Here is a 57,671-nt window from a genome sequence, read left to right as displayed (position 1 = left end):
TGGCGCTGAAATTCGGTCCTCCGGAAATTTGTTCACTGATGCTGTTGGGGCTTCTGGCAGGCTCGACGTTGACGCGCGGGTCTCCGCTGAAGGGCGTTGCAATGACGACGCTCGGCCTGACGCTCGGCCTCGTCGGCTCGGACGCGTTGAACGGAACGGAACGATTCACGTTCGGTCTGCTTAATCTGGCCGACGGCATCGACGTCGTCGCGCTGGCTCTCGGCTTGTTCGGCGTCGCCGAGTTTCTAAAAAGCGTAAACAAGATCGTTCCTCTTCATGCGTCTCGGGCGAAGCTCCGACTCCGGGACATGCGGCCTAGCCGGGCGGATCTCAAGGCGGCATCGCTTCCAATGCTGCGCGGGACGATCATCGGCAGTTTGTGCGCGCTCATTCCCGGAACGGGCCCGACGATCGCTTCGTTCATCTCATATGCCACTGAAAAGAAGCTCTCGAAGACGCCCGAGAGATTCGGCCGCGGCGCGATCGAGGGAGTTGCCGCTCCGGAAGCCTCGACGCATTCCGCGGTGCAGGGCGATTTCATTCCGACGATGAGTCTCGGCATTCCCGGCGACGCGGTAATGGCATTGCTCCTTGCGGCGCTTACGATTCAGGGAATTAGCCCCGGTCCGCAACTGATCAGTGACCATCCCGATATTTTCTGGGGCCTGATCGCAAGCTTCTGGGTCGGAAATATTCTTCTTGTCGTTCTCAACGTGCCGCTGATCGGGCTGTGGGTAAATCTGCTTACGGTGCCCTACAAGTATCTATATCCCAGCGCCCTGTTTTTCGTTTGCGTCGGGGTCTACAGCACGAACAACGACCTGTTTCAGGTCGGCGAAACGCTCGCGATCGGCATTGCCGGCTACGTGCTGCTGACGCTTGGCTTTCATCCAGCGCCGATACTTCTCGGTTTCGTTCTCGGGCCCCGCTTCGAGGAAAATCTCCGCAGAACGATGCTGATCTCGCGGGGCGATTTCGCAGTATTCGTGGAGCGGCCGATCAGCGCCGTCTTTCTCGCGCTTTGTGTCATCCTGATCGGAACGCAGATCTATTTGAAATGGCGCAAGCATGGCGTCGAGGAACCGCCTGCTCCGGCCCCGATCTTCGAGAGTTGACCTACACGGGAGACATGTAGATGTGCTTGTTACCGGGGGTATCTAATCATCTAATGTTGACCGGAACGCGGGAAGCGCGCGGCCCGAAGGGACGATCATGCTGACGGCAGAAATCACGCGTCTGTTTTCGCACGAGGAAGCTCGTCTGCGGCTCGCGACATTCGAAGCCCAGCCGCTTCAGGAATTGCTGGGTCGATCACGGGCTTTGAAGCGAGAAGGTCATGGCTCAGCGATCAGCTATTCGCGCAAGGTGTTTATTCCGTTGACTCAGCTTTGCCGGGACGTGTGCGGTTACTGCACCTTTGCCCAAAGTCCCCGGCAGGTTCGAAAGCCGTTCCTGTCGCCTGAAGACGTACTGTCCATTGCCCGGGCGGGCGAGAAGATGGGATGTCGCGAAGCCTTGTTCACACTGGGCGATAAGCCGGAATTGCGTTATGGGGCCGCGCGCGAGGCGCTGCGCGAACTCGGCTTTGCAACGACGATGGACTACCTGGCTGCGGTTTGCGCGCTGATCCTGAAGGAAACCAGCCTCCTGCCTCACGTCAACGCCGGCGTGATGACCGAGGAAGAACTTGTGCGGCTGCGCAGGGTCAGCGTTTCGCAAGGGATCATGCTGGAAACGATTTCGCCTCGGCTGGGTGAACGCGGCGGCGCGCATTTCGGCTCGCCTGACAAGGACCCGCAGCTTCGAATGGCGATGATCGCCGCAGCCGGCCGCCAACGCATTCCGTTCACCAGCGGGATTCTGATCGGTATCGGCGAGACTCGGCTCGAACGCATTCAATCGCTGCTGGCGTTGAAGAATCTGCACGAGCGCTACGGTCATCTTCAGGAAATCATCATTCAGAATTTCCGGGCCAAGCCCGATACGCGCTTTGCAAACAGCCGGGAACCGGATATCGACGATCTGCTCTGGTCCGCCGCCGTCGCTCGGCACATCTTCGGCGCGGCCATGAACATTCAGGTGCCGCCCAATCTTAGCTATTCGGATTTTCCGGAATTGCTGGACTCGGGTATCAATGATTGGGGCGGCATTTCCCCCGTGACCGCCGACCACGTCAACCCGGAAGCGCCCTGGCCGGAGATCGCACAGCTTCAAAGCGCGACGGAGAGGGCCGGCTGCACCCTGCAACAACGTCTTGCAATCTATCCTTCCTATGTGGCGAATGCGGTCACATGGCTGGATCGCGCGCTGGTGCATAAAGTGCTGCGCGAAGTCGATGCCGACGGATTCGTCCGCGAGGACGGCTGGATGCCGGGATCACTGGAACGTCTGCCGACGCCGCCGCCTGCAGTGCGAGCGGATCGCGGCATCGATGCGCTGCTCCAGCGCGCGGCAGCAGGATCGCGCCTGTCGGAAGGAGACATCGTCAGGCTGTTCTCGGCCCGAAGCGGCGACGTCGATGTCATCTGTTCCGCCGCGGATGAACTGAGAGCACGGATGAATGGCGCTGTCGTCCGTTATGTGGTCAACCGGAATATCAACTATACCAATGTTTGCAGCTATCGATGCAGCTTTTGCGCGTTCTCGAAAGGAAAGACCAGCGAGACTCTGCGCGGCAAGCCCTATGACCTGGCGCTGGATGAAGTGGCGCGGCGCGCGCGCGAGGCGTGGGATCGCGGCGCGACTGAAGTCTGCATGCAGGGCGGCATCAACCCAAGCTATACCGGCGAAAAGTATCTGGAACTGCTGCGTGTGGTGAAGGCGGAGGTACCGGGCATGCATGTGCACGCGTTCTCGCCGCTGGAGATTTCGCAGGGCGCGTCGACGCTCGGAATGGGTACGCGCCGCTATCTCGAAATTCTGCGCGACGCCGGTCTCGGCTCGTTGCCTGGCACGGCGGCCGAAATACTCGATGACGAGGTGAGGGCATCGATCTGCCCCGACAAGCTCAACACCCGGGAATGGCTGGACGTCATCGCGGCGGCGCATGAGGTGGGCTTACGCACGACGTCCACAATCATGTTCGGCCATATCGAGCATCCGGCAAACTGGGCCAGGCACTTGCTGCATCTGCGCGACCTGCAGGAACGAACCGGCGGCATCACCGAGTTCGTGCCGCTGCCGTTCGTGCATATGGAAGCGCCGATGTCGCTGCGGGGACAGTCGCGCATCGGGCCGACATGGCGTGAAGTGCGGTTGATGCATGCGGTCTCGCGCCTCGTCCTCAACCCGCTGATCACCAATATCCAGGCGTCGTGGGTCAAGCTCGGGGAAGCCGGACTCGCGGCCCTGCTTCAGAGCGGCGTTAATGATCTCGGTGGCACCCTGATGAATGAAAGCATTTCACGCGCCGCGGGCACGCAGCATGGCCAGGAATTCGCGCCTGAACAGATGGAAGCGCTCATCGAGACGCTGGGACGGCGGCCGCAGCAGCGCACGACGCTTTACGGGCCGGTACCGAGAGAACGCTACGAGGCGAGCTTTGGCGCGCCCGCGCTGGCCGAACTCACTATGACGCCGTTCGGCTCGAGGACTTCTGTCCGCGACGGTTTAGCAAGCCTCTGAGGAAGATAATGGCTTCAACCAAATATACGATCTGTGTCGTGGGTGGAACTGGCGCCGAAGGTGGAGGTCTGGCGCTGCGCTGGGCGCGACACGGTCACGATGTCGTCATCGGCTCTCGCGATGGCGAAAAAGCAAGGACGGCGGCGCGGGAGCTGAATGGCCTGCTTGGAACAGAGGCCATCCGGGGCGTCGAGAGTCGGGACGGCGTGCAGTTTGCCGAGATTGTCGTCCTGGCTGTGCCGTTCTCGGGCCAGATGTCGACAGTGGAGTCCCTGAAGGATGCGTTGCAGGGAAAGATTCTGATCGATGTTACGGTACCGCTGGTCCCGCCCAAGGTCTCAAGGGTGCAATTGCCGGAATCGGACTCCTGTGTAGTTGCAGTTCAATCGTTATTGGGAGATCAGGTTCGCGTCGTTTCGGCGTTTCAAAACGTCTCCGCACATAAGCTGAAGCATCTCGACACACACATTGAATGTGACGTGCTCGTCGCCAGCGATGACAAGGACGCCCGACAGATCGGCATTCAACTGGCGGCCGATGCGGGCTTGCGCGGTATCGATGCGGGTGCGCTTGCCAACTCGGTGGTGGCTGAAAGCCTGACATCGGCATTAATCTGGATTAACCGGACCTACAAGGTGCCCGATGCCGGCATCCGGATTACGGGACTTCCAATCTGATCTAGTGAAAGAGATTGATGGCGCAAGGTCTGTTACTACAGCCATTACAGGGTGTGCCGCTGGTCAAGGTGGGTGACGACCTGGTCGATCTCACCTTGTCCGCGCTCCGCGTCTCGCAATTGAAGCTCGAGGCGAACGATATTCTGGTCTACGCACAAAAGATCGTATCCAAGGCGGAAGGCCGCAGTGTCGACCTGAGGAATGTGACCCCGTCTCCCCGAGCGATCGAACTTGCTGCCGTGACTCGAAAGGATGTACGGCTTGTCGAGTTGATCCTGTCCGAGTCGGCGGCGGTCGTTCGCGCGAGGCCTGGCGTCCTTATTGTCGAACATCGGCTGGGCATGATTCTGGCGAATGCCGGCATCGATAGGTCGAACGTCGACGGCGCGGATTGCGCCCTGCTGTTGCCGCTCGATCCAGATCGCTCGTCGCAGCTCATGTGCGATGCGTTCAGGAGGCAAGCCGGCGTGGAAATCGGAGTGCTCGTTATCGATAGCATCGGCCGCGCCTGGCGTAACGGCACGATCGGCACGACCATCGGCGCCAGCGGCACGCCGACTCTGCTCGACTTGCGCGGGAGGCCCGACCTCTACGGCCGGCTACTCGAGACGACGGAGGTTGGATGGGCCGACGAACTGGCGGCCGCGGCATCGCTGGTTATGGGACAGGCTGGTGAGGGATTTCCGGTCGTGCTGGCGCGTGGGCTGGCTGTGCCGTCACAGCGTGGTACCGCGCGTGGTTTGCTGCGTCCAATAGAAAAGGATTTGTTTCGTTGAATGCAAGTTCGGGTAAGGTGATCGCCCTCGCGGGTGGCGTCGGTGGCGCGAAGCTTGCCGACGGTCTTGCGCAGGTGTTGCGCGAGAAGCTGACCGTGGTCGTCAACACCGGCGATGATTTTGAACATCTCGGCCTGCGCATCTCGCCCGATCTTGACACGGTGATGTATACCTTGGCCGGACTGGCGAATCCGATCCAGGGATGGGGTCTGCAGGGCGAGAGTTGGGCGTTCATGGAGCAGGTTGCCCGGCTTGGCGGTCCCGAATGGTTTCGTCTCGGCGATCGCGATCTCGCGACCCACGCCATCAGAACCAGCCGCCTGAATGGGGGCGCGACGCTGACGGCGGTGACCGCCGAACTGTGTCGGTCCCTTGGTATCGTCGCGCGGATACTGCCGATGTCCGATGAGCCGGTTAGGACCGTTATTCGCAGTGGGGACGATCTGTTTTCGTTCCAGGATTATTTTGTGCGCTTGCGCTGTGAGGTGCCGGTCTCGGAGATATCTTACGAAGGCTCAACATCGGCAAGATTCAACCGCGAGCTTGTCGGGATCGGTGCGGCGGATCGACCGGCAGCCGTTATTTTTTGTCCATCCAATCCTTACCTTAGCATCGATCCGATTCTTGCCATTCCCGGCGTCCGCGATTGGCTGCGGGCGCTGCAGGTACCAGTGGTGGCTGTGTCGCCGATCGTCGGCGGCACCGCGATCAAAGGGCCTGCCGCGAAGATTATGCTGGAACTCGGCGGACCGGTTTCGGTGACGACTATCGCGGAACACTATCGTGGATTGATCTCGGGAATTGTCATCGACGAGATCGACGCGCAACTTCAGGATCAGATTGAAGCGACCGGCGCTGCCGTGCGAGTGGCGCCGACAATCATGCGCTCTACCGCGGACCGCGTTTCCCTTGCGGAAACCTGCCTTGCTTTTGCGGACGACCTCGGGCGACGGCTCTTGTCAAGGTCAGGGAACTGATTGTGTTGTTGATCCTGATCCCATGCAAGAATCAAGATGCAATCAAGTGGAAGAAACCGCTCGGGTTCTATCTCGCGCGCGGCCTTGGCCATCAGTTCTGGCGACGTGACAATATCCAGATCGTGCCGGTGGTGAAGACAGGCGGCGACGAGATCATGGGCATCACGCTGGATCTTCAGGGCCTGGAGTTCGCGCTCCTTGTCGGTGACCACGATGTCACGGGCACCGGGCTCGATAAGGCTCCTTTACAGGCCTGGCGCCCTTGTTTTCCGCATGGGAGAGACTGCACATAAGGCGAATGGGGACCCGGCGACGGTGATTTTCCGATCCTTGTGGAGACACTCTTTCAGCTCCAAACGTAGAGAATCTTACCGCCGAGCAGTTGCTCACTTCGGACTTCTCTTCGATGTTCAGCACTGACTCTCCTGCCGCAGAGCAGCATCTTGCAAGGCTCGGCTGCCTGGTCGCACGACGAACTCGTGGGAGAGCCGCTGACACCCGCGGAGCAATCGGCACTCGACGATCTAAAGAATGAAGTGGTGGATGGCGCTGCCACTTGGCTCTTCCGAAGTCCGGCGTCTAGTTGAAGGAGCTGTGTTCCTGTATCTGCAGAAACGCCGTGGCACGCCTGCGTCTCGTCTCACCGAGCTGAAACCTGAGACCCGCGGGGCCATCATCGACGCTCTTGAGGAGAGTATTGACGTGCGCGCTGTCTCGAGAGGTAGTAAGCCAGCGCCTGCCATCTTAAGCCAACGGAATAAGAAGAGCGAGTGCGCAGGCTTAAGTGTCTTGCGTCCTGCAAGAACATCTGCGATACAAAATCGTCCGACCAGACGATGAGGGAGAGATCGGCGTTGGCTAGGCCAGCGTCGGCGCCGAAGGAGCAACCCCCCGGGAAACTCTCAGGCACAAAGGACCGCATCGTTGGACAATCTGGAGAGTGACGCTTCGAGCGTCCACCGAAGGGGAAGTCTGAAGCTCTGAGGAGCGGCGGATCAAGCTCTCAGGTACCGAGACAGATGGGGATAGCCGGTTCGAACGACTTTCGAACCATGTCTTCACTCTGGTCGAAAGAAAACTTCAGTGCCGCACATCGCTGTAATCGGCGCCGGTATCACCGGTGCAACGACTGCTTATGCTCTTCGTGAAAAGGGTTACGAAGTCACCGTATTTGATCGACATCGTTATGCGGCGATGGAGACATCCTATGCCAATGGTGGCCAGCTTTCCGCCAGTAATGCTGAGGTTTGGAATAGCTGGTCGACCGTAATGAAGGGCATGGGATGGCTATTCCAGAACGATGCACCGTTATCGCTTAATCTGACCCCGAGCTGGCACAAGTATTCTTGGCTCGCTGAATTCGCCGCCAACATTCCCAACTACCGAACAAATACGATCGCAACAACTCGCCTCGCCATTGCGGCCCGGCAGCATCTGCTGGCGATGGCGGAGAAAGCTGAGATAAACTTCGATCTCGAACGGCGTGGTATCCTTCACATCTATTATGATGCCGACGATTTCCGTCGCGCGATGGAAGCAAACAAGCTGCTCGAGGAAGGAGGTTTAGTCCGCACCGCCGTCTCGGTTGAGGAAATTCGCTCCATCGAGCCGGCACTAGAAGGTAAATATTTCGGCGGGTTTTTTACACCGTCGGATTTCACCGGAGATATCCATAAATTTACGCGTGGATTGATGGATTATTGTCGGCGAAAAGATGTTCAGTTCGTAAGTGATGCCGAGGTTTCGGATATACTTTCGTCCGATCATGGCATCGATATCAATTGGACTCCGGCTTCGACGCAGTCGGATAGTCACGTTGCCAAAGCTCACTTTGATGCAGTTGTGATCTGCGCGGGCGTTGCAAGCAGGCATTTGGCGGCCAAACTTGGGGACCGAGTCAACGTTTATCCGGTAAAGGGCTACTCAATTACGGTTGAACTTGAGGACGTGGAAAATCAGAACGCCGCGCCCTGGGTGAGCTTACTCGATGAAAAAGCCAAGATTGTTGCGAGCCGCCTTGGACCCAATCGATTTCGGGTCGCGGGTACGGCAGAATTTAGTGGTGCAAATCGCGACATTCGCGCCGATCGAGTTCAGCCTCTGGTCGATTGGACCAGGCGATTGTTTCCGGAGCTGAATACAAGCCGAGTCGTGCCCTGGTGCGGCCTCAGGCCGATGATGCCGGATATGATGCCGAGGGTCGGACCTGGCAAGAGGCCAGGGGTCTTCTACAATACCGGTCACGGCCACCTAGGCTGGACGCTTTCAGCTGCAACCGCAGGGATCGTTGCCGATCAAGTGGCGATGGGCAGGTCGTCAAGTTAGTCCGTAGGCGAATCGATAATCACCGCGATCATTTCCTGCTCGGTTGCGCGCAGATTATTATCGGCTTCCCTGCACACGGTCTAGCGATGCTCGGAAGAGCGCGCTCAGCAAAGGTGCGCAAGAAGCCTTGCTGCACGCGTTATATTATTCGGTAATAGAGACGACTTCACTGTCCGGCTCGTCGGGCACAAGGACGACCGTGCGCACTCTCTAATCGAATACCCGCCGACCAGCAGCTTTCCAAGCACGTCAATTTCTCGAGGGGGGTCATCTTGCCTGCGGCCAGCTGCTTTCCGGCAGTGACGACAAAGGTTAGGGATGGGCACCGGCGAAGTTCGAGTTACTTAGCCGCGTCTTGTGGGCGCGCCATAGCGACCATCCGCGGGTACTTCGAAAGCAGCAGCACGCCTGGACCCGCCACTGAAGGGCTGGCTTGCGGCGCGAAAGAGCATCCATGATCTGGCTACGTAATTTGCCTAGCTATTGAGTAGATAGGTGCGAACGTCTTCGATGTGCTTGCGCGCAAGCCGCTCGGCCGTCGCCGGATTTCGTCTTACAATCGCCTCGACGAGGTCGGCATGTTGCCGGTAGGCAGTCGCTCTTCGGTCGGCGGTGCCCCGGCCATCGATTGCCATCGCGGTACGGTAAAGGTCGGACCAGAAGACCTGTTCGCGCGTTGCATTGACCGCATCGAACAGGTGCAGCAGAAGATTGCTATGCGCGGCTTCAGCAATAACTCTGTGTAGCGTCGAGTCCCAGCGAAAATAGTTCGAAGAATTCGGAGCTCGTTCCATCTTCTGAAAACAATGCTGAAGTCTGGAAATATCGTCGGCCGTGGCTCGTAATGCGGCGAACGATGCGCACTGCGGCTCAATGGCTAAGCGCGCTTCGAACACCTCTGCCGGATTGGATCGCTTGCTGATTAATGCCATTTCATCGCGAGATTGTGGTGCCCGGCCGCCAACGAACGTCCCCTGTCCGACGTGCCGCCATATCCGGCCCTCGGCCTCTAGCTTGGCCAGAATGTCGCGCAGCAAACCGCGACTGATGCCTAATTTGCCGGCAAGCTCTCGTTCCGGCGGTAGCCGTGAATTCACCGGATAAATTCCGCCATCCAGAAGGCGCCGTACTGCCGCGAGTCCTGACACGAGTTTTGCTGACACTGCATCCTCCATCGAACCAATTGTCGCGTTGGTACGCACTTTCAAAACAACATCTTTCTTCTCAAACAAAGGCTTAGTTACAGTCGTCACCATCCGTTGACCGAAAAGCCCAAATTGGCTCATTTTTGTGCCGTTGGCAAACGTCAATTCAAAGCACGTTATCGGCAAGGATACGCAGTGTGACACGCAGCATGGATCAAGACGACGTCGTCACCATCATCGAGTTGTTCAATCGTTCGGTATGCCGCGAGCTCCGGTTTCGAGACGGTGAGGTCCAACTGGCGCTTCGTAAGGCGATCAAGATAGACGACAAGCAGCCAACCGTTCGAACGAGCCTCCCATCCGGGCTCGCGCCGATCGGAACCGCCTCGGCAGCGCCTTTGGCACCTCCGACGACCTCTCCGGTGTCTCGCGCGCCAAGCGTACCCGGAACGGAAATCAAATCCCCCATGCTCGGCATTTTTTATCGGTCTCCATCGCCTGACGCGCCTCCCTTTGTTGAGGTGGGCCAAAAGATCGAGGCGGGCGCGACCTTGTGCATCATCGAAGTTATGAAAGTCATGAATACCGTTCGAGCCGAACGCTCTGGAAGGATCTCTGCAGTGTATCCAGAGAACGCGACGATGGTGGAGTTCAATGAAACGATCATGGTCATCAAAGAGGATGCCTCGGAGTGAAGCGCGTTCTCATAGCCAATCGTGGAGAAATTGCCGTTCGGATCGCGCGGTCCGCTCTCGCATCCGGCCTGGAGGTCGTCTCGATATTTTCCGAGGCCGACCGGGGAATGCTTCACACCCGGATGTCACACAAAGCGATTTGTATTGGGCCATCGGCATCGGCAAAAAGCTATTTAAACGCATCGGCTATTATTACGGCTGCGATTGCGCAAGGGTGCGACGCGATTCATCCAGGCTACGGGTTTTTGTCGGAAAATGCGGCCTTCGCGTCGGCCTGTGAGGAAAACGGCATCACATTTATTGGACCAGCCGCCGAAACAATCGTCGCGATGGGCGACAAGGTGAACGCCCGCAAGGCCGCGGCCAGTCTAGGAATAGCTACCGTTCCGGGAACGATCGAGCCGCTAGCGGATGTCCGCGATGCAACCTTCGAAGCGAAAGCGATCGGCTTTCCGTTGTTGCTCAAGGCTGCGGCTGGTGGTGGCGGGCGAGGCATGCGGGTAGTGAGAGAAGAGCGGGAATTGGCGGAAGCATTTTCCCGTGCATCCGCCGAGGCGCTTTCTGCATTCGGCGATGGCCGTATGTACATGGAACGCTACCTTGAAGACATCCGCCATATCGAAGTGCAAATTCTGGCCGATGCCCACGGCAATGTCCGGGCACTCGGCGAGCGTGACTGTACGATCCAGAGACGGCATCAAAAGCTTCTTGAAGAAGCGCCGTCTTATGAACTCGACAGTGCGATACGTCGTGAAATATCCGATGCGGCCGTCGCTTTGGCGCGTGCAATCAACTATCGCAACGCGGGCACCATCGAATTCGTCTTCGATCGCCCGAGCCGACGATTCTACTTTATCGAAATGAATACCCGAATCCAGGTCGAACACCCTGTCACCGAGATGATTATGGGCGTCGACATCGTCGAAGAGCAATTGCGCATAGCGTCAGGTATGCCGATCGACGGAATGCCAAATACGACCGCGAAGGGGCATGCGATCGAGTTTCGTATCAATGCGGAGGATGCCGACGCAGGATTTCGACCTAACCCAGGAAGGATCAAGAACTGGCTCCTTCCGATGGGTGAGGGACTTCGGATCGATACGCATTGTGAAGCCGGCACATTTGTACCCCCATACTACGACTCGCTGATCGCGAAACTTGTGGTCCATGCCGGCACACGGAACGAAGCGATCGAGCGCTCCAAAGCTGCTCTGGCTGTTTTCAAAGTCGAGGGCGTATCAACGACGATTCCTTTCCATCAATCCATCCTCCTGAATAACGACTACGTGGCAAACGACGTCAATACGCGCTGGGTCGAAGAAGTATTTCTCGCCAGAACTTAATCGTCGATCAATGAAACGCTCATGCGTTGGTATGGTGCAAAATGACTGACTTCTCCTATGATTTGCCTTATCCGTCGGCCCGAGCGCCGGTCTCGGCACGCAACATCGTTGCGACGTCTCAACCCTTAGCCGTTCAGGCTGGGTTGCGCATGCTTCAAGCTGGCGGCAATGCGGTCGATGCCGCGCTCGCAAGCGCAATCACCCTCACTGTCGTTGAACCAACCGCGAATGGTCTTGGAAGTGACGCATTCGCGATCATCTGGGATGGAAAGGCGCTGCATGGTCTCAACGCATCCGGTCGCTCGCCGGCGGCTTGGTCCATTGAACGCTTTTCAAACCTGAAGACGATGCCGCGGCGCGGTTGGGACAGCGTTACGGTGCCCGGAGCGGTTTCAGCCTGGGTCGCGCTAAGCAAGAAGTTTGGTCGTTTGCCGTTCGAATCTCTGTTCGAGCCGGCCATTTCCTATGCGCAGAATGGATTTATCGTAAGCCCGGCCATAGCCTCGACCTGGCAGCGCGTCGCTGGAAACTACCCGGCGACGGTCGGATACAATCAAGCCTTCCTTCCAAGCGGCCGAGCTCCCGAAGCGGGCGAGACTTTCCTCTTTTCAAACGTCGCGTCGTCGCTGCAGCAGATAGCTCGCAGTCGTGGCGAAGCATTTTATCGCGGGGCTTTGGCAGAACGTATCGTGCGCCACGCCGCTGAACACGGTGGTGCGATGACCTTGGACGATATGGCCACTCACCAAGCGGACTGGTGTGATACGCTTCAGGCTGCATATGGCGATTTCACCCTTCACGAGATTCCTCCAAGCACCCAGGGAATTGCTGCGCTCGTTGCATTGAAGCTACTGCGGCATTTAGGAATCGAAAAATATAAGCCGGACACCGCGCTGGCGCTTCATTTACAGATTGAAGCGATGAAGCTTGCGCTCGTCGATACGGACGCTTTTGTTGCCGACGAAAGTGCCATGACTGTGTCGTCGGCAGCGATGCTCGATGATGCCTACATCGCATCGCGTGCATCCCTTATCGATATGGCACGAGCAGGCGATCCAAAGGCGGGTGCTCCTACAGCTGGAGGAACGGTTTATGTGGCGACCGCCGATGCCAGTGGGATGATGGTCTCATTTATTCAGTCAAACTACGAAGGATTTGGCTCAGGCGTTGTCGTCCCGGATACGGGCATCAGCCTCCACAATCGCGGTTATGGCTTCTCGCTTGACCCCACGCACCCAAATGTCGTTGCGCCTCGCAAACGACCGTTCCACACGATTATCCCCGGTTTTGTAACAAGAGCAGGTAAGCCTTTGATGAGTTTTGGCATCATGGGTGGGCCAATGCAGGCGCAGGGTCATCTTCAACTCCTGCTACGGACGCTGATCTGCCGGCAAAATCCCCAGGCGGCTTCTGACGCCCCCCGATGGCGCCTCGTCAGCGGCCGAAAGGTGGCAATCGAGACGGGCTGCGAACTAAGCGTGGTCGAGCAGCTGCAAGCAATGGGTCATGAGATTCAACGCGAGCCGCCGGAGGCGTCTTGGGGATTCGGCGGCGCACAATTGATCTGTCGGGTCGACGGCGGATATGTCGCGGGATCTGATCATAGGAAGGACGGCCATGCGGCCGGCTTTTAGAGGGTGCAGAGTTGGAGAGCGCAATGGACGTCAAGCCAGATACTTTAGTTCGCAATCGAAAGCCGGTCATTTCTGGAGCGACAAAAGGGAGGGTTATCCTAGACGGTCGTGAAATGCTGTTGCTTACGGCCAACAACTATTTGGGATTGGCGGCCGATGAAGAGATCGTCTCCCGAGCCTGCGATGCCATACGACAGTACGGATTGGGTTCGACGCTTAACCCGCCCTTGGCTACGACCCCTCTTCACGACGCGCTTTGCGATGCGCTGGCGCAATTTCACCAGGTTGACGCCGCCTTGCTCTTCAATTCATGCACGTCCGCGAACGTAGCTGTGGCTTGCACATTGGTCGGAAAAGGCGATCGCATTTTTAGCGATCGTCTCAATCATGCAAGCATTGTCGACGGCTGCCGGCTCAGTTCGGCGGAAGCAATCGTCTACGAGCATGGCGATTTGGATGATCTTGGAGCATTACTTGCTACGCCTTTCGACGGACGCAAGCTCGTGATCAGCGACGGTGTCTTCAGCATGGAAGGAAACTTTGCTGATCTACCCGGGCTGATCGCCCTCTGTCGCAAGCACGATGCGCTACTGGTTGTCGATGAAAGTCATGCCGCTGGCGTGGCGGGTCCGGGTGGACGTGGGACTGCGGCCTTGCAAGAATGTCTTGGGCAAATCGACCTTTACACGGGTACACTATCAAAGGCGTTTGGCGGTGCAGCGGGAGGCTACGTCGCTGGACGGGCCGATCTGATCCATCGTCTGCACGATAATGGCCGGTTCTATATTTTCACGTCATCGATACCTGCATCGTCGGCTGCTGGCGCGCTAGCGGCGATCGAAAGGATCATGCGAGGAGACGATGCGGTTCGACGACTGGCCGATAATACACGGCGGTTGCGCTACGGATTGCAGTCACTCGGGTTAACACTGTTGGGCGACAGTCATCCGATTACGCCAATTTTGATTGGTGATGAAGAGAAGGCTTTGGCGCTTAGTCGCGGCCTCTTAGATGAAGGCGTCTATATCGCAGCAATCACTTATCCCGTCGTTGCGCGCGGGGAAGCGCGCTTGCGTGCACAGCCGTCGGCCGCGCACTCGCTTGATGATATCGACGACGCGGTATCTGCCGTTGGTCGGGTGGCCCGACGCCTTGGCATTCTATGAACGAACCAAATGAGAGATTGGTCTTTCTCGTAACTTCAAAGAGCTGTTTGTAAAACAGAGACTTAACGACCCGAGCGCCAGCGATTTATGGGCCGTTGACCCCGTAAGGTCAGATGGTCCAGCGTGCAAAGGCTTCGTAGTTTGCTCAATCAGCAGAGAGATTGCCCTAGCTGTGATTATTGACCAAGCCGAACTCAGCGCAGCGCGACACCGAGCCGGTCTTCAGGAGGACAAGGAATCGACCGATCGCGCCATGATCGAGGCCGGAGCACCGCGCCTTCGCTTGCAAACGAACTACATTCATTTTGCGTCGGTCGCATGCTTCCTATTCTTCTGGTTCATCCTGTCAAAGACGCTTCCGAGCGATGTATTACCCGGGCCTGTACCCGTTTTCGCGACTTTATGGAGCAATCTCGCAAGCGGTGAGTTTTTTTACGATGCCGCCTGGACGCTCTCGCGTGTGTTCCTGAGCTTCATCTCGGCCATGATGATCGGCGTTCCAATTGGAATCGCGATGGGACTTAATCGACGTGTGGAGGCTGCCGCCGTAATCTGGGTAATGGTTTTTCTCACAGTTCCGGGTCTTGTGTACTTGATCCTTATGTTCATGTGGTTCGGCTTGAACGAGGTGTCGACAGTTCTGGCAATCACGGTCACCGGCTTGCCGAGCGTGATCATTGTCATCTGGGAAGGCGTCAAGACGATCGATAACAAATTGACGTCGATGGCGCGCGCCTTTGGAGTGCCACGGACCCGACGCATAAGCGGAGTGCTCCTTCCGCAGATGTTGCCATTTTTCTTTTCAGCGACGCGCTTCGGTCTTGGCGTCATGTGGAAATTGACGGTCTTTGCCGAATTGATGGGACGATCTGAGGGGGTCGGCTTCAAGCTGAATTATTGGTACCAACTTTATAATATGCGGCAAGTGCTCGCGTGGACGCTTTCTTTCACGCTGGTGATGCTTCTCATAGAGCTGGGGATCATCAAACAATTAGAACGACGGCTATTCATATGGCGTCCGAGGGCGGTGCTATGACCGAAGCGTCCACCTTAAGCCGGCCTCTGCTCGGGACCGACGAGCCCAAAGTTTCTATAGAGCGGATTTCAAAGGCCTTCCGTCATTCGGATGGCGAAGGGTTTTGGGCGCTGCGAGATGTCGATCTCGTCGTGCGGAACGGTGAATTTGTCTGTCTTGCCGGACCATCCGGCTGCGGCAAATCGACTATCTTGAATATCCTGAGCGGTCTCGATCGCACTTTTTCGGGTAAAGCTCGGATTGACGACCGGAACGTTCTCGATGTGGCCGACGGTCGGACGTTGTGCGGTTATGTTTTTCAGGAGCCGCGCCTGCTTCCGTGGCTCTCTATCGAAGATAATCTTGCGTTTGTGCTCAGGCAGAACGCGCCTTCTCGTCAAGTAGTTAATGAACTCGTGTCGCATTGGTTGGAATTGGTCGGCCTTTCACGCTTTAGGAAAAGTTATCCCCATCAGCTGTCGGGCGGAATGCAGCAGCGGGCATCGATTGCCCGAGCTTTCGCAGCAGGCCACGATCTCCTTTTGATGGATGAGCCTTTTAGCGCATTGGACGAGGTTACCGCGCGCAACATGCGCTACGAACTCCTAAGCCTCTGGCAAAAGTCTAGGAAGACCGTGATTTTTGTCACGCACAACCTGCACGAAGCGTTGTTTTTGGCCGACCGAGTCTTGCTGATGGCCAGTCGGCCTGGGCGCATCCACCGCGAGATCAAAGTTTCGTTGGAGCGCCCGCGAAAAGCTGACGATCCCGAGCTTTTGGCGATCACGCGGACGCTGGCGGAAGAGTTCGTCAGCAGCTCAAAGAATTCGAGCGTCGAATGAAACTAATATCAACGACGGTACAGAGAGGGCGATTACGGTGATGAAGCCAGCAAAGTTGCTCAAGCTTGCCGCTTGTTTTGGTTTCTTGTTTCAACTTTCGACCGCGCGTGGTGAGCCTGCAATCGTTGTTCGAGGCTCGGGGCTCGAAAATGTCTTTGTCATGGCTCCCATCTACGTCATGAAAGAGCAGAAGTTCGATCTGGCAAATGGGGTCGATTTTCAACTGAAGATGTATGCCAACATCGAAGCGGTCTATCAGGCCATGCGAGCGGGCGATAGCGAAATGGGTCCCGGAGGGTGGACCAACGCATTGCAATGGCGCGCGACCGGCTCTCCTTGGACCGTTGTCTATCCGATAGCGCTGGGAGCGGGCGTCGATGTTCTCGTTCCCCCGGGCTCTTCCATCAAATCGTTAAGCGATCTCAAGGGCAAGAAAGTCGCAAGCTACGCCGGCCCGACTGGGACAGCAACGATGCTGCTTCGGACGTTGTTAGCCGACTATTACGGTTTCGATCCCGCGAAAACGAGCGATCTGCAATATGGCAGTCCCCCGGTGTTGATCAACGCGCTCAAGCGGGGGGAAATCGATGCGCTTGTGCTGCTCGATCCATTGGCCTCGAAGCTGATGGGAAATGGCGAGGCGAGGTCGATTTCGAATTTGGTCGACGATTATCAAGCGAAGTCGGGCAAGAAAATGCTGTGGCTTGGCTGGTTGGTACATGAAAAGCTTCTGCAACGTTCGCCAGAAGCCGTCACTCGCGTACTCACTGCTTATCGTCAGGCTTTGGACTATCTCGACAAGCATCCGGACGAATGGAAACGCTATGCCAAGCCAAGTGGGATCGATGACGCGGGTCTAGAGCTGTTGATTAAACGCACGAAGCACGATTTGTCGGCTGACTGGAACCAGGGGGTGATCGACGATTTGGAGGCATTTGCCCCTCATGCGTCGTCTATTCTTGGAACGGATATCTTCCCGGCGAAGGTTCCGGAAGGGACCTTTTCCCTGAAATACGCGCCAAAACCGTGATTGAAGGCAACAGCGCACGGTTGAAGCTTCGTGAGCCTGCGATCGAGGCAGGTGAAGCGCCGCGGAAGAGTCGGCATTCATGACGCAACTGCCAACACTTGTCGTGACGGGCGCGCTTGGTGCCGGAAAAACGAGCCTTATCACGCAGGTCATTGCACGCGGGCTGCCTGATACGGCCATACTCGTCAACGAATTTGCCGGTTTGGCGATCGACCAGGACATCTTTGAGCTCAACGGCGTGCCGGCCGTTGCGCTTTCTGGCGGCTGCATTTGTTGCTCTGTGCGTGGCGATGTTCGTAAGGCTCTGCAAGCACTGCTGTTTGCCCAAGCGCGGGGAACTTCCACACCTATTCAGCGCGTTGTTATCGAAACGTCCGGCATGGCGGATCCGTTAGCGCTCATCGAGGAATTCCTGGCAGATTCAGTACTGCTAAATCGCTTTCGACTTGCCGGCGTGCTGACGGTCGTCGACGCCACGATGCCGCCGCAACATTTCGAACGGAACCGCCCGATTGGTAATCAGGTCGCGGTCGCGGACCGGATAGTGTTGAGCAAGGTCGATCTTCCGGAAGCTGACACCACCGCAGTGACGGAAGCAATCCGCAGGATTAATGGCACTGCGCCTTTGTCGAAATGCCAGGAAATCCTTGCGTCGAACAGTAAGTTGTTTGATCCCGTCGGCCTACAACAAAATGCGATGCGTTCAGTTCGTCCTCATGATCACGGCCCTTCGGACGTGCGAGGCCTCTGTATCGAAGATGCGCCAGGAAGTAGCGCCGATAGCCTGTTAGCTTTCATCGCAGAATTGGTAGAGATCTGCGGCGCCGCACTGATAAGGCTCAAGGGCATTGCGCAACTAGAATCGACCTCGAGTGCTCTTATTGTCCACGTTGTTCGAGGGCGTCTTTACCCGGCGCAACAATTGAAAACGTCCGCCCTCATCGATCGCCCGCGGCTGATCGCCATCGTCGCGTCTACGCATGCCGACGCCGCGGTGAGGTGCGCGAAAGCGAACGGTTTGGCGTTGACCGGATAGGGCGATAATCGCGACTTTCAGAAAAACCTTCGGAGACTTCCCGTGAAATCGGACTATCTGCTTACCAACGGTAACGTCATCACCCTTGATCGGTCGTCAAGGATCGCGGAGGCCGTGGCGATCCGCGGAGACCGGATCGTCGCTGTAGGGACGACAGCCGAGGTGTCTGCGTTGTGTCATCCTGACACCAGGAAAATCGACCTTGGCGGCAGATCAGTCTTGCCTGGTTTCTTTGACGCTCATCCGCATATGGATCGCGAAGGGTTGCGCAATTGCGGCGGTATTTCGCTTGTCGGACTTAACTCCGTGAGCGCAATCGTGGATAAAGTTGCCGAAGCCGCTCGATCTCGGCCCGAAGGCGAGTGGATTGTTCTGATGCCGATGGGTGGTCCTCCTTTCGACTATGTCAATCATCCATCGCTGTTGCGGGAGGGACGATTCCCAAATCGTTACGATTTGGATGAAGTCGCGCCCAATCATCCGGTTTACATCCGCAATGTTTGGGGGTGGTGGGCGCGTCCGCCGTATCCGGCTATTGCTAATAGCTGCGCGTTGCGGAGCGCGGGAATCACGAAAGAAACGTTGGATCCGTACAACATCAAGATCGAGCGTGATGACAGGGGCGAGCCGACCGGCGTCTTCTTGGAAATGAACCGCGTTTCGATTCTGGAATATACGCTATTCCAGAAAATACCACGCTTTACGCAGGACGATCGCTTGCGGTCCGTGCGGGAGGGAGCAAGAGCCTACAGTCGCTTAGGCACAACGACGGGATACGAGTCGCATGGCTTAACGCCCGCGATCATGCGGGCCTATCGCGAAGCCGATGAGCGTGGCGAACTTTCGGTTCGGATCTCTGCGCCGCTCAGCCTGCCGACCTCGGCGAAATCGAGGCGAGATATCAGCGATCTCCTTTATCAATGGGCTGCGCCGGCTGGAGGAAGGGGTTCAAATACCGGAAGATTTCGGTTTTCCGGAGTTACCGTGGACCACGCGGACCCCAATATCGCTGGCCCGATCGCGCGCGATTATCCATATGAACAATGGGCGGGCTTCTTCTCTCAAGGGATTACCGATTCAGAATTCATCGAGATTGGGACTGAGGCTGCGAGGCTGGGGTTACGCCTTAACACGGTCGTCGCCACTAGCCCGCCCTATCATGCCACCGAGCGGACGATCAGGATGTTGGAAGAGATCGACCGGGAGGTCCGTCTTCAGGATCTGCGCTGCGTGGGATTCCACCTCAACGAGGTCAATTCAGATCAGTTGAAGCGCATCCGTGAACTTGGCCTTACGATTTCGCTTACGCCATCTTTCATATATTCGCATTCAACAGGCCTTGGTCTCGATCGGCTCGGTCAAGACGCCGTTCCCATCAAGGAAGTGCTGGACGCCGGAATTCCCATCGCACTCGGCTCCGACAATGTGCCGCCATCTATGCTCTTCACATGTTGGGAAGCACTGGTGCGCTGGGATGACCACAATAGGCAGTCGCTCGGCAAGAGTAACCTAACTCGGGAAGAAGCTCTTCGCATTTGCTGCCAGACTCCACATTACATGAACTGGGAGGAAAGTAGCCGCGGTACAATCGCAGAGGGTATGGCCGCCGAGCTCGTCGTTCTGGATGGCAATCCGATGACTTGTGACGTCGATCTCCTCCCACAGCTTAAGGCGGACATGACTGTTGTTGATGGGCAGATCGTGCACGATGCGATCGTTGCAACTTCGGAGATGCAAGATGTCTAAAACAATCAGATTCGTTGAGGAAACCCTGCGCGACGGCCAGTTGTCGTTATGGGCGACGCGCATGGATACGCGGACGATGTTGGGAATTGCAGGCACCTTGGACGAAGCCGGTTTTCAGCGGGCCTGCATATCAAGCGGTGCCGCATTCGACACCGCCATTCGGTTTTTACGAGAGGATCCCTGGAAGCGGCTTCGCCTGGTGCGGGCCGCAATGCCGAAGACACCGATCGAATTTCTCGTCCGGGGACGCAACCTGATTGGATGGAAGCGCTATCCGGATGATATCGCCGCGCTGATGCTGCGATGCCTCAAACGTGCAGGCTTCGACTGGATGCTTATTTTCGACGGTCTGAACGATTTTCGAAACATTGCCTTCCATATGGCTTGTGCCAAGCGCGAGGGCCTGAAAGTTTCGACCTATTTATGCTACGCGGAGAGTCCGGTCCACACGGACGAGTATTTCGTCAAGAAAGCACTCGAGCTGGTCGAGCTTGGCGTAGATGTGATCAACTTCGGTGATCCTGCAGGGTTGTTGAATGCTGCCCGTGCTCAAACGCTGATGCCAGCTCTTCTGTCGTCAATTGCGGATCGCGCGGATTTATTGATCAGCGTCCATACCTCTACCGGTCAGGCGCTGGAGTGCTACGAGGAAGCCATGCGTCACGGAGCGCGTTCCGTGTCGACAGTCGCTTTGCCGCTCGCAAACAGTGAATCCCTGCCATCAACAATTGATATTATGCGCAGCACTGAAAAGTTGGGCTTCGACTGCGGGGTGGATCGACGAGCGGTGGAAAAGATCGATGCCTATTTTGCATACGTAGCTTTGCGCGACAGCAAGCCGGTCGGAAAGCCGGTCGTATATGATGAACAAGCTTACCAGGAATATTGTGGGCACCAAATTCCGGGAGGCATGATCTCGAACTTTGTAAACCAACATCGTGAAGCCGGCACTCTTAATCTCCTACCAACGATCTTGACAGAGATGGCGCAAGTGCGAGCGGAACTTGGCCACCCTCCGATGGTGACTCCCTGGTCGCAATTGGTGGGCGTCCAGGCGACGCTCAACGTTACGACAGGACAACGGTATGCCACGGTGCCCGATCAGCTCAAACTGTATGCACGCGGCTCGTATGGACAGATACCGGCACCAATAGATCCAAATGTACTGGATCGGCTGCTTGCCGGAGGGCCTTCTACTCCAATCGATCCGTTGGCATTCGACGGCGAGCCCACGCTGCGGGAGATTCGCGCGCAGAATGCATTCGCGTCCGATGAAGAGCTTATATTGCGAATTTTCTATGATGAAGCCACGCTTGCCGAAGCACGACGGCTCACGAAAGGAATCAACCTGAGCGCGGTCGTCGACCGGCCCGTTAAAGCATTGGTCGAAGCAGCGGTGGCGGCACCGATTGAGAGTTCCGTCAATCTTGAGGTAAAAAGCAATCGAGAGAATTTAACGTACGGAGACGCGTCGCATGTTCTTGAAGTGATCAGAGCCGCTGACGGCCTGGATCGGGTTGATCTGCAGACGCCGGCTTATTCGCTCTCCGTTGAGGCGACGTGAGACTGGGGCGATCTCGGTGAACGACGATGCGGCTGTTGCGCGAGGTTTTCTTGCTTTTGGCTCAATAAACTATCAGAAAAGGGACACTGATATCCACAAGCGAGCCGATATCGATCGATGCAGAGTAAGCTCAGTTGTCGAGCTTTCAGCCAGATCTCGAGGAACATGCAAAAGCGAACCAGCAGCAAATGCTAGTTCATAGTTTGTCAGAGAGGGCGGTGATCGCGTGTGGAGGAGTCGGCGAAATGACCACTTCAGTTTTTACAGTGTCGATCGATGATCGCTATTTTGAGGACTATGAAGTCGGCGCGGTATTCGAATTCGGTCCCATAGAAGTTAGCGAAGCAGAGATTGTCTCATTCGCGAAGCGCTTCGATCCGCAAACGATGCACATCGATCCGGTTAAGGCCGCGAGAGGTCGCTACAGCGGCCTGATTGCCAGCGGATGGCATACCATGGGATTGATGATGCGCTTGTTCGTCGACAATTATCTGTCTGCGGTAGCGACGCTTGCCGCGCCAGGGGTCGATGATGTCCGCTGGCTTCAGGTAGTCCGTCCGGGTGATCAGTTACGGCTCCGCGTTTCGATTCTTGAGGCTAGGCCTTCGCGTTCGAAACCAGACAGAGGCTTGGTCGTATCGCGCTTGGAAGCAGTAAATCAAGATAACGCCATCGTAAGCAGTCTCAAAGCCATTAATCTGTTCTTGAAGAGGAGGCAATGATTTATTGCGGGAGATGGCCGCGGCATCCACAGTTCGAAATGTGCCCGGTGGCCGCCGAGTGCTGCGTGTACGAAATCGAACTACGTCCTCCAGAGTGACGGTAACGTGTTCCTGTTTAAGTGCGCCGTCTGTGTCGATACGGCCGTTCTCTGGGATGGTTGGATGCCACCGAAAGACGGATTAACCAACTCGCCGACACTGCAGCCATGGAGCGAATATGAAAATTGCATCGCGTTTAGATGACGACGCATCTTTGCCGGGGAGGCAGTATAAGTTTGACATTTACCGCGGTCGCACATCGCTGAAACCTCCGATCGTGAGCCACCACGCACACGAAAAGAAGTTTGACGATGGGCAATCGTGAGACGTTAATCCCACCATTGAGAAAAATTGAGAGTATCGCTAGGGCGATGGACATGGTGCGATCAAAGCGGCCGTTGACCGCCGTGCTTGCGGGCTCGCGGCCGAGCTCAGCAACACTCGATTTGATGTCACGCGTCTGCGGTAACCCGTTTAAATTGTAGTATCGACAAATACCCCACGACGTGGTTGCAAAATTGCGGGTGCCGACTCGCGACGTCCGCGATCAATCGCTGTTCAGATAGTGAGACCGGCATCAACCAACAAAATGTCGTAGCTCTGGTGAAGTCAGCCGGTACTTTAGAAGATTCCGTCACTGAGGGGGATGAGAGATGCACTTCACTTCCGTGCCGCGGCTCCCGCATGGTCCACTAATGGGCGTCAGATAGCTAAAGGGCAGAGGCAAATGAGCTTATCGTTGCGCCCTGGGAGGCGAATCTGGCATCAAAAAGTGCCTGTAATTCGCTTTTGCATCGCGCTTAAGTTCCTTTGTGCGGCAAGTTATTCATATTTTGGCAAACGGACAGTTTCGCCGTGGCTTCAGTTGCGATCGCATAAGGTAGCCGGGATCCATGGATATCCGCCAAATTGAATACTTCATGCTGATCTATGAAACGGGCAGTTTCAGCCGGGCGGCAGAAAAAGCAAAGATCGCCCAGCCGGCGTTGAGCATGCAGATTCGTCGGTTGGAGGACGAGTTCGGCATAAAGTTTTTCGAGCGCAATCCCAAAGGTGTGCAGCCGACTATTGCAGGCCGCCGCCTCTATGAGAGATGTATTCCGATTGCGAAGCATTTCGCGCTCGCGTTGCAGGACATGACCGAGATCGGAGATGGCGGAAAGGTAACCGGCGACGTGCGCATCGGCTTACCCGGCTCGTTTAACAGAGGACTTTTGCCGCGCATCCTGACGCCATTTCTAGAAAGCTATCCCAACGTTAACGTCGCAATCTCCGAGGCCTATACGGGCACGCTGGTCGAGTGGGTTAAAGGAGGCCATGTCGATTTCGCGATCGGGTCGCGGCCAAAGACGCAGCGGGGATTGGTTCAGCGGCTGATCTATCGCGACAAGGTCGTGTTGATGTCCGGGACGCCCTTAAATGGCGCCAACTTCACTCCGATTGATCTCACACAATCCGAGCCCTTGAAACTGATCCTTCCATCACAGAATCAAAGCTATGGCGGTGTCGTGCGGGACTGGATAGCCGATGGCACGATCAAGGTTGAAAGAATTATCGAGATCAACGGGACGATTTCGTCGTCTGAATTCGCGCTGAGGTCGGACTGGGCGGTGGTTGCTCCCTTCGTTTCGGTCGCAAACGAAGTTGCGCAGGAAGAGCCGCCGGATAACTTCTTCATCTATCCGATTTTATCGCCGTCGATTCCGTTTGACCTTTATGTCGTCTATGACGAGCGAAGACCTCTCAGCGTTGCCGCGAAGAAGTTTATCGAGCGCATCGAACTCGAGCTGCGCTGGCTGAAGACGGTCTGGCTAAAGCTGAAGATGCACAATGCTTCGACAACCTCTAGGTTGTTATAACGGATCGTTATAGGCCCATCAAGGGCGCCAACCTATGCTTGCCAGCACCCCCGCCGCTAGAGTCGTTGCGAACGGTCGCTCAACATGCGGCTTCATAGCAAGATAAGGGCGAGGGATATGCCTCCTGCAGGGAAACGCACCGATATAGGTGGAATCGGCGTCAATATAATGCGTCAAGGACAGGGCTCGCCGCTGCTGTTTCTGCACGGAGCGAACGGCGCCAGCGTCTGGCTCCCGGTTTTTGAAGAACTTTCAAAGTCATTCGACGTGATAGTGCCGGAGCATCCCGGCTTCGGGCAATCGGACGACCCCGAATGGATCACATCGATCCCTGACATCGCGATGTTCTATTTGAACTTCATCGAGCAGCTCGATCTGTCCGACGTCGCATTGGTCGGCACCTCGCTCGGGGGGTGGATCGCAGCCGAAATTGCAGTCCGTAACGCGACGCGATTGTCGTCCCTCACGCTCGTCGGTCCTGCCGGCGTACGCGTCAAGGGTATTCCGATGGGCGACACATTCATGTGGGGCCCGGAAGAGGGCGTACGAAACCTGTTCGCGAACCAGGCCATCGCCGACCGCATGTTGTCGATGAAGCCGACCGATGAGCAACTGGCGATCCTGCTGAAGAACCGGTTTACGGCGACCAAGCTTGCTTGGGAGCCGCGTGGCTATAACCCTCATCTCGAGAAATGGCTGCATCGCATCAAGGTGCCCACGCAGATCATCTGGGGTAGCGAAGATCGGCTGATACCTTCGCAGTACGTCAAGCGCTGGAAAGAGCGGATTCCGCATGCGGCCATCTCTTTGGTCGAGAACTGCGGCCATCTTCCTCACATCGAACGATCGGACGTCGTCGTCGAAACGATCAAGAATCTGACGGGAAAAAGCGCATGAAATTCGTTCTCTTTCACCTGATGCCGTACCGCGATCTGGACTTCACCGAGGCCAAGAAGTTCCGGTCTGTCTGGACCGTGATGCCCAACAGCAATTACGACCCTCAGAAGGGTGCTACAGAATACGAAGACTACATCGACCAACTCGTCGCGGGCGAGCGCCTCGGCTATGACGTTATCGCCGTCAACGAACATCACCAGACACCGTACGGCATGATGCCGGCGCCAAATCTGATCGCCAGCGCGCTTATTCAGCGCACCAAGACGGTCAAGATCGGCGTTTTTGGCCGCGCGCTGCCGCTGGTCAGCAATCCGCTCAACATCGCAGAGGAATTTGCGATGCTGGATAACATGTCGAGGGGTCGTCTGATCGCGGGGTTCGTTCGCGGCATAGGCGCAGAGTATCACACAACGGGTGTCAATCCCGCATTCTCGCATCAGCGCTTCTATGAGGCGCATGAGCTGATCGTCAAAGCGTGGACCGAGGTGGGCCCGTTCGCCCATGAGGGCGACCACTACAACTTCTCTTACGTGAATGTCTGGCCGCGACCGTTCCAGCTGCCGCATCCGCCGATCTGGATTCCATCGCAGGGATCGGCCGAAACCATCCGGTGGGCTGCTGCACCGGAGCGGAAATATCCGTTTGTTGTGACATTCAGCACCGCGGATGCGGTGGCGAATTATCTCAAGGTGTATCGTTCCGAGGCAAAGGGCTTCGGGTACGAAGCATCGAGCGATCAACTCGGCTGGGCTGCGCCTATCTATGTTGCGGATACCGATGAGCGTGCGCGTGAAGAAGCGCGGATCCCGCTGCAACGGCTCTTCAACGACTATTTGCCGATGCCGTGGGAAATGCTGATTCCACCGGGCTATTCGTCGATGTCATCGACCCTTGCGCTGGCAAAAGTCAGGACCGGCATCGGCGTCCAGGCGCAGACCCTGGAGGAGCTGATCGAGAAAGGTACAGTTGTCGTCGGAAGTCCGCGCACAGTGCGCGAGCGTATCGAGGCGATGAGAGAAAAGACGGGTCTCGGCAACATGATCTGCCTGCAGCAGTTCGGCACGCTGTCCAGCGAACTGGCATACCGCAACATGGAGATGTTCGCCTCCGAGGTGATGCCTGCATTGCGGGACGGCGCTGTGTCTCCGGCGCCCGCCATGGTCGGTGGACTATGAGCATGGTCGTGGCACGTCGCGTGCAGGATGAAGAACTGCCGACGATCGATCCGGTGAGCTTTCGCCAGGTCGCCAGCCGCTGGGTGACGGGCGTTGCGATCGTCACCACGGTCGATGTCGACGGCAGGCCGCTCGGACTGACGATGAACGGATTGACCTCCCTCTCGTTGTCGCCGCCGCAGTTCATCGTCTGCATGAACAACGGCTCCGATACGCTTCTGGCACTGAAGCGCAGTAATGTGTTCTGCATCAACTTTCTAAACCAGGACCAGCGTCATCTTTCAAAGGTGTTCGCGACCAAGGGAGGCGACAAGTTCAGCTCCGTTGAATGGCATGCGGGCAAAACAGGTTCACCAATTTTCGCAGGTGCGATCGGCTTTGCGGAGCTTCGATTAACGGAGTTGCTCGCGGGTGGCGATCATTGCATAGCGATCGGAGAGGTCGTATGCGCGGATGCCCGCGACGGCGAGCCGCTGGTGTTCTTTAACGGAAGCTACGGCGGGGTCACAATGTGATCATCCGGATCGATAGCGCACCGGGAATCCAGTTAATTGAACAGGCGGATCTCGGCAAGTTCAAGGCCGTCGTCGACGTTGCGGAGAATGTGTTGGCGCAACGCATTCGCGAGACCAATGGAAGTCTGGAGATGGAAGGAAATGTTGCTGTCTGGGTAAGTCGCGGCTGGCTTCTCAGCCAGAGTGGGCCGTCGTTAAGCTCCGGGTGGCAGGACGAGTTCGACAAAATGATCGTCGCTGCGAGACGCCACGGATATGTCGACGGCAGAGACAGGATACGCGCGCACATCGAGCGAAGCTAAAATAAATACAAAACAAAAAAGCGAAATATCAGGGGGAAAGCAATGGAAGTCGCGGCAGGGAATTATACCGGCAAGGAAAAGGCGAGCGTTTTGATCTCGACCTTTCTTGGATACGGACTCGATTTTTACAACGTCATGATTGTCGCGTTTCTGATGGGCGCGATCCAGAAGGATTTGAACATCACGCTTACGCAAGCGGGTATTATTACGTCGGTTACGCTGGCGGGCTCCATTCTAGGCGGGGTGGCCTTTGGATGGCTTGGGGATAGGTTTGGGCGTAAGGCATCGTTGCAAATGACGCTTGGGTTTTTCTCGTTTGGCGCCATCCTCTCCGCGTTCTCATGGGATTTTACCTCGCTGCTGGTGTTTCGTGCGATCGCAGGAATCGGGCTGGGCGGCGAGTGGGGGGCCGGAGAGGTTCTGTTCAACGAAGTCTGGGATCGTAAGAAGCGCGGCTTCGGAAGCTCCCTGATTCAGGCGGCCTCGACCGGAGGTTTCGGCATGGCGGCGGTCGTTGCGGTGTGGGCGACCAACTCGTTTAGCCCGGAATGGGGCTGGCGGGTTGCGCTTTTGATCGGCGGTTCGCCCATTCTGCTCATGGTCTACATCCGCATCTCGATGCCGGAATCGCGCCTCTGGACGGCCTATAACGATCTACGCAAGAGCGGAGAGCTTCCTGTCGAAAAGCAACAGGCGCGAAATCCGCTGATCGAAATCTTCAAAGGTGGCTCGCTGCGCTACACGGTTCTGGGTGTCGTCCTGGTGTCCGGCTACATGTTTGCCTACTACAGCATCGCCGTATTCATGCCTCGGGTGATGACGTCCGCCGGTGCATCTCCTGAGTCGATGCGAACGATAACGTTGGTGCTCGCGATAACGGTCGCCGTGTCGTACGTTATCCTGGGGTACTTCAGCGACAAGATCGGTCGAAAGGCTGCAGTGATCCTGCCAACGCTGCTCTCGTTGATCGGCTTTGCCGGAATGTACTATGCCGCAAAATCGGGGTTTCCTGAATCGATCTGGTTGTGGCCGCTCTTCGGCTGGTACATGCTGTGGGGGATGGGGCAGACATGCGCGGGCATGTTCGGCCCGTGGTTTGCCGAGCTGTTCCCGGTGGAGAGCCGTTCGAGCGCCGTATCTACGATCTACATGATCGGGCGCGGCGTCGGCAGCGTCGCGCCGTTCGTCGTACCCGCGGTGGTCCCGGCTGTTGGAGGTGAGTTGATCAACGCGATGATGGTCGGCCTGCCGGCTACGGCGTTCTGCTTGCTGGCGGCGCTGCTGCTTCCGGAGACCGCCGGTCGAAGCTTCGCTGTCGTGGAGTCGAAAGCTCGTCCTGCTGCCTGACAGCCGGACTGTGGTCTGCAGTATCCTGCAGACCACAGTATTTACTTCAGTTTACATCAGTTGCTCGCCTGGCGAGCCGAATCATATGGGAGTGTATGACATTGACCGCTGTTGAAATGTTCGATTTGACCGGGCAGGCAGCTTTTGTGTCCGGTGCTGCCGGCGGGCTTGGATTCGCGATGGCGGAAGTGCTTGCCGAGAACGGTGCGGGCGTGATGATGACGGACATCGATGTCCGGAAACTCGATAAATCGGCGGAGCTCCTGGCGAAGCGAGGTCTAAAGATCGACACGCTTGAGCTCGATGTCGCGAATCTCGGCGCGATCGAAAGTACGATCGAGACGGCGGCAAAAAAATTCGGGCGGCTCGATATCGTATGCGCTAATGCCGGCTTGTCCGCCGGCCCGGGGCCGTTGACGCCTACTGGCGGCATGGCGCAGGTCGACCTGAAACGATGGGACGAACTGCTCCGGATCAATCTAACCAGCGTTTTTGTCACGATTCGTGCGGCTTCCGCTCAGATGCGTCCCCGCAAATATGGACGCATCATCGTGACATCGTCGGTCGCGGGCCTGCGTGGCGAGCGGCTGTGCGGCTACGGCTATGTCGCCGCGAAGGCCGCCATCAGCAATCTGGTTCGTCAATCCGCGCTGGAACTGGCGAGCGACAACGTCACGATCAACGCGGTCGCACCGGGGCCGTTCCTGACCAATATCGGCGGAGGACGACTGAAAGAACCGGAGGTGGCGTCGCTGTTTGTCAAGGAGGTGCCGATGAACCGTATCGGTACGCCCGACGAAATCCAGGGGCTGGTCCTGTTGCTGGCGTCGAAGGCATCGAGCTTCATGACCGGAACTGTCATCCCGATCGATGGCGGGGCGTCGGCGTCGTGAGGATTGAGCATATGGATGATCTTGCCGGAAAGGTCGCCTGCGTCACGGGGGCGGCGCAAGGACTGGGCGCATCGTTCGCCCTCGCGCTGGCGTCCCGTGGGGCCCGCGTTGCCGTGGGCGATATCGCATCGACCGACGTCGTCTACAAGGCGGCTGTCGCCGGCGGTGGGGAGGCGCTCGGCGGTTACCTCGACGTTACCGATCCCAGGTCGGTCTCGGGTTTTTTCGACCAGGTGATCGAGCGTTTTGGAAAGATCGACATTCTCGTCAACAATGCCGCGCTGGCCGGTGCGCTGAAACCGAAGTTGATCGGCCAGATCGAGAGCCAGGAGTGGGATCGCGTTCTCGCCGTCAACACGCGCGGGGTGTTCGAATGCACCAAATATGTGATCTCCGCGATGAAGCGAAATGGCTACGGCAAGATCATCAATATTGCGTCCGGAACGGCGATCAAAGGCGCGCCGGGAATGCTGCATTACGTGGCGTCCAAGGGGGCCGTCATCTCGATGACGCGGGCGATGGCACGTGAATTAGGGGACGACGGCATTCGGGTGAACTGCATCGCACCGGGACTCACCATGAGCGACAGCATGCGCGACAATCCGGATTGGCCTGCGGACGTGATGGAGAAAAACATTGCGACCCGTGCGCTCAAACGCCAGGCCGATCCACAGGATCTGATTGGCGCAATGTTTTTCCTGAGTTCATCGGCAAGCGATTTCGTAACGGGACAGACGCTGTCGGTTGACGGCGGCAGCGTGATGAACTGAGCCGGCTTTGCGTTTATGACGGTTGGCCTGCACCCCGATGAAGTGGGGGGCTTGGCTGGTTCGTCAGACCTCGAGCTCACATGAAAATCGTAATGGCACAAACAATGCTGCATCGCGTCACGCTCGACGACAAATACACGTTGCCGTCGGGGCGTATCTATCTTTCCGGGATCCAGGCGCTCGTGCGGCTTCCCCTGATGCAGAGAGCCCGGGATGCCAAGGCTGGTCTCAACACCGGCGGCTTTATCTCGGGCTATCGTGGGTCGCCGCTTGGCACTTATGACAATGCGCTATGGTCGGCCAAGAAGTATCTGGCCGCCGAGAACATCCAATTTCAGCCTGGTCTGAACGAAGATCTCGCAGCTACGTCGGTCTGGGGCAGCCAGCAAGTCGGCATGTTCCCTGGAGCGACAGTACAAGGCGTGTTCGGCATCTGGTACGGCAAGGGCCCCGGCGTCGATCGCTCGGTAGACGCGCTGAAACATGCGAATGCCGCCGGGACGTCGCGGTTCGGCGGCGTTCTCGCATTGGCAGGCGATGATCATGGCTGTCAGTCGTCGACGCTCGCCCACCAAAGCGAACAGGTATTTCAGGCGGCGATGATGCCGATCCTCAATCCGGCGACCGTGCAGGAATATCTTGATTTTGGCATATATGGCTTCGCATTGTCGCGGTTCTCCGGATGCTGGGTGGGCTTCAAGGCAATTTCGGAAACCGCAGAAAGCTCGGCCTCGATCGAAGCCGATCCGGACCGCATGCAGTTCGTCGAGCCCACGGATTTCGAGGCCCCCGCTGGCGGATTGCATATCCGCTGGCCGGATCCACCGCTCGAGGCGGAAGCCCGTCTGCACGGCGCCAAGATGCGCGCGGTCGCGGCCTTCGTCCGCGCCAACCCGATTGACCGCACGACGATCAATTCCCCGGCGGCGACTTTTGGGATCCTCACCACGGGCAAGGCCTATCTCGATGTACGGCAGGCGCTGTCTGATCTGGGACTATCTGAGCAGGCTTGTGCCGATCTTGGGCTGCGGGTCTACAAGGTCGGACTGACCTGGCCGCTCGAGGTCGAAGGTGCGCGGCGTTTCGCCAAGGGTTTGAAGGATGTTCTCGTCGTCGAGGAGAAGCAGGGCTTCATCGAGACCCAGTTTGTCCACGCGATCTTCAATATGGATCCGGCCGAGCGCCCCTCGGTCGTGGGCAAGCGCGATGAGGATGGCGCCGTCCTGCTCCGCAGCGAAGGCGAATTGTCGCCGACGATTGTGGCGCGCGCCATCCTGTCCCGCCTCGACCGTCTGGGGAAGGGAAGTGCCAATCTCGCGCAGCGGATCGCACGATTGGAGTCGTTCGAGGAAGTTGCGCGCACGCCGCAGATCAAGTCGCAGCGCACGCCATTTTTCTGTTCAGGGTGTCCCCACAATACGTCGACACAGTTGCCGGAAGGCAGTCGCGCCATGGCTGGAATCGGATGCCACGGCATGGCGATGTGGATGCCGCAACGGCATACGGAAACGATCACCCATATGGGTGGGGAGGGCGCCAACTGGATCGGTCAGGCTCCATTTACAACCGAAAAACACGTCTTTCAGAACCTCGGTGACGGCACCTACACGCATAGCGGCTTGTTGGCCATCCGCGCTGCCGCGGCAGCCAGGATCAACATCACATATAAGATCTGTACAACGACGCGGTCGCGATGACGGGCGGGCAATCGGCGGAAGGCGGATTCAGCGTCGCGCAGATCGCTGCGCAGGTCGCTGCCGAAGGAGCGGTTCGCGTCGTGGTCGTCTCCGATGAACCGGACAAATATACCGACCCAGGCACGTTTCTCCCGAGCGTGACGCTTTACGACCGTGCCGAGCTCGACGCCGTGCAACGCGATCTGCGCAACACCCGTGGCCTGACCGTGCTGATCTACGATCAGACCTGCGCGGCCGAGAAACGCCGACGACGGAAGCGCGGGCTTTATCCAGATCCGCCGAAGCGCGCCTTCATCAACGAACTCGTCTGCGAGGGCTGCGGCGACTGCTCGGTGAAATCCAATTGCGTGTCGGTGAAGCCGCTGGAGACCGAATTCGGCCGCAAGCGCATCATCGACCAGTCGAGTTGCAACAAGGACTTCTCTTGCGTGGAGGGCTTCTGCCCGAGTTTCGTGACGGTTCACGGCGGCACGCTGCGCAAGCCTGTGAAGGCCGAGGGCAACGGTGCTGCGGACCTCTTCGCGGTGTTGCCGATGCCGGAAGTCAAGACGCTGCTGGAACCCTACGATATCCTGATGACGGGCATTGGCGGCACGGGGGTCGTGACGATCGGCGCGTTGCTCGGAATGGCCGCCCACATCGAGGGCAAAGGGTGCTCGGTGCTGGATTTCACCGGCTTGGCGCAGAAGAACGGCGGCGTCATGAGCCACGTCCGGCTCGCGCCGAAGCCCGACGACATCGCGGCGGTCCGCATTGCCGCAGGGGCCTGCGATCTTCTACTCGGCTGCGATATGGTGGTCGCGGCGTCGCCGGTCGCACTCTCCCGTCTTGAAGGTGGCGTGACACGAGCCGTCGTCAACACGTCGTTGACGCCGACAGCAGCCTTTGTCACGGACGGCAATGTCGATTTCGAAGCTAACGTGATGCATCGCGTGCTGCGGAGGGCGGTAGGCGAAGCCGGGATCGATTTCGTCGAGGGATCAAGGATCGCAACCGCACTGATGGGTGATTCCATCGCGACCAATCTGTTCCTGCTCGGTTACGCGTTCCAGAAAGGGCTGATTCCGATTAGCTTCGATGCCATCGATCAGGCCATCACCCTGAACGGCGGTGGCGTCGAAGCGAACAAGCGGACATTTGGATGGGGAAGGCTGGCCGCGCATGATCCCGCCGCCGTCGAGGCATTCGCTCGCCCGGCGCTGGCTCCGGTCGGGAATCCGCTCTCCCGGTCGGAGCAGCGTTTGTCTTATGCGACGTTCCTTGCGCGGTACCAGGACCTCGCTTATGCGAGGCGCTATGAAGACATCGTCGCCCGCGTCGAGCGAGCCGACTGCGGCACGGGTGATCAGGCATTGACCGAGGCTGTCGCCAGCAATCTATTCAAGCTGATGGCCTACAAGGACGAGTACGAAGTCGCCCGGCTTTACACCGAGGGCGCCTTCCTGGAGAAACTCGATCGTCAATTCGAAGGAGACTACAGGCTGGAATTCCACCTGGCGCCGCCATTGCTGGCGCGGCGTGATCCGGTCACGGGTGATCTCAGAAAGCGTGTCTTTGGTCCATGGGTCTTCACGGCGTTCAAGCTACTGGCGCGATTCAAGGGCCTGCGGGGCACGGCGCTCGATGTCTTCGGTTACACGGCGGAGCGCCGGATGGAGCGGCAACTGATCGAAGACTATATTTTGCAGGTCGAATATGTACTTTCGCGTCTAACAGTCCGCAATTATGCAATCGCCGTCGAGCTTGCCAATCTGCCTGAGATGATCAAGGGATTTGGTCATGTCAAGGAAAAGAATGTTGCCGAAATGGAAGCGCGCAAAATTCTCCTATTCGAGCAGTTCGAGACGGAAAAGATTGTCGCACAGAAGGTCATGCCATCGCGGCTTGTTTCGGTTTAACCGAGAAGTGTGCGAAATTCGCAGCCCCGCGCGTAATGAGAGAACTGCCGCCGCACTTTGCTTTGCCGGTCTGCAGCATTTGCCTGGCTGCTTCTGTGCGGTGGACGGTGACATCTGGCAGGACCAGACCATCTTCCGGCAGCCCTACCAGTGACCGATCGGCTAAAAAGACTGACGCGAATCCGAACCTTGCATAAAGAGATCGTGCGGCAGGCTAGGCGTTCGCACTACCAGTCCGGAGTATCTGCTATTGGGGCGCAAAGCGGACTCTTCGGAAGTGGTCGATGACCGTTGACGGGACGCTCGGCGGAGAGGAGCTCCAGCCGTTTTGTGCGACGAGGCCGCCGAAGCTACTATTGAACGGCAGGGTCCCTGGTCGGATCGAAGGCGCAGCGCTATTTTGCCAGCGGCTGAGATATGGCCATGCGTGAGGAGGCGAGGCGTTTCTGGTGCGGTGATCCCGTTACGGCAAAGAACTCCTGATAAGTTACGGATATCATTGGTGGGCCCGGCAGGACGCGAACCTGCAACCAGACCGTTATGAGCGATAGGGGAATCGTTAGTTTCGTTGATGTTGCCGCGTTTTCGATGCGGATTGCAGGCGTTCGTTGAGATTTGTTGAGGCCGTTTCTGGTGTGAAACTGGTGCGGTTGGCCAATTGTCGAGAAGCTCGTCGCGCCCTGCGGACGCCCGTTGATCGCTCCTGCGATATCCCGGGTTCAACAAATCGCAGCGCAAAGAAGGGTCATACGCCTCTTCCGAAAACTCCCATCGAAGCTCCCGACATGTCCGGGCGCGCGAAGGTATAGCGCACCAAGCGCTGCAGACCGAGAGCAGGCTCTTGCCGCATCGTTTGGGCGTTCGCGCCGAGAAACCCGTTCGCATCCAGACCAGAGCAAGCCTGCTGCCGACCGGCGCCAATCGTGTCGGCGGCGGCCGCGGGCCGCCATCGCATGGCTGCGGGCTAACTAACGTCCTCGGACTTTAAGTTCCTCCGACCCGGAACTTCCGAACGCGCCGAAAACGATGTGGGGGCCTTGTTGGCTCTGAAAAGATTTTTCTTGACTGGTTCTAAAGGCATTGCTGTACTACTAGTTAACTAGTTGATTGGGACGGCATGGAGTCCTTTATGTACGACCAGCGGCAATATGAGTTGACGCGCCGTCCATTGCGGCAGGCTGGGCCGCTCCCGGCCTGGTGCTACGCCGACAAGGATTGGTATGAGCGGGAGGTCGAACTCATCTTCCGTAAGGAATGGCTGTGTGTCGGCCGTGTGGAGCAGATTCCCAACACGGGCGATTATTTTACGATCGAGCTGATCAAGCAGCCTCTGATCGTCGTTCGCGACGGCGATACGGTGCGCGCGCATCTTGCTCTTTGCCGTCACCGGGGCGCGGTCGTCGCCGAGGGCAAGGGGCGTTGCCGCTCCTTCGTGTGCCCGTATCATAGTTGGACCTACGCGTTGAACGGTCAGCTCGTGGGTATTCCCGGTTCGCCGCATCCGCTCGCCGGTGTCGAGAATTTCCGCAACGACGACTACGGCCTGATGCCGATCCGTTCCGACGTTTGGGGCGGCTTCATCTTCATCACCTTTAACGCCGATGCGCCGCCGTTGAAGAGCTGGCTCGGGGATCTTCCGCCCTTTGTTGCCGACTACAACATCGAGCAGATGCAATGGACGCATGCCGATACGTACGAGATCGACTGTAATTGGAAGATCTGGCTGGAGAACGCGTTCGAGAACTATCACGTCGCCACCGTGCACCGGCAGCATTATGATCCGAAGAATCCGCAGAACTGGCAGTTCGAGCGTCCGAATGGTCCCTGGGAGGCGATGTTCAGCAAGCGGAGCGTCGTGGCCTATTCGGGGCTGCCGGAAATCGAGGGGCTGAGCGCGGATCGGAAGGTAGGGTTGTATCACATCTGGCTTCAGCCGAGCCTGCAGATCATCATCACGTCATCCTACATGAAGTACCGGCAATACCTTCCGGAAGGGCCGGACAAGCTGCGGCTGCAGGAGAATTGGACGTTTCCTCGCAGCACCGTCGAGCGGCCGGACTTCAAGGACATCGTCGGTCCCGAATATTATCACAAATATTCGCAGATCATCCGCGAGGACCTCGCGATCAATCCCATGGTGCAGAAGGCGATGCACTCTGGTGCGTTCCGCCCTGGCCGGTATTCCCTCGAGGAATACGTCGTGCACCGCATCGGAAACTACGTCATCGACAAGGTCGTTGGCCCCGACGATCCGCACTCCCGCGCGTTGCGGGAGGGAACGGCGCCGAGCCAGGCGGCGGAATAGCGGCATTTCAGCAGGGAACGATTCAGGTGAACGAGTACATGGCATCGCCGACGGGAGCAGAGAAAGCGCGGTATTCGGAAGCCAATCCCTTCCGGATCCTCATCGAGAATTCGCGCTCGCTGATGCCGGTCTTCATCGTTCGTCCGGATCAGTACGAGCCGGCGCTCGCGCGTCATCCGGACGTTGCGAAATGCATCACGACGACCTGGAGCTTCGATCGCGAAAACTACAGCGGACCGGCCGCCGAAGCCGACGCGATGATCAGTTATCGCTTCCCCAAGGATACGCTGAAGGCGGACGCGCCGAAGCTGAAATTTCTCCAGGTGCTCGGCGCCGGCGTCGACTATCTTCTGCCCCTCGACTGGGTCCCGAAGGGCGTTACCGTACTCACCAACAGCGGCGCGCACGTGCCGAAGGCGGCGCAATCGGCGCTGATGAGCCTCCTCATGGTCAATGCGCAAGTCCCGGCGCTCATGACCAGCCATCGCAATCGCGAATGGAACCGCATCTTCACGAGCACGCTCGACGGCAAGACGCTGCTGATCGTCGGCGTCGGTCAGATCGGCGGTGGCGCAGCTGCACATGCGAAGGCCTTCGGCATGAAGGTGGTCGGCATTCGGCGAAGCGGCGCTGCGCATCCGGCGGTGGATGAGATGCATCCGCCGGAAGCTCTGCACTCGCTCTTGCCGCGTGCGGATATCGTGCTGGTTAACACGGCGCTCACCTCCGAGACTCGCTTCCTTTTCGGCGAGAAGGAGTTCTCGTTGATGCGCAAGGGAGCCGGCTTTATCAATATGTCGCGCGGAGGTCTCGTCGATCCTGCCGCCCTCGACAGGGCCCTGCGCACCGTCCATCTGAGCGGAGCGGTCATCGACGTTACCTTCCCCGAACCGCCGCCCTCCGACTGGCCGTATTGGGAGACACCCAATCTCGTCATCACGCCGCACGTTCAATCTGATGACATCGACGCCTATGTGCCGCGGACGCTGGACATTTTCTTCGGCAACCTGCGCCGATATTTCGCAGGTCAGCCACTCGCGAACGTCGTCGATCTTGTGAGGGAGTATTGAGATGACCGTACACACGGCGCCCTCGATTGCAAATTCGTCAGGGACCGAGGCGCGGGTGCACGGATTTCTCTACCCTGAAAGCGGCCCGTCCGCGGCCTGGCGGGTGTCGAGCAAGGAAGGCGAGGGTTCGCGTTTCGGCCGCCTGATGTGGATCGCAGGACAGTACGACGGCGATGGGCACGGAGGCATCCAAAATCCGGGCCGGGTCGCGGTGCAGGTGGACGCCGCGATGGCCAAGATCGGGCGGGCCGTGGAGACGCTTGGAGGTCGTGCTGCCGATGTCGTCAAGCTTCTCGTGTTCCATACCGTAAGCGACGCCGACGGTGAGGACGAGCTGCTTCGCCGCATTCGCTCTTGCGTAAGGAGCGACGTGCCGCCGGTGATTTCGCTGGTGGCGCTGCCGCGACTTTGGCTACCGGACATGGCTGTTCTCATCAAGGCGGTCGCGATCGACAATGCGGACGGCAAGGCGCCGCGCCGCCCGGGGCATCCCACCGGCCATTGGGCATGGCCGCGAGGCGGCGAATTCAGCCACGGGCTGCGCTGCGGCGAGTTCGTGTTCGTTGGTGCGCAATCCGCGAAGGATGGTCGCGGCGCGATCGTTCACGATGGCGGCATCGTTTCGCAGGCGAAACTGACCATCAGCAACATATCCGAAGTGCTCGACACGCTTGGCTGCGATCTTGACGACGTGGTCAAGCTTAACACGTGGTATCTCGGGCAAGGCACAGATGCCGATTGGCGGCGTGCGGCAGAAGTCCGCAGCAACGCATTTCGATTCCCCGGACCCGGCGCAACAGGCGTTCCCGTACCTCGGGCCTATCCCGACGGAGCCATGATCCGTCAGGAGTGCATTGCCTTGCGAGGCGCGGACGGACGATTGCCGCGCGCATTATCCTGGCCGCTCGGACATTGGGACTGGCCTATCCGCGTTTCGTTCCAGCAAGGCATTAAGGTCGGGCGACTGATCGTGCTCGGTGGACAATACTCGATGAACGAGAAGGGACTTGTGGTCGACGACGGAAATATGTCGCTGCAGACCGACAACACGATGGAGTTCATCCGACGTATTCTCGACGGGTTCGGCGCACGCATGCAGGATCTCGTCGAGGTCACGGGCTTCTACAAGTTCAGCGCCAGCAACGGCACTCCGCTTGCAGGGCGCAAGTTCAGTCCGCAAATGCCGCCGGTCACGGAGGTGCCGCTGGGAACCATGGGTCTCGAAGGCGTCACCCTCGAGGTGGAGGGTTTTGCGATCGCGCCGGAATAGCGGGTTTCTCTAAAATAAGGGCTATCGATGAGTGAACTGAACCAGGCCGCCTACGTCTACCGCGAAATCAAGCGCCGTATCGTGGAGCTGGAATATCGCTTGGGCGAGCGGCTTTCGGAAACGCGCCTTGCATCCGAGCTTGGGGTTGGACGCTCCCCCTTGCGTTCGGCGTTGGCAAGGCTGAAGGGCGAGGGGTGGCTCGCGATTTCGCCGCAAAGCGGCACGTTCGTGAAGGCGCTCACGAACCGGGACATCCAGGAAGTAACGGAACTGCGCACGGTGCTCGAGATGCACGCGACGCGCATCGCGGCCGTGCGCATCACTTCGAAGGAGCTCGATGCGCTGAAAATGGCGTTCGACACGCTCGGGCCTCGCATCACCAGTGGCCGTTCGGAGCCGTTCATAGACTTGGACAACCAGCTGCATCAGGCCATCTACACGGCTGCCGACAATCAGTTGGTGCACGATATCCTGAACAATCTGCGCGACAAAGTGCAATGGATACGTCGCGCCTGCTCGGTTTCGCTCGATCGCGTGCAGGACGGCTTCCACGAGATCGAAAGCATTTTCGAGGCGCTCGAGAAGCGTGACGGCGAAGCCGCCGCGGAGCGGATGCGAACGCACATCCAGAATGCAGCCGCTTTCTGTCGGGCGATAGACCCCGAGGCGAGGGCCACGCAGCCGAAGAATCCACTGGACGTCGCGGTTTGATGGAGGCGCCATGACCGATCCTGATTACGATATTCGACGCGGCGACATCGAAACATGATGATGAGCCGTCTCCTCGATCTACGTCGGGTCCGGGTCGCTGTCGTAGGCCATCCTGCAACGAACGTGATGACATTCGATCTGGAGGAGGCCGATGGTCGCGCGCTTGCCCCGTTTTCGCCAGGCGCCCACATCGACGTGCAAGTACCGGGCGGACCGGTCCGGCAATATTCATTGTGCGGTAAGGCGGTGGCGCTCGGGACCTACACGATTGCCGTAAAAAAGGAACCGCAGAGCCGCGGCGGTTCGAGCGGTATACATGAGCGCATTGGCGTTGGAACCTTGCTCAGCATTGGGAGCCCCCGCAATCATTTTCCGCTGGCACCGGGCGATCATCCCACTCTCTTCATTGCCGGCGGCATCGGAATAACGCCCATTACGGCGATGGTTACGGCCCTGGCCGAGGAGAAACGGGCGTGGGCGCTTCACTACTGCGCGCGCTCGGAGCACCATGCCGCCTTTTACCATGAGCTCGCGAAACTCGCGCCGGAGCGAGTGCATGCCTATTTCAGCGACACGCCCATTCTCGATGTCGATGCGTTGGTCAGTCGGCAATCGCTCGATACCCACATTTACAGTTGTGGACCAAAACCGCTCATGGAAGCCGTCGCGCGGGCGACGTCGTCTTGGCCGCCGGAGCAGGTTCATTTCGAATGGTTCAGCGCGGCGCAGCACGATGCCGGTCAGAACACGACGTTCGAAATCGAGCTCGCGCGAAGCGGCGTCGTGCTGACCGTGCCGCCCGATCGCACCATCCTGGAAGTCCTCCGCGACAACGGGCACCACATCAATAGCGCCTGTGAACAGGGCGTCTGCGGAACCTGCGAGACGGTCGTCATCAGCGGCGAGCCCGAGCACCGGGACACGCTCCTTTCCGCGGAGGAACGTGCTGCGAACAAGACGATGATGATCTGCGTATCACGGGCGAGAACACCGCGCCTTCGACTGCAACTGTGAGGAAAGCGAATGAGCCGGAGTTTGACGGAGGCGCGGAAAAATGACTGCTCTCGACGCTCTAGTTGCGGCAGGACATCGCAGCGTCGGCGCCCTGATTTCTGCTGCCCTTCCGATGCTTGGTTCGAGCAAGCAGCTCTCAACGCAGTGGCAGGTTCAGCCTTCTGTTGAATTTCGTCGACATCCGGTTTGGTCCGCATTTTGCATAAATAAAAGAGAAATCGCCGGGGAGCCTGGATCATCATGAGCATGACGCCCACCATTCTCGAATTTCCGCCGACGAGCAGCTCGGCTTGGCGCGCATCGACCGACTCCATCGCAGTCTCTCTGCAAGACGTGAGCAAGATCTATGCGACGGCAAGCGGTGAGACGATCAATGCGTTACACGGCATCAGTCTGGACATCCGCGCGCAGGAATTCGTCTCGGTCATCGGCGCATCAGGATGTGGAAAGACGACATTGCTTCGGATCATCGGCGGTCTCGAGACGCAGTACAATGGAAATTTGCTGCTGACCGGCAGCAAACGGAGCGGCCCGAACAAGGACATTGGAATCGTATTTCAGGACGCCAACCTGCTGCCTTGGCGGACGGTGCTTCAGAACGTGCTGTTGCCCGCGCAGGTCCTGAAACTTGATCGAAAGCAGGCGATCGAGCGTGCGTTCTGGCTACTCGATCTCGTCGGACTGAAGGGTTTCGAAAAGAAGTATCCGTTCGAGCTTTCAGGCGGCATGCGCCAGCGCGTCGCGATCGCACGGGCACTCATCCATGACCCGTCCGTGCTTCTGATGGATGAACCGTTCGGAGCCCTCGACGCGCTCACGCGCGAGCACATGAACCTGGAACTGCTCAAAATCTGGCATTCGGCAAGGAAAACCGTCTTCATGATCACGCATTCGATCTCGGAAGCGGTCTTCATGAGCGACCGCGTGATCGTGATGTCGCCGCGTCCTGGCCGGATCATTGCGGACGTGACGATCGGCCTGCAGCGTCCTCGCAACCTCGATCTTCTGAGCGAAGCAGCCTTCGGTGACTATACCCGCAGGCTTCGACACTTGCTCGATGGTGACGAAAAGAAACCGGAAGGTGGCGCCGGAGTCGTTCTCGGGAGGGTCCAATATGACTGAAAAATTGTCAGGCGCAGGAAATGGTCCGGTTCGCGCCGGGGGAAACGGCGCGTTGAGCGGACGCAGCATTCCCGGGAGCGACTCCATCATCTCGGCAGCCGCGTTCGGGCTTGTGCTCGTAATCTGGGAAGGTGCAGTACGTGTGCTGCACGTGCCCGACTTCATCCTTCCTGCGCCGACCGCGATCGCGATGTCGCTGTACTACGGGCTGAAATCCGGGCTGTTCGTGCAGCATTTCTACGTTACGGCGCTGCAGACCATTTTGGGATTTTTCCTGGCGGCGCTCTTCGGTATCGGCCTGGGAGCGTTGATCGCACAGTTTCGCATTGTGGAGCGGACCATCTATCCCTGGCTGATCGCGCTGCAGGCTTTGCCGAAGATTGCGATCGCTCCGCTCATCATCGTCTGGGCGGGCTATGGCATCGAGTCGAAGATCGTGATCGTCGCGCTCGTGGCGCTGTTCCCGATCCTGGTCAATACCATCGTCGGTCTCAAATCATGCGATCAGGGCAAGCTTGATCTGATGAGTTCGCTTGGAGCGTCCGGTTGGGAAACATTTCGCCTCGTGCGGTTGCCCAATGCGTTGCCTTTCATATTCGCCGGGCTGAACGTCGCGATTGTGCTCGCGATCCTTGGCTCCATCGTGGGCGAGTTCGTCGGTTCGAAGGCTGGCCTTGGCAACCTCATTCTGGAAGCCAATTTCCAGTTCAATGTTGCGCAGATGTTCGCGATCCTCGTCATCCTTGGCCTGTTCGGCGTCGCCCTGAGCATGGCCGTACGCTTCGTGCAATCACGCCTGATGTTCTGGAATGCCGGCTTCTCGCAGTCGATCTGATTTCGAATGCGCGTTGCCGATCGTCGAACCAATCAACCATCGTTTGAGGTGTCAAAATGCGACGTCGAATAATCTCGCTGCTGGCGGCCCTCGCCGCCGTGTCCGCTACGGCGGCGCAAGCCAATGACAAGGTGATTTACGCGGTCACCACCTCGAGCATCACGGTGGGACATGCTGCCCAATCGTCCATTCCCAACGGCCTGGGGCTTTGGAAGGAGCATGGCCTCGATGTCGAGGTCATCGGCTTGTCCGGCGCGACCGCAGGCATTCAGCAAGTCGCGAGCGGACAGGTCGACTACGCCACTGTCGGCACCGATGCGCTGATGATTGCGCGCTCGAAGGGAATCAAGGTGAAGGCGTTCTACACCTATGCGCAGCGGCCGATCTACCAGGTCGTCGCGCTGAAGGGCAGCGGCATCACGACAGCCGACGACCTGAAGGGCAAGACGATCGGCGTACCGGATATGAGCGCGGGATCGGTGCCGTTCCTCCGCAGCATTCTGAAGCGCAGCAACATCGATCCCGATCGGGACGTCAAATGGCTGTCGGTCGGTCTGGGCGCCCCGGCGGCCAATGCCCTCCGGCAGAAGGCCATCGATGTATGGGCAGCGTGGGATACGGCGGTTGCGGCACTGGAAAATAACGGCTTCGAGTTCGTCCAGGTCGCACCGGATTGGGCCAATGAGATGCCAGGCAATGTATTGATCGCCAAGGAAGAGACAATTACGGCGAACCCGGAGCGCGCGATCATGATCGCGCGCGGCGTCGCCGAAGCGACGATCTTCGGCTTCGCGAATCCCGAAGGATCGGTACGGAACCATTGGAAGCTATATCCGTCGACCGCGCCGCAGGGCGAGGATTCGGAAAAGGCGCTCAAGCAGTCGGAGCACATCTTCGACGCGCGTTTTGACCTGATGAAGCTGCCGCCTGGCGTGACCAAATGGGGCATGAACATCGATGCCAAATGGAAGGATCTGGCCGACGCAACCATAGAAGAGGGGCTGTTGCCGAAGGACTTCGACGTTAAATCCGCCTATACCAACGAGTACATCGACAAGATAAACGATTTCGATGCGCACAAAATCGAAGAGCTCGCGAAGAAGTCGGCTTGGTGAGCCCGTGGCGCGTGTCGAGTTCCGGTTCTTGAACCGAAGCGATGTACGGGCGCTGATGCCCGATATGTCGAAGGTCGTCGAAATCATCGAAGAGGGGCTCGCGGCTCATGGCCGTCGCGAGGTCGTGCTGCCGCCCAAAGCCCACATTCAACTGGATGACCGCTACAACGGCCATTTCAACATCCTGATGGGATGGGCGAAACCGAACGACACCGCCGCAGTGAAGGTGATCGGCGACTATGTCGATAACTACCACAGCGGCCTTCCCTCGGAGGTCGCGCTGCTTACGTTGTACGACCCCCGCCATGGGACGCCCCGTGCCATCATGGACGCGACCGATTTGACAACTGCCCGCACAGGCGCCGTCACCGGAGCCGGTGCGCGCCATCTTGCTGGATCCAATTCCAAGATCGTTGGACATATCGGTGCGCGCGGCACCGCATTCTCGAACATCGAGGCACTTGCCGGAATGTTCGAGCTTGAAGAGGTCCGCATCAATAGCAAGCGTGCCGAAACCCGGGAGGCGCTCTGCCGAAAGGTGCACGACAAGCTCGGGATCATGGCGCGCGCAGTCGCCGAGCCGGAAGAGGCGGTCCGGGGTGCCGATATCGTCGTCGAGGCGACGCGGCTCGAACGGCCGGCGTTGTTGATCCGCGACGAATGGCTGAAGCCAGACTGCCTCGTCGTTACCTACGGTTGGATCATGGCAATCGATCCGAAAACCGTGCTGACCGCCGACAAGATCGTCGTTGATGATTGGGAGCAATGCCAGAAGGGTGGCCAGTTGTTCCCCATGATCCAGAGCGGACAGCTCACGGCCTCGCGCATCTACGCGGAGATCGGCGAAATCGTCGCCGGACGGAAGCAGGGCCGTCGCGGATCTGACGGGCGGATCGTCTTCTGGCATCGAGGCTTTGCCATCAGCGATCTCATGCTTGGATGCCACATCTTCGATCGGGCGATCGCCGAGGGAAGAGGCCAGGCACTCACGCTCTTCGACGAGCCCGACGAATGAGGCTCGGCTCGGGGATATCAGGTGCAGCAACCATGACCACGAAACCCAGCGTCGCTACGGCGTATCTCGCGTTGCTTGCGGAACGCGGCGTGCCATACCTGTTTGGCAATCCCGGCACGGATTTCGCTCCGATTGTGGAGGCATATGCCGAAGCAGCAAAATCCGGCGCCGCTGTGCCGCAACCGCTGCTCGCCACGCACGAAAACCTGGCGGTATCGATGGCGCATGGCTACGCGATGGTGTCGCGCCGGATCCCGGCGGTCATGGTCCATGTCAGCGTCGGGACCGCGAACATGGTATGCGCCGCCATGAACGTCGCACGGGAGAACGTGGGCATGCTGCTGACCGCCGGGCGATCGCCCATCACGGAGTTTGGTCAGCATGGATCGCGCGACGGCTACATTCACTGGGCGCAGGAAATGTATGACCAGGCGGGAATGCTGCGCGAGATCGTGAAGTGGGAATACGAGTTGCGCAATGCGAGCCAGCTCGAAACCGTCGTTGATCGAGCGCTTGCGATTGCCGCCAGCGAGCCGCGTGGGCCGGTCTATCTCTCGCTGCCTCGGGAGGTGTTGGCAGAGTCCGCCGCACCGTTGCAGTCGCGGCAGCCGCGTCTTCGCGCCGCGGCTCCCGCCGCGCCGGACCCCGAAGCGGTCGCCAATGCCGCCGATCTGCTCGCAGGGGCCAAGCGGCCGCTGATCATCAGCGCCAACGCCGGGCGTGATGCTGCAACGTTTGCGGCGCTTGCCGCATTCGCTCAGCGCTTCGCCATCCCGGTGACACAGCACAAGCCGCGCTATCTCGCGCTCCCGTCGTCCCATCCGATGAATCTCGGCTACGATCCGCACCGCCATGTGGCGGAGGCGGACGTCATCCTGGTACTGGAAAGCGATGTGCCATGGCTGCCGATGCAGGCGCGGCCGCGGCCGGATTGTCGGGTGATACAGTGCGGTTTCGACCCGCTGCATACTCACATCCCGATCCGGGGCTTTCCCAGCGACATCGGGATCGCGGGCGGATGCCCCGCCATCCTTGCCGCGCTTGCGGGAGCGCTCGATGCGAGAGGGGACGGCGGATCGATCGACGCGAGGCGCAACTGGATATCCGGCGAGCACGCAAAGCTTTCCGAAGAGCGGCGGGCCCAGCTTGAGCGGAGCGCACGTGAAGTGCCGATGCATGCCGCCTGGGTCAGCCACTGCCTGGGCGCAGCCAAGCGACCGGATGCGATCGTCGTCAACGAATACACCCTGCAGCTCGACCATTGCGGCTTCGAGTTTCCCGACAGCTACTTCGGCTCGAGCTCCGCGTCGGGGCTCGGTTGGGGACCGGGCGCGGCGCTCGGAGCGAAGCTTGCGGCTCAAGAACGGCAGGTGATATCCGTCAGCGGCGACGGCGCGTATCTTTTCAGCAATCCCGTCGCGGTCCATCACGCCGCGGCGCTGCATGGATTGCCGATCCTGTTTGTGATCATGAACAACAGCATGTGGAACGCTGTACGACGCTCCACTTTGCAGATGTATCCGCAAGGACTCGCAGCGCGCGGCAATGAGGCTCCGTTCACCCGCCTGGACGATTTGCCGGCATTCGAACGCATCTGCGAGGCGGCCGGGGGCTATGGTGAGCGGGTGGAAGATCCGGCGGAGCTGCCGGCCGCGATTGATCGCGCCCTCGAGATCGTGCGGAACGAGCGCCGCCAGGCGCTTTTGAACGTCATCTGCGGCAGTTGAGGACGATCATGGCAAGCGATCCATACGAAACGATTTCCCCCTAGTCCTCATCGAGCGGCAGAATACGAACGCGATTGGGAGAAGACAGGATGGACCAGATTCATCTACCACCGGAACTCTATGATGATCTCCAATCGTTCCGCCTCAAGGCATGGAGTGGTCGATTGCGCAGACTCATTGGCTTGCTGTGGGCTGGCAGGAAGCGCCAGAACAAGGGCTCCGGGCCAAACGATCCGGCATAGGTTATCTGACGACAATGCCGATCAACGGCGAAAGGGCCGGCCGGCGCGCCCGCCGCCGAGCATTAGGGGCAAGCTAAGCATTGCCACCTGAAAACATAATTTTCCCGACCTGACAGCTCTAATAAGCTGACCATCGGACCTTTCTGGAGGTCTCGGAGGAGGAAGAAGGGTCCGGAAATGTCAATCGAGAAAGTGCATACAGTCGTTGTCGGCGCTGGCCAAGCCGGGGTGGCCATGAGCGAGCATCTGACCGCATGCGGCGTGCCTCATGTCGTGTTGGAGCGGCACCGCATCGCGGAACGCTGGCGCTCCGAGAGATGGGACTCGCTGGCGGCCAATGGTCCGGCCTGGCATGATCGATTTCCCGGCATGGAATTTCCGAATGTCGATCCTGACGGGTTTCCGACCAAGGAGCAGGTTGAGGAATATTTTGTTGCCTATGCAAAAAGGATAGCGGCGCCTATTCGCTGCGGTGTTGAGGTAAAGAGCGTTCGGAAGCTCGAACACAGACTCGGTTTCCTGGTCGAAACCTCGCAAGGCCCGATCGAAGCCGACAGTGTCGTTGCCGCGACCGGCGCTTTCCAGCGTCCCCTCGTTCCGAATCTCATCCCCGGGGACGTGAGCCTTCTGCAAATTCATTCAACGGCCTATCGCAGGCCCGATCAATTGCCTAAGGGTGCGGCTCTGGTTATCGGCGCGGGCTCTTCGGGGGTGCAGATCGCCGAAGAGCTGCTGGCAGCGGGAAAGCGCGTCTATCTGTCGGTCGGCCCGCACGAACGTCCTCCCCGGGCCTATCGCGAGCGCGACTACTGCTGGTGGCTCGGCGTTCTCGGCAAGTGGGATGCCGAAACGCGGCCGGCTGGCACAAGTCATATCACCATTGCCGTGAGCGGCGCCGGAGGCGGGCATACGGTCGACTTTCGGGTTCTTGCCGCGCAGGGAGCGATACTGCTGGGCATGGCGCAATCATTCAACAATGGCACGTTGACCTTCGCGGCGGATCTGTCGGACAACATTGCGCACGGAGATGCCAACTATCTCGCGCTGCTGGACGAGGCAGACGCTTATGTAGTCCGCAATGGCCTTGACCTTCCAGCAGAGCCGGAGGCCAGAAAACTCAAACCTGATCCGGCGTGCATGACCAGTCCGATCTTGGAGCTGAACCTGGCCGAGGCCGGAATCACGTCGATAATCTGGGCAACCGGTTTTACGTCGGACTATAGCTGGCTGAAAGTAGACGCCTTCGACGAGGAAGGTCGTCCGAGGCATCAACGGGGCGTGTCTTCCGAGCCCGGAATCTATTTCCTTGGCCTTCCATGGCAGTCGCGACGAGGGTCGGCCTTCATTTGGGGGGTCTGGCACGATGCCAAGCATCTCGCGGACCGCATTGCCACCCGGCGCAGATACATGGAGTATCATGCTCAGCGAACAAACGTTGAAATAACGGCGGCTGCGGAACAGGCGTCGCTTCGCGCCGACAAAGCGAGGGGCTGACATTTCGTCGATGAGTACGAGCAATGCTTGCGCCAATGACCACGCTTGAAATTCTCGACAAGCTCGTTGCCTTTCCGACGGTGAGCCGCGATTCGAACCGCGATCTCATCGAGTTCATCCGCTCTTTCCTGGCCGAGCGGAACATCGAAGCCGAGCTGATTTGCACAGCCGATGGCCGGAAGGCGAATCTTTTCGCCACGGTGGGCTCGAAGAACGTTCCCGGAGTGATGCTGTCCGGCCATACCGATGTCGTCCCCGTGGACGACCAGAACTGGTCCATCGATCCGTTTCGAATGCAGCTGTTGAGCGGACGTATCTATGGACGCGGGACGGCGGATATGAAGGGCTTTCTCGCGTGCGTTCTCTCTCTTGTGGGCCGGATGGCCGGCACGACGCTGAGCAAGCCTATCCATCTTGCTTTCAGCCATGATGAGGAGGTCGGTTGCATCGGTGTACGCTCCCTGATTGACGAGTTGGAAAAGCGCCCCGTCAAGCCGCGCTTTGTCATCGTCGGCGAGCCGACGCTGATGCGCCTTGCGACCGGGCACAAGGGCAAGATTGCTGCCCGGGCGACCTGTTGTGGCGTCGAAGGCCATTCCGCGCTTGCCCCAAAAGCCCTCAACGCCATTCATCTCGCTTGTGACTTCGTGGGATTCATTCGGCAGAGTCAGAAAGAGATCGTCGAAGCGGGCTCGTGGGACGAAAGCTACGACGTGCCCTATACCACCTTGCACGTGGGTCAAATTGAAGGTGGCACGGCTCTGAACATTGTCCCGGGCAAGTGCACGGTGGACTTCGAGATCCGCAACATCGGCCGAGACGATGGGACGGCAATCCTTGATCGTCTCGTGGAGGGAGCCACGCGGATCGCCATGAAGCGAAGGTCCGTTTTTCCTCAGGCCGACATTCGCGTCGATGTCATGAACGAATACCCCGGATTGACGACGCCATTGGATTCGGAAGTGGTGCGTTTTGCCAGGAGAATCGTCGACCATCCGAATCCTTTCAACGTCGCGTTTGGGACGGAAGCAGGATTATTCTCAAGCCGGCTTGGCGTACCGGCAGTCGTGTGCGGTCCTGGCTCGATGGATCAGGGACACAAGCCGGATGAGTTCGTCGCGCTGAGTCAGATCGAGGCCTGCGATCGCATGATGGATCGGTTGCTCGATGAGTGCCGCTGAATGCAATCGGACAGGCGCTTCATGAATGGACGGCCGGATTGAGATGCGATGAATGTAGGAACGCCAAAGCCGAGTGAAGGAGGTCAAGCCGCCATGGGTGGAGAAATGTCTCTCAGAACGTTCCTCGCGGAACTTGAGAAGAACAATCCGACCGAGTTCTTGCGGATAAGAGAGCCTGTTGCGTTGGACTATGAGATCAGCGCTCTCGCCATGGAAATGGATCGCCGCAAGCGATCACCCGTCCTTTTGTTTGATAATGTTCAGGGCAGCTCGTTTCCGGTTCTTGCGAACCTGTTTGCGTCGCGCAGGAATTTTGCTGCCGCACTTGGCATTGGAGAGGAGGTTTTGATCGAGGATCTGGCTCGGCGCAGCGATCAGGTGATCGAGCCCGTCTTGTCCAAGACCGGAGCCGTCCAGGAAGTCGTTCACAGGAACGATGCCGCCGACCTCGGTAAACTGCCCATCATGGTGCATTTCGCAGAGGATGCCGGCCGCTACATCACGAATGCGATCGTTATTGCCAAAGATCCGGATAGCGGAGTTCGCAATGCCAGTTTCCATCGCATGCAGGTCAAAGGCCCCCGGCGTCTGGGCACCAGCCTGCACAGTCGGCGACATCTTTGGAACTATGTCGAACGTAACGACGCGAAGGACCAGCCGACACCCATCTTGATCGTCATTGGAGCTCATCCCCTCTTCACCTTCGGCGGTCTCTGGAAGGGCCCCATCAATGTCGATGAATACGCGGTAATCGGGGGGCTGATGGGGAGGGGCCTGGACATGGTCCCGGCGCTGACGGTTCCGCTGGAAGCGCCCGCGCATGCAGAGATCGTCATCGAGGGGCATATCCTGCCCAAACTCCGAGAGCCCGAAGGACCGTTCGCGGAGTTTACAGGATATGCCTCGGAGCGATCTACCCAGCACGTCATCGAGGTGACGGCGATCACCCATCGGCGAGATGCGATTTATCATGACATCGTGCCCGGTATTTCAGAGGAGCACACGCTCCTGCTCGCGGTGCCGCAGGAGGCGCGCCTGCTCCGTACGCTTCGGCAGCACTACCAGAACGTGACGAAGGTCGCTTATCCCAAATCGGGCACCTGCCGCATGCACGCTTATATCGCGATGAAGAATCCCGCGCCTGGACAGGCGAAGAATGCGGCTGCTGTCGCGCTGGGTGACGATCTGAGCCTCAAGATGGTGGTCGTCGTCGATGACGACGTGGAGGTTCTCGATGACAGCGACGTGCTGTGGGCCATGTGCACGAGAATGCAGGCGGATGACGATATCAGCGTGATCCGGAATGCGATGGGCGCGATTCTGGATCCCTCCAATCGCGGCGGCTTGACTGCAAAGATGATCGTGGATGCGACCAGACCTGCGGGACATTTCCCTCAGCGACATACATTCCCTGCGCAAGCGGTAGCTCGCGCGCGCGAGCTGATGACCCGCATCTAGAGACGGTTCCGGTTGCAAGGCGACCGGCCCGCGGACACCTATCTGGCGGCTTGGATGGCAACGGCAAGGCAGCGATTGATCGTCGGTATTACGGGAGCTTCTGGCGCGGCCTATGGCCTGGCGGCGCTCAATGCCTTGCGGAGCGAGAATGTCGAGACGCATCTCTTAATTTCGCGATCGGGGCAGATCACCGCCGCACACGAGCTCGGGCTGAAGTTTTCCGAACTCACAGCATTGGCGGACGTCGTCTACAAGATCGATGACATCGCGGCGGCGATTTCCAGTGGATCCTTCAAGACGCTCGGGATGCTTGTTGCGCCTTGCTCAATTCGATCACTTTCGGAGATTGCCAGCGGAGTGACCTCCAGCCTTCTCAGCCGAGCGGCAGACGTCGTCCTGAAGGAGCGGCGCAGGCTTGTTTTGATGGTGCGAGAAACGCCCCTTCACCTGGGGCATCTTCGAGCCATGGCGCAGGTTACGGAGATGGGGGCCATCGTCATGCCGCCAGTTCCGGCTTTCTATACTCGTCCGACGTGTATTGATGACATCGTCAATCACTCCGTCGGACGGGCGCTAGACCTGTTCGGCTTGAATTCGCAACTGGTCAGCAGGTGGGGCGAGGAAGCCGGCATCGAGCGATAGTGCGTGATCCGGAAAAGTGTGCAGCAGTTTTCCGAAAAGATCATGCTCAAACAAAAGAGAGTGAGATGACGATTCGAAGAAAAGTCATCACGCTCTAGTTGCGGACATCGGCGCGATTGATGCTCGATTAAGAGCACGAAAGCAACCTGAAGGAGGCAAGCAGCCGTAGCGAGATGGATAAAAAAGGGTCGTTTTGGACATTTTCCCTGGAGTTCTATGCGGATCCCTCGGTTGCCGGGATTTGCGTCGATTTGCAGGATCGGCATTCGTCCGACGTGAACATCCTCCTGTTCGTTCTCTGGTGCGCATCTCGACACAGAAGGTTGTCTCCGCACGAACTGGGACGTGTCGTTGCCTCCGTCTCCGGCTGGCAGAATGAGGTCGTAAGGCCGCTTCGGGGCGTACGCCGCAATTTGAAGCAATTTGCCCTCGATCTGGCACTTGAGTCGATCGTGGACCTTCGCGAGGCCGTAAAGAAGCAGGAGCTGGAGGCGGAACGCCTGCAGCAGTCGCTCATGGAGGCAAAGTTCGGGGAAATCGGCTCACCTGCGTCCGATCGAGCCGCCACGGCCAGTTCGAACGTCGAATTATATGCAACTCTCGTTGGTCAGGTCTTCCCGACCGCCTATGTCATCGCCCTTGTCGCGAGACTGCAGGCAATCCGGCCCAATTGATTCGACATCGGTGGCGTCAGCGTTCTTCGGCCGTCGTCGGGTTTGCGGCAAATGGCAATTCGCGACTTGCACGGCCACTTCGGTTTTTTCTATTTTTGGCAACGGAAAACCCTTGTTTACATCCCGGTAGCCCAGTGCGATGGCCGTTAGCCGGGTGTGTCTGTTTACTGAGGAAACTGGACAATGCGCAGTCTCGCGGGTGCTCTCGCCGCCGGTGCCATGTTGATCACGTCGTTTGGTCCTGGCCATGCGGAGCAAGACACGCTCCTGCAACAGGTCAAGAAGAACGGCGTGATCCGGGTGTGCCAGGCGTCGTACCCGCCTTACAACACCAAGAATCCTCAAACCGGGGAGTGGGAAGGGTTGAACGTCGATATCGTCAACGAGATCGCAGCTTTCCTCTCCGTCAAGATCGAGAACATCGACAGCTCGTTCTCGACGCTTATTCCCTCTCTATTGACGCGAAAGTGCGATATTTCCGCCGCGGCAACTTATGTCACTCCAGCTCGGGCCGAGCAGGTTCTTTTTTCAACATCATACGCTTCCGACACCAAGGTCGCTTTTGTCCCGGTCGATTCCCCGATCCACAACTATGAAGAGTTGGACAAGCCGAATGTAACGATCGTGACGCGCTCGGGCACTGCCGAGGAAGTCTTTGCGAAGCGCTTCTTCAAGCAGGCCAAGATCAAACTGACGACTTCCGATGCCACGCAGGCTCATATGCTCGATGTTGCCGCAGGGCGCTCCGACGCAGCGTTCGCCGGCCGTACCGGAGGCACGATGTTCCTGAAGCAGAACCCGAACCTGAAGCTGCGCCTGATCGAGGACAAGCAACTGGACCCGTCCCGGTTCGCTCTCATGGTGCCGGCTGGCGAATACCAGCTACAACAATACCTGAACGTCTGTCTGCAGGCGCTGAGCGATTCCGAGAAGCTTCAGGAGATCACGAGCCGTTGGCTCAACTGACCTGTCGGGAACCAGATGGAAACCACGCCAACAATCGAGGACCGCGATTCCTCGATTGTTGACGTCGTGCCGAAGATGGCACGCGTTGCGTTGCAACGGATGAGACAGTCGCTCGATCTCGGCTCTGTCATTTTGCTCGTTGCAATCGGAATAGCGGCCTGCAACTTCATCGACTGGTCGCAGATTAGCACGCTTGATTTCGGCGTGACAGTCAAGTTCTGGCGCCCCCTTGCCACGGCAGCGGGCATGACGGTTGCAATCACGGCGGCCGCGCTGGCGTGTGGACTCGTGATCGGTGTCTTGCTCGCGATCCTGCTCGAGCTGCCGATCGGCTTTTTTCGCTACGTCCTGATTACCTACATTGAGATATGGCGGAATACGCCGCTGATTGTACAATTGTTCTGGGTTCATTTCGGGGTTCCCGTGCTGACCGGAATCTCGACGACGGCCCTCGAAAGCGGCTTGTTGGCGCTGACCCTCCAGTCGAGCGCCTATCTGACAGACGTCGCGCGCGCGGGCATCCAGGCGGTGCCCAGAGGCCAGTGGGACGCGGCAATGGCACTGTCGCTGCCAGCGCGAACGAAGTGGCTCGAGGTCATTCTCCCGCAAGCGCTGAAGATCATGATCCCTCCGCTCGGCAACCTCGCGGTCAGCTTCCTGAACGGCAGTGCGCTGCTCGGCGTGCTCAACGTCGGGGAACTCATGACCGTCTCGGCTCGTATCAGCGATTACACCTCGAAGCCGATCGAGATCATGACCGTGGTCGCATCGCTCTATCTCGCGATCAATGTGGCCACGACCTACCTCACGAGCAGGCTCGAGCGTTTCGTCGGGGTGCCGCGATGAAGCTGTTCGAAATCTCGGAAGTGGTTCGAAGCCTGCCCGAGCTCTGGGTTGGGCTGAGGTTCACGTTGCTGCTCGTATTCACGTCGCTTGCGATGGGTACTGTCATCGGGCTGCTCGTATGTCTCGGGCGGCTCTTGGGCCGTGATCTGCTCGTTGGGCTTTGCGTAACTTACACCACGATTTTCCGCGGCATCCCGGAAGTGGTCTTGATGTTCTGGATCTACTATTGCGGCCCGCTTCTCGGGGGCGTCCGGGCGTCGTCTCTGTCGGCAGCCCTCGTCGCGATGTCCCTTTACGTCGGAGCCTTGCTGTCCGAAATCTTTCGCGGTGGCATACTTGCAGTGCCGCGAGGCCAGGCGGAGGCGGCGCGATCTCTTGGTGTCCCGGAATTCTGGGTCTGGACCAGCGTGATATTGCCGCAGGCATTTCGAATCGTGATTCCGGCGCTGATCGGCGCCGCCGCGCTGACGGTCAAGATTTCGGGGATCGCATCGACCATCGGCGTCACGGAGTTGGTCTTCCAGGCAAACATCGTCGCAGGGCAAAGCTACCGGTATTTCGAAATGTTCACGGCAGTCGGCGCGTTCTATTTTCTCATTCTTTTCCCGATGAGCATGGTTGCGAAGGGATATGAACGCAAGCTTACGATGAGGCGACGGTGATAAAAAGTGGTCAGAAGCTCGCGCCGATCGTAACCTGCACGAATGTCTGCAAGCGCTACGGTTCGTTTGTTGCGCTCAAGGACGTGAACCTCGAAGTATCCAAAGGGGAGGTCGTTTGCATCGTCGGACCGTCCGGCGGCGGCAAATCGACCTTTCTGCGCACGATCAATGGGCTGGAGTCGATCGATAGCGGCACAATCCGGTTCGATGGGATCACGCTCCCGGGGCCGGCGCGCAACGTTGCTCTCATCCGGCGTGAAGCAGGGATGGTGTTCCAGAGTTTCAATCTGTTCCCGCACATGACGGTTCGCAAGAATCTGATCCTTGCTCCGGTGCGCGCACGCGGGCTCAGCCATGCCGAGGCAAACGAGCGTACCGAACGGTTGCTCAAACGGGTCGGTATCGCGAGTCAGATTGACAAGTACCCTGACCAGCTTTCCGGCGGGCAGCAGCAGCGTGTGGCGATCGCACGTGCGCTGGCCATGGAACCGAAGGTCATGCTCTTCGACGAGCCGACCTCTGCGCTTGATCCGGAAATGGTGAAGGAGGTGCTCGAGGTGGTCCGGGAACTGGCCGGCAGTGGAATGACGATGATAATCGTCACTCACGAAATGGGCTTCGCCAGGGAGATCTCTTCCCGTGTCGTTTTCATGATCGAAGGATCGATCGCGGTCGAGGCGCCGCCCGAACAGTTTTTCAACGCGCCCTCGGAGCCGAGGCTCGAGAACTTTCTCTCCAAGGTTCTATAGCTCGAAAAAGTCCGATCGAGCCGGCGGAGATTTATCCCGCGCCACGGAAGGCCGGACTGCCGTTATAGTCCAGAAGGGACAACAAATGCGGTTGCATATGTTGTTTCCGTCAATAACGCCCCTCGACGTGTTTGGAGTCGACGGCGGAAGTCGGACGCCGGTCCTGGACGAACTCGATGATGGCAAACATCACGATCACGACGATGAGGACTACGACTGAGGCCGCGGCGATGACCGGGCTGACTTGAAGAAGAATCCCCTCCCACATCTGCTTGGGCAAGGTCGTCTTGACCCCACCGCCGATGAAGAGCGCAACCGTCAATTCCTCGAAGGACTGCAGGAATCCAGTCACGAAGCCTACTGCCAGCCCGCTCGCAACCAGGGGAAGTGTGACACGCCATAACTTGCGCAGACGCCCCGCGCCGAGCGTCGAGGCGGCGGCATCCAGCCTCCAGTCATAGCCCTTGAAGGTGGCCAGCATCACCATGAATACGACCGGCATTGCGATGACGGTGTGGCCGATGATGATGCCGAGGTCGCTCGCCACCAGCGATATCCTGGCGAATAGGTAGAACAGGGCGATCGCAATCACGATCGATGGAACCATCATCGGGGAGAGGCAGAGCAGGAAAGCCACACCGCCGAGACGGCTGCGTGTCCGCGCGACGCCAAACGCTGCCATCGCCGCGATCAGCAATGTAATCGCAGCGGTTGCGAAGCCGATGCCGAAGGAGCGGATCATGGCGCCGAGCCACAGCGGCGAAGCGGCAAACTGCTCGAACCAGCGCAGGCTCAAGCTTGGCGGCGGAAAAGACAGAAAGGACGAACCGGTGAATGCCATCGGAACGAAGGCGATGATCGGAACCAGCAGGATTGCGATCAGCGTCCAGACATAGACCGCGAGCAGTGCACTGCCGTGGAGACCGCGAACATTGCGTGTCCAGGTCGCCTCGAGCAGCCCGCAGATCAGCCCGCCGAGACCAATGATAGCGAGGCCCGCGCGGCGCACCGCGCCACCCGGACGCGTTGGCCGGTCCCCGTCGTTCGCGACCGACGAAAGGCCGAAGATTCTGTCGTAGGCGAAACACATGGCGATCGTGGAGATCAGCAGAATTGCGGCCAGCGCACTGCCGAGCTGCCAGTTCTGCAACTCATTGATCTGCAGGATGATCAACTGGCCGATCATCGTGTCCTTTGCGCCACCCACCAACGCCGGCGTTATGAAGAAGCCGAGCGAGGTGACCAGGACGAGGAGACCCGCCGCAGCGACGCCGCGCATCGAGAGCGGGAAAAACACCTGCCAGAACGCCCGCGCGCTGTTGGCGCCCAGCGTCGATGCCGCCATCGTCAAACGCCGGTCGATCTGGTTCATGACTGGCAGCATTGTCACGACCGCGAGCGGCAGCAAGGTATGAACCATCGCGAACACCACGGTCGTGCGGCTGAACAGTAGCTGGTCGCCGCCTTTCATGCCGATCGCGGCCATGATCTTGGCCATGATCCCGTTGCGTCCGAGCAGGACCAGCCAGGAAAAGTTCTTGATCAGCGCGCTGGTCCAGAACGGCAACAGCACGAACAGCGCGGCGATGCGCTGCTGCCGCGGCGGCTTGCGCGAGAGCCAATAAGCAAGGGGATAGCCGAGCCCAACGCACAGCATCGTGGTCCAGATCGCGACCGCGAAGGTCGTCGACAGTACGGCCAGGTAGGGTCCGCCGTTCCAGATCCTGACGAAGGCCGAGACGGTGAGCGCGCCGGTGGTTCTGTCGAAGAAGCCCACGGACAGCATCTGCGCCGTCGGCAGGATCAGAAATACCGTCAGGAATCCGAGGCCGGGCAGCGCCAGCCACAACGGATCGAGCTTGATCTTGCGACGCCCTGGCCGCTCGGCAGGTCCGAAAGAAGCGATCTGAGCCATCGCGCCTGCCGTTCGTTCCGCTACGATCGCCGAAGCTAGGCGCGCTTCGCGACCGGGGGCGTGAGCTCGGATGCGACGTTGCGGTTTTCCGGACGTGACAAGCCCAAATGTTCCCGCAGCGTGCGTCCTGTGTAATCGTGGCGGAAGACGCCGCGGCGCTGCAGCTCCGGCACCACCTTCTCGACGAAATCGGAGAGCGTGCTCGGCAGGGCGACGAACGAGATCATGAAACCGTCGCACGCGCCGGCCTCCATCCAGTGCTCCATGTGATCGGCGATCTGCTTGATGGTGCCGCAGAAGGTTGCCTTGTTGCGGTTGTAGCGTTTCGCAACCTCACGCAAGGTCAGGCCCTCGCGAATCATGCCGGCGATCTCGTCGAAATAGGCCTGGTGATGATTGGACGACCTCGGAATTCGATGTTCCGGCACCGGCTCATCCAGCGGCAAGTCCGACAGATCCGTCTCGAGGTCCATTCCCAGCCGCATCACGCCGACGTCGGGATGAATGAGGTCCTGCCAGCTCTCGAGCTTGTCGCGAGCTTCCTGCTCGGTTTCCCCGATCACGACCGAAATGCCCGAGGCGATCTTCATATCGCTCGGCCGGCGGCCGAACTTCCCCATGCGCTCCTTCAGGTCGCTATAGAACGCTTTGGCGCCGTCGAGATTGCCGCTCGAGCCGAACACCACTTCGGCATATTCGGCCGCGAAGTCTCGCCCCGTATCCGACGCGCCGGCCTGGATGATGACCGGCCGTCCCTGCGGCGGCCGTTCAATGTTGAGAGCGCCGTGCAAGGTGAAATATTTGCCCTTGTGGTCGAGCAGATGCTGCTTCTCAGGCAGGAAGCTCAGGCAGCTCGTCTTGTCGTAGACGAAGGCGCCGTCTTCCCACGTGTCCCATAGCGCTTCGACGATATCGACGAATTCCTTCGCCTTGGCATAACGATCGGCGT

Annotated in this window: 48 protein-coding genes, 1 pseudogene and 1 riboswitch (2 of these 50 running past the window's edge); of the genes and pseudogenes, 46 read left to right on the top strand and 3 right to left on the bottom strand. The window is 58.6% G+C overall.

Annotated elements, in window-relative coordinates; translation table 11 throughout:
* From BLV09_RS21570 to BLV09_RS21540, 7 genes are all read left to right on the top strand, one after another.
* Positions 1-1,115, top strand: the 3' portion of a protein-coding gene (locus tag BLV09_RS21570) for a tripartite tricarboxylate transporter permease (protein WP_244548779.1). The gene continues 376 nt to the left of window position 1, outside the view; the window shows 1,115 of its 1,491 coding nt (coding positions 377-1,491); its start codon lies off the left edge, out of view; its stop codon occupies positions 1,113-1,115.
* Positions 1,116-1,212: 97 nt separating this feature from the next.
* Positions 1,213-3,624: a 5-amino-6-(D-ribitylamino)uracil--L-tyrosine 4-hydroxyphenyl transferase CofH gene (gene cofH, locus BLV09_RS21565; protein ID WP_146688825.1), complete on the top strand. Its 2,412-nt coding sequence runs from the start codon at positions 1,213-1,215 to the stop codon at positions 3,622-3,624.
* Positions 3,625-3,632: 8 nt separating this feature from the next.
* Positions 3,633-4,301, top strand: coding sequence for an NADPH-dependent F420 reductase (gene npdG / locus BLV09_RS21560; protein ID WP_146688824.1), 669 nt, complete (start codon positions 3,633-3,635; stop codon positions 4,299-4,301).
* 17 nt (positions 4,302-4,318) lie between these two features.
* The gene (cofE, locus tag BLV09_RS21555; protein WP_146688823.1) at positions 4,319-5,077 is read left to right on the top strand and encodes a coenzyme F420-0:L-glutamate ligase; all 759 of its coding nucleotides are present in this window, start codon (positions 4,319-4,321) and stop codon (positions 5,075-5,077) included.
* Entirely contained in the window at positions 5,074-6,054 is a 981-nt protein-coding gene (gene cofD, locus BLV09_RS21550; protein WP_146688822.1) for a 2-phospho-L-lactate transferase, read from the top strand. Before cofE ends, cofD begins: the two co-directional genes overlap by 4 nt.
* Before the next feature lie 2 nt (positions 6,055-6,056).
* Positions 6,057-6,347, top strand: a complete 291-nt coding sequence (locus BLV09_RS21545; RefSeq protein ID WP_167558841.1) for a hypothetical protein — start codon at positions 6,057-6,059, stop codon at positions 6,345-6,347.
* Positions 6,348-6,883: 536 nt separating this feature from the next.
* Positions 6,884-6,983, top strand: a riboswitch (glycine riboswitch).
* Between the two features lie 154 nt (positions 6,984-7,137).
* Complete coding sequence (locus tag BLV09_RS21540; RefSeq protein WP_146688820.1) at positions 7,138-8,379, top strand: D-amino acid dehydrogenase; 1,242 nt, start codon at positions 7,138-7,140, stop codon at positions 8,377-8,379.
* Positions 8,380-8,855: 476 nt separating this feature from the next.
* Here the strand turns inward: BLV09_RS21540 and BLV09_RS21535 are convergent, their stop codons facing one another.
* Positions 8,856-9,689, bottom strand: coding sequence for a FadR/GntR family transcriptional regulator (locus BLV09_RS21535; RefSeq protein WP_146688819.1), 834 nt, complete (start codon positions 9,687-9,689; stop codon positions 8,856-8,858).
* Between the two features lie 44 nt (positions 9,690-9,733).
* Here BLV09_RS21535 and accB point away from each other — a divergent pair, with 44 nt between their 5' ends.
* From accB to BLV09_RS21340, 39 genes and pseudogenes are all read left to right on the top strand, one after another.
* On the top strand, positions 9,734-10,219 hold the full coding sequence (gene accB / locus BLV09_RS21530) for an acetyl-CoA carboxylase biotin carboxyl carrier protein (protein ID WP_146688818.1): 486 nt from the start codon (positions 9,734-9,736) through the stop codon (positions 10,217-10,219).
* Positions 10,216-11,562, top strand: coding sequence for an acetyl-CoA carboxylase biotin carboxylase subunit (locus tag BLV09_RS21525; protein WP_146688817.1), 1,347 nt, complete (start codon positions 10,216-10,218; stop codon positions 11,560-11,562). Before accB ends, BLV09_RS21525 begins: the two co-directional genes overlap by 4 nt.
* Positions 11,563-11,603: 41 nt before the next feature.
* On the top strand, positions 11,604-13,196 hold the full coding sequence (locus BLV09_RS21520; protein WP_146688816.1) for a gamma-glutamyltransferase family protein: 1,593 nt from the start codon (positions 11,604-11,606) through the stop codon (positions 13,194-13,196).
* A gap of 23 nt (positions 13,197-13,219) precedes the next feature.
* Positions 13,220-14,362, top strand: coding sequence for an aminotransferase class I/II-fold pyridoxal phosphate-dependent enzyme (locus BLV09_RS21515; protein WP_146688815.1), 1,143 nt, complete (start codon positions 13,220-13,222; stop codon positions 14,360-14,362).
* Between the two features lie 172 nt (positions 14,363-14,534).
* Positions 14,535-15,398 carry an ABC transporter permease gene (locus BLV09_RS21510; RefSeq protein WP_146688814.1) on the top strand — a complete coding sequence of 288 codons (864 nt, stop codon included), beginning with the start codon at positions 14,535-14,537 and terminating at the stop codon, positions 15,396-15,398.
* Complete coding sequence (locus BLV09_RS21505) at positions 15,395-16,219, top strand: ABC transporter ATP-binding protein (RefSeq protein WP_167558840.1); 825 nt, start codon at positions 15,395-15,397, stop codon at positions 16,217-16,219. The genes BLV09_RS21510 and BLV09_RS21505 overlap by 4 nt, the downstream gene beginning before the upstream one ends.
* A 40-nt stretch (positions 16,220-16,259) precedes the next feature.
* Positions 16,260-17,249: an ABC transporter substrate-binding protein gene (locus tag BLV09_RS21500; protein ID WP_100384354.1), complete on the top strand. Its 990-nt coding sequence runs from the start codon at positions 16,260-16,262 to the stop codon at positions 17,247-17,249.
* A gap of 79 nt (positions 17,250-17,328) precedes the next feature.
* Positions 17,329-18,285 carry a CobW family GTP-binding protein gene (locus BLV09_RS21495; RefSeq protein ID WP_146688812.1) on the top strand — a complete coding sequence of 319 codons (957 nt, stop codon included), beginning with the start codon at positions 17,329-17,331 and terminating at the stop codon, positions 18,283-18,285.
* Between the two features lie 42 nt (positions 18,286-18,327).
* Positions 18,328-20,031: an amidohydrolase gene (locus tag BLV09_RS21490; RefSeq protein ID WP_146688811.1), complete on the top strand. Its 1,704-nt coding sequence runs from the start codon at positions 18,328-18,330 to the stop codon at positions 20,029-20,031.
* A complete protein-coding gene (locus BLV09_RS21485) occupies positions 20,024-21,595 on the top strand; it encodes a hypothetical protein (RefSeq protein WP_167558839.1) in 1,572 nt (523 codons plus the stop codon). Before BLV09_RS21490 ends, BLV09_RS21485 begins: the two co-directional genes overlap by 8 nt.
* Positions 21,596-21,840: 245 nt before the next feature.
* The gene (locus BLV09_RS21480) at positions 21,841-22,317 is read left to right on the top strand and encodes a MaoC family dehydratase (RefSeq protein WP_146688809.1); all 477 of its coding nucleotides are present in this window, start codon (positions 21,841-21,843) and stop codon (positions 22,315-22,317) included.
* Between the two features lie 932 nt (positions 22,318-23,249).
* Positions 23,250-24,215 (top strand): LysR family transcriptional regulator, encoded by a 966-nt coding sequence (locus BLV09_RS21475; protein ID WP_146688808.1) that lies wholly within the window; start codon positions 23,250-23,252, stop codon positions 24,213-24,215.
* A gap of 168 nt (positions 24,216-24,383) precedes the next feature.
* On the top strand, positions 24,384-25,112 hold the full coding sequence (locus BLV09_RS21470; RefSeq protein WP_244548778.1) for an alpha/beta fold hydrolase: 729 nt from the start codon (positions 24,384-24,386) through the stop codon (positions 25,110-25,112).
* Positions 25,109-26,287: an LLM class flavin-dependent oxidoreductase gene (locus BLV09_RS21465; protein WP_146688806.1), complete on the top strand. Its 1,179-nt coding sequence runs from the start codon at positions 25,109-25,111 to the stop codon at positions 26,285-26,287. The genes BLV09_RS21470 and BLV09_RS21465 overlap by 4 nt, the downstream gene beginning before the upstream one ends.
* Positions 26,288-26,289: 2 nt before the next feature.
* Positions 26,290-26,802: a flavin reductase family protein gene (locus BLV09_RS21460; RefSeq protein WP_167558838.1), complete on the top strand. Its 513-nt coding sequence runs from the start codon at positions 26,290-26,292 to the stop codon at positions 26,800-26,802.
* Entirely contained in the window at positions 26,799-27,104 is a 306-nt protein-coding gene (locus BLV09_RS21455; RefSeq protein WP_146688804.1) for a hypothetical protein, read from the top strand. Before BLV09_RS21460 ends, BLV09_RS21455 begins: the two co-directional genes overlap by 4 nt.
* Before the next feature lie 42 nt (positions 27,105-27,146).
* Positions 27,147-28,451 (top strand): MFS transporter, encoded by a 1,305-nt coding sequence (locus BLV09_RS21450; protein WP_146688803.1) that lies wholly within the window; start codon positions 27,147-27,149, stop codon positions 28,449-28,451.
* A 101-nt stretch (positions 28,452-28,552) separates the two neighbouring features.
* Positions 28,553-29,344: an SDR family NAD(P)-dependent oxidoreductase gene (locus BLV09_RS21445; RefSeq protein ID WP_197684971.1), complete on the top strand. Its 792-nt coding sequence runs from the start codon at positions 28,553-28,555 to the stop codon at positions 29,342-29,344.
* 11 nt (positions 29,345-29,355) lie between these two features.
* Complete coding sequence (locus BLV09_RS21440) at positions 29,356-30,114, top strand: SDR family NAD(P)-dependent oxidoreductase (protein ID WP_146688801.1); 759 nt, start codon at positions 29,356-29,358, stop codon at positions 30,112-30,114.
* A 104-nt stretch (positions 30,115-30,218) separates the two neighbouring features.
* Positions 30,219-33,709: pseudogene (locus BLV09_RS38870) on the top strand (indolepyruvate ferredoxin oxidoreductase family protein).
* A gap of 1,129 nt (positions 33,710-34,838) precedes the next feature.
* A complete protein-coding gene (locus tag BLV09_RS21430) occupies positions 34,839-36,014 on the top strand; it encodes an aromatic ring-hydroxylating oxygenase subunit alpha (protein WP_167558837.1) in 1,176 nt (391 codons plus the stop codon).
* Between the two features lie 26 nt (positions 36,015-36,040).
* On the top strand, positions 36,041-37,084 hold the full coding sequence (locus tag BLV09_RS21425) for an NAD(P)-dependent oxidoreductase (protein WP_167558836.1): 1,044 nt from the start codon (positions 36,041-36,043) through the stop codon (positions 37,082-37,084).
* Between the two features lies 1 nt (position 37,085).
* Positions 37,086-38,354, top strand: a complete 1,269-nt coding sequence (locus BLV09_RS21420) for a RidA family protein (protein WP_146688798.1) — start codon at positions 37,086-37,088, stop codon at positions 38,352-38,354.
* Between the two features lie 27 nt (positions 38,355-38,381).
* Complete coding sequence (locus BLV09_RS21415; protein WP_146688797.1) at positions 38,382-39,065, top strand: GntR family transcriptional regulator; 684 nt, start codon at positions 38,382-38,384, stop codon at positions 39,063-39,065.
* Between the two features lie 246 nt (positions 39,066-39,311).
* Positions 39,312-40,079: a PDR/VanB family oxidoreductase gene (locus BLV09_RS21410; RefSeq protein ID WP_167558835.1), complete on the top strand. Its 768-nt coding sequence runs from the start codon at positions 39,312-39,314 to the stop codon at positions 40,077-40,079.
* 240 nt (positions 40,080-40,319) lie between these two features.
* Complete coding sequence (locus BLV09_RS21405; RefSeq protein WP_146688795.1) at positions 40,320-41,201, top strand: ABC transporter ATP-binding protein; 882 nt, start codon at positions 40,320-40,322, stop codon at positions 41,199-41,201.
* Positions 41,194-42,036, top strand: coding sequence for an ABC transporter permease (locus BLV09_RS21400; protein ID WP_146688794.1), 843 nt, complete (start codon positions 41,194-41,196; stop codon positions 42,034-42,036). Before BLV09_RS21405 ends, BLV09_RS21400 begins: the two co-directional genes overlap by 8 nt.
* 56 nt (positions 42,037-42,092) lie before the next feature.
* Positions 42,093-43,151 (top strand): ABC transporter substrate-binding protein, encoded by a 1,059-nt coding sequence (locus BLV09_RS21395; RefSeq protein WP_146688793.1) that lies wholly within the window; start codon positions 42,093-42,095, stop codon positions 43,149-43,151.
* A 28-nt stretch (positions 43,152-43,179) separates the two neighbouring features.
* Complete coding sequence (locus BLV09_RS21390; protein ID WP_167558834.1) at positions 43,180-44,166, top strand: ornithine cyclodeaminase family protein; 987 nt, start codon at positions 43,180-43,182, stop codon at positions 44,164-44,166.
* A 32-nt stretch (positions 44,167-44,198) separates the two neighbouring features.
* On the top strand, positions 44,199-45,893 hold the full coding sequence (locus tag BLV09_RS21385; RefSeq protein ID WP_167558833.1) for a thiamine pyrophosphate-requiring protein: 1,695 nt from the start codon (positions 44,199-44,201) through the stop codon (positions 45,891-45,893).
* Positions 45,894-46,312: 419 nt separating this feature from the next.
* A complete protein-coding gene (locus BLV09_RS21380; RefSeq protein ID WP_146688790.1) occupies positions 46,313-47,629 on the top strand; it encodes a flavin-containing monooxygenase in 1,317 nt (438 codons plus the stop codon).
* Positions 47,630-47,664: 35 nt separating this feature from the next.
* Positions 47,665-48,810 carry an acetylornithine deacetylase gene (gene argE, locus BLV09_RS21375; protein WP_146688789.1) on the top strand — a complete coding sequence of 382 codons (1,146 nt, stop codon included), beginning with the start codon at positions 47,665-47,667 and terminating at the stop codon, positions 48,808-48,810.
* 48 nt (positions 48,811-48,858) lie between these two features.
* Positions 48,859-50,268 (top strand): UbiD family decarboxylase, encoded by a 1,410-nt coding sequence (locus BLV09_RS21370; protein ID WP_146688788.1) that lies wholly within the window; start codon positions 48,859-48,861, stop codon positions 50,266-50,268.
* Between the two features lie 54 nt (positions 50,269-50,322).
* Positions 50,323-50,910: a UbiX family flavin prenyltransferase gene (locus BLV09_RS21365; RefSeq protein WP_146688787.1), complete on the top strand. Its 588-nt coding sequence runs from the start codon at positions 50,323-50,325 to the stop codon at positions 50,908-50,910.
* 173 nt (positions 50,911-51,083) lie between these two features.
* Entirely contained in the window at positions 51,084-51,584 is a 501-nt protein-coding gene (locus BLV09_RS21360) for a TIGR02444 family protein (protein WP_146688786.1), read from the top strand.
* Between the two features lie 183 nt (positions 51,585-51,767).
* Positions 51,768-52,550: a substrate-binding periplasmic protein gene (locus tag BLV09_RS21355; RefSeq protein ID WP_146688785.1), complete on the top strand. Its 783-nt coding sequence runs from the start codon at positions 51,768-51,770 to the stop codon at positions 52,548-52,550.
* A 15-nt stretch (positions 52,551-52,565) separates the two neighbouring features.
* Complete coding sequence (locus tag BLV09_RS21350) at positions 52,566-53,396, top strand: amino acid ABC transporter permease (RefSeq protein ID WP_146688784.1); 831 nt, start codon at positions 52,566-52,568, stop codon at positions 53,394-53,396.
* Positions 53,393-54,058, top strand: coding sequence for an amino acid ABC transporter permease (locus BLV09_RS21345; RefSeq protein ID WP_146688783.1), 666 nt, complete (start codon positions 53,393-53,395; stop codon positions 54,056-54,058). The genes BLV09_RS21350 and BLV09_RS21345 overlap by 4 nt, the downstream gene beginning before the upstream one ends.
* Positions 54,055-54,807: an amino acid ABC transporter ATP-binding protein gene (locus BLV09_RS21340; RefSeq protein WP_283806781.1), complete on the top strand. Its 753-nt coding sequence runs from the start codon at positions 54,055-54,057 to the stop codon at positions 54,805-54,807. The genes BLV09_RS21345 and BLV09_RS21340 overlap by 4 nt, the downstream gene beginning before the upstream one ends.
* Before the next feature lie 109 nt (positions 54,808-54,916).
* Here BLV09_RS21340 and BLV09_RS21335 read toward each other — a convergent pair whose 3' ends face one another.
* Positions 54,917-56,722: an ABC transporter permease subunit gene (locus tag BLV09_RS21335; RefSeq protein ID WP_146688782.1), complete on the bottom strand. Its 1,806-nt coding sequence runs from the start codon at positions 56,720-56,722 to the stop codon at positions 54,917-54,919.
* A gap of 35 nt (positions 56,723-56,757) precedes the next feature.
* On the bottom strand, positions 56,758-57,671 hold the 3' portion of the coding sequence (locus BLV09_RS21330; RefSeq protein WP_146688781.1) for an LLM class flavin-dependent oxidoreductase. 451 nt of this gene lie beyond the right edge of the window; the window shows 914 of its 1,365 coding nt (coding positions 452-1,365); the start codon falls outside the window, past its right edge — the gene reads right to left on this strand; its stop codon occupies positions 56,758-56,760.

The organism is Bradyrhizobium canariense, assembly GCF_900105125.1.
Lineage (GTDB): Bacteria > Pseudomonadota > Alphaproteobacteria > Rhizobiales > Xanthobacteraceae > Bradyrhizobium > Bradyrhizobium canariense_A.
This window is presented reverse-complemented; position numbering and strand designations above follow the sequence as displayed.

Coding starts and splice junctions, on each gene's coding strand:
- cofH (WP_146688825.1), top strand. CDS start 1,213: ATGCTGACGGCAGAAATCACGCGTCTGTTTTCGCACGAGGAAGCTCGT.
- npdG (WP_146688824.1), top strand. CDS start 3,633: ATGGCTTCAACCAAATATACGATCTGTGTCGTGGGTGGAACTGGCGCC.
- cofE (WP_146688823.1), top strand. CDS start 4,319: ATGGCGCAAGGTCTGTTACTACAGCCATTACAGGGTGTGCCGCTGGTC.
- accB (WP_146688818.1), top strand. CDS start 9,734: ATGGATCAAGACGACGTCGTCACCATCATCGAGTTGTTCAATCGTTCG.
- BLV09_RS21520 (WP_146688816.1), top strand. CDS start 11,604: ATGACTGACTTCTCCTATGATTTGCCTTATCCGTCGGCCCGAGCGCCG.
- BLV09_RS21515 (WP_146688815.1), top strand. CDS start 13,220: ATGGACGTCAAGCCAGATACTTTAGTTCGCAATCGAAAGCCGGTCATT.
- BLV09_RS21505 (WP_167558840.1), top strand. CDS start 15,395: ATGACCGAAGCGTCCACCTTAAGCCGGCCTCTGCTCGGGACCGACGAG.
- BLV09_RS21500 (WP_100384354.1), top strand. CDS start 16,260: ATGAAGCCAGCAAAGTTGCTCAAGCTTGCCGCTTGTTTTGGTTTCTTG.
- BLV09_RS21495 (WP_146688812.1), top strand. CDS start 17,329: ATGACGCAACTGCCAACACTTGTCGTGACGGGCGCGCTTGGTGCCGGA.
- BLV09_RS21485 (WP_167558839.1), top strand. CDS start 20,024: ATGTCTAAAACAATCAGATTCGTTGAGGAAACCCTGCGCGACGGCCAG.
- BLV09_RS21480 (WP_146688809.1), top strand. CDS start 21,841: ATGACCACTTCAGTTTTTACAGTGTCGATCGATGATCGCTATTTTGAG.
- BLV09_RS21475 (WP_146688808.1), top strand. CDS start 23,250: ATGGATATCCGCCAAATTGAATACTTCATGCTGATCTATGAAACGGGC.
- BLV09_RS21470 (WP_244548778.1), top strand. CDS start 24,384: ATGCGTCAAGGACAGGGCTCGCCGCTGCTGTTTCTGCACGGAGCGAAC.
- BLV09_RS21465 (WP_146688806.1), top strand. CDS start 25,109: ATGAAATTCGTTCTCTTTCACCTGATGCCGTACCGCGATCTGGACTTC.
- BLV09_RS21460 (WP_167558838.1), top strand. CDS start 26,290: ATGGTCGTGGCACGTCGCGTGCAGGATGAAGAACTGCCGACGATCGAT.
- BLV09_RS21450 (WP_146688803.1), top strand. CDS start 27,147: ATGGAAGTCGCGGCAGGGAATTATACCGGCAAGGAAAAGGCGAGCGTT.
- BLV09_RS21440 (WP_146688801.1), top strand. CDS start 29,356: ATGGATGATCTTGCCGGAAAGGTCGCCTGCGTCACGGGGGCGGCGCAA.
- BLV09_RS21430 (WP_167558837.1), top strand. CDS start 34,839: ATGTACGACCAGCGGCAATATGAGTTGACGCGCCGTCCATTGCGGCAG.
- BLV09_RS21420 (WP_146688798.1), top strand. CDS start 37,086: ATGACCGTACACACGGCGCCCTCGATTGCAAATTCGTCAGGGACCGAG.
- BLV09_RS21415 (WP_146688797.1), top strand. CDS start 38,382: ATGAGTGAACTGAACCAGGCCGCCTACGTCTACCGCGAAATCAAGCGC.
- BLV09_RS21405 (WP_146688795.1), top strand. CDS start 40,320: ATGAGCATGACGCCCACCATTCTCGAATTTCCGCCGACGAGCAGCTCG.
- BLV09_RS21400 (WP_146688794.1), top strand. CDS start 41,194: ATGACTGAAAAATTGTCAGGCGCAGGAAATGGTCCGGTTCGCGCCGGG.
- BLV09_RS21395 (WP_146688793.1), top strand. CDS start 42,093: ATGCGACGTCGAATAATCTCGCTGCTGGCGGCCCTCGCCGCCGTGTCC.
- BLV09_RS21385 (WP_167558833.1), top strand. CDS start 44,199: ATGACCACGAAACCCAGCGTCGCTACGGCGTATCTCGCGTTGCTTGCG.
- BLV09_RS21380 (WP_146688790.1), top strand. CDS start 46,313: ATGTCAATCGAGAAAGTGCATACAGTCGTTGTCGGCGCTGGCCAAGCC.
- argE (WP_146688789.1), top strand. CDS start 47,665: ATGACCACGCTTGAAATTCTCGACAAGCTCGTTGCCTTTCCGACGGTG.
- BLV09_RS21370 (WP_146688788.1), top strand. CDS start 48,859: ATGAATGTAGGAACGCCAAAGCCGAGTGAAGGAGGTCAAGCCGCCATG.
- BLV09_RS21365 (WP_146688787.1), top strand. CDS start 50,323: ATGGCAACGGCAAGGCAGCGATTGATCGTCGGTATTACGGGAGCTTCT.
- BLV09_RS21360 (WP_146688786.1), top strand. CDS start 51,084: ATGGATAAAAAAGGGTCGTTTTGGACATTTTCCCTGGAGTTCTATGCG.
- BLV09_RS21355 (WP_146688785.1), top strand. CDS start 51,768: ATGCGCAGTCTCGCGGGTGCTCTCGCCGCCGGTGCCATGTTGATCACG.
- BLV09_RS21350 (WP_146688784.1), top strand. CDS start 52,566: ATGGAAACCACGCCAACAATCGAGGACCGCGATTCCTCGATTGTTGAC.
- BLV09_RS21345 (WP_146688783.1), top strand. CDS start 53,393: ATGAAGCTGTTCGAAATCTCGGAAGTGGTTCGAAGCCTGCCCGAGCTC.
- BLV09_RS21335 (WP_146688782.1), bottom strand. CDS start 56,722: ATGGCTCAGATCGCTTCTTTCGGACCTGCCGAGCGGCCAGGGCGTCGC.